49 protein-coding genes (1 of these 49 only partly in view) are annotated in these 55,965 nt (G+C 67.5%); 19 read left to right on the forward strand and 30 right to left on the reverse strand.

Features of this window, described 5'->3' with window-relative positions:
* Positions 1–118 precede the first annotated feature (118 nt).
* Positions 119–1,159 (reverse strand): guanosine monophosphate reductase, encoded by a 1,041-nt coding sequence (locus tag ACQE3M_RS06745; RefSeq protein WP_430504801.1) that lies wholly within the window; start codon positions 1,157–1,159, stop codon positions 119–121.
* Between the two features lie 87 nt (positions 1,160–1,246).
* Positions 1,247–1,381 carry a DUF7128 family protein gene (locus ACQE3M_RS06750; RefSeq protein ID WP_430504803.1) on the reverse strand — a complete coding sequence of 45 codons (135 nt, stop codon included), beginning with the start codon at positions 1,379–1,381 and terminating at the stop codon, positions 1,247–1,249.
* Positions 1,382–1,573: 192 nt separating this feature from the next.
* On the opposite strand from ACQE3M_RS06750, the gene ACQE3M_RS06755 reads away from it, so the two are divergent.
* Positions 1,574–3,880, forward strand: coding sequence for an AAA family ATPase (locus ACQE3M_RS06755; protein ID WP_430504805.1), 2,307 nt, complete (start codon positions 1,574–1,576; stop codon positions 3,878–3,880).
* Between the two features lie 509 nt (positions 3,881–4,389).
* Positions 4,390–4,791, forward strand: a complete 402-nt coding sequence (locus ACQE3M_RS06760; RefSeq protein WP_430504807.1) for a hypothetical protein — start codon at positions 4,390–4,392, stop codon at positions 4,789–4,791.
* Between the two features lie 79 nt (positions 4,792–4,870).
* On the opposite strand, the gene ACQE3M_RS06765 is transcribed toward ACQE3M_RS06760, so the two are convergent.
* Together ACQE3M_RS06765 and ACQE3M_RS06770 are read right to left on the reverse strand one after the other, a co-directional pair.
* On the reverse strand, positions 4,871–6,670 hold the full coding sequence (locus ACQE3M_RS06765) for a DUF7282 domain-containing protein (RefSeq protein WP_430504809.1): 1,800 nt from the start codon (positions 6,668–6,670) through the stop codon (positions 4,871–4,873).
* Between the two features lie 154 nt (positions 6,671–6,824).
* The gene (locus ACQE3M_RS06770) at positions 6,825–9,725 is read right to left on the reverse strand and encodes a DEAD/DEAH box helicase (protein ID WP_430504811.1); all 2,901 of its coding nucleotides are present in this window, start codon (positions 9,723–9,725) and stop codon (positions 6,825–6,827) included.
* A gap of 123 nt (positions 9,726–9,848) precedes the next feature.
* Here ACQE3M_RS06770 and ACQE3M_RS06775 point away from each other — a divergent pair, with 123 nt between their 5' ends.
* Positions 9,849–10,607 (forward strand): sugar phosphate isomerase/epimerase family protein, encoded by a 759-nt coding sequence (locus tag ACQE3M_RS06775; RefSeq protein WP_430504813.1) that lies wholly within the window; start codon positions 9,849–9,851, stop codon positions 10,605–10,607.
* A gap of 947 nt (positions 10,608–11,554) precedes the next feature.
* Here the strand turns inward: ACQE3M_RS06775 and ACQE3M_RS06780 are convergent.
* Positions 11,555–12,895 carry an alkaline phosphatase family protein gene (locus ACQE3M_RS06780; protein WP_430504814.1) on the reverse strand — a complete coding sequence of 447 codons (1,341 nt, stop codon included), beginning with the start codon at positions 12,893–12,895 and terminating at the stop codon, positions 11,555–11,557.
* Positions 12,896–13,052: 157 nt separating this feature from the next.
* Here ACQE3M_RS06780 and ACQE3M_RS06785 point away from each other — a divergent pair, with 157 nt between their 5' ends.
* On the forward strand, positions 13,053–14,837 hold the full coding sequence (locus ACQE3M_RS06785) for an ArnT family glycosyltransferase (RefSeq protein ID WP_430504816.1): 1,785 nt from the start codon (positions 13,053–13,055) through the stop codon (positions 14,835–14,837).
* 151 nt (positions 14,838–14,988) lie between these two features.
* On the opposite strand, the gene ACQE3M_RS06790 is transcribed toward ACQE3M_RS06785, so the two are convergent.
* The 4 genes from ACQE3M_RS06790 to ACQE3M_RS06805 are packed head-to-tail and all read right to left on the reverse strand — an operon-like array spanning position 14,989 to position 18,020.
* Positions 14,989–16,035 (reverse strand): lysylphosphatidylglycerol synthase transmembrane domain-containing protein, encoded by a 1,047-nt coding sequence (locus tag ACQE3M_RS06790; RefSeq protein ID WP_430504818.1) that lies wholly within the window; start codon positions 16,033–16,035, stop codon positions 14,989–14,991.
* Positions 16,032–16,925: a polysaccharide deacetylase family protein gene (locus tag ACQE3M_RS06795; RefSeq protein ID WP_430504820.1), complete on the reverse strand. Its 894-nt coding sequence runs from the start codon at positions 16,923–16,925 to the stop codon at positions 16,032–16,034. Before ACQE3M_RS06795 ends, ACQE3M_RS06790 begins: the two co-directional genes overlap by 4 nt.
* Positions 16,915–17,349, reverse strand: a complete 435-nt coding sequence (locus tag ACQE3M_RS06800) for a DUF2304 domain-containing protein (RefSeq protein WP_430504822.1) — start codon at positions 17,347–17,349, stop codon at positions 16,915–16,917. Before ACQE3M_RS06800 ends, ACQE3M_RS06795 begins: the two co-directional genes overlap by 11 nt.
* Positions 17,346–18,020 (reverse strand): glycosyltransferase family 2 protein, encoded by a 675-nt coding sequence (locus ACQE3M_RS06805; RefSeq protein ID WP_430504824.1) that lies wholly within the window; start codon positions 18,018–18,020, stop codon positions 17,346–17,348. Before ACQE3M_RS06805 ends, ACQE3M_RS06800 begins: the two co-directional genes overlap by 4 nt.
* A gap of 138 nt (positions 18,021–18,158) precedes the next feature.
* Here ACQE3M_RS06805 and ACQE3M_RS06810 point away from each other — a divergent pair, with 138 nt between their 5' ends.
* Positions 18,159–19,703 (forward strand): alkaline phosphatase family protein, encoded by a 1,545-nt coding sequence (locus tag ACQE3M_RS06810; RefSeq protein WP_430504826.1) that lies wholly within the window; start codon positions 18,159–18,161, stop codon positions 19,701–19,703.
* Positions 19,704–19,803: 100 nt separating this feature from the next.
* Here the strand turns inward: ACQE3M_RS06810 and ACQE3M_RS06815 are convergent, their stop codons facing one another.
* A complete protein-coding gene (locus tag ACQE3M_RS06815; protein WP_430504828.1) occupies positions 19,804–20,238 on the reverse strand; it encodes a PIN domain-containing protein in 435 nt (144 codons plus the stop codon).
* A complete protein-coding gene (locus tag ACQE3M_RS06820) occupies positions 20,238–20,489 on the reverse strand; it encodes an AbrB/MazE/SpoVT family DNA-binding domain-containing protein (protein ID WP_430504830.1) in 252 nt (83 codons plus the stop codon). Before ACQE3M_RS06820 ends, ACQE3M_RS06815 begins: the two co-directional genes overlap by 1 nt.
* A gap of 156 nt (positions 20,490–20,645) precedes the next feature.
* On the opposite strand from ACQE3M_RS06820, the gene ACQE3M_RS06825 reads away from it, so the two are divergent.
* Positions 20,646–21,617: a phosphoadenosine phosphosulfate reductase family protein gene (locus ACQE3M_RS06825; RefSeq protein WP_430504832.1), complete on the forward strand. Its 972-nt coding sequence runs from the start codon at positions 20,646–20,648 to the stop codon at positions 21,615–21,617.
* 63 nt (positions 21,618–21,680) lie between these two features.
* Complete coding sequence (locus ACQE3M_RS06830) at positions 21,681–22,070, forward strand: PAS domain S-box protein (RefSeq protein ID WP_430504834.1); 390 nt, start codon at positions 21,681–21,683, stop codon at positions 22,068–22,070.
* A 21-nt stretch (positions 22,071–22,091) separates the two neighbouring features.
* Here the strand turns inward: ACQE3M_RS06830 and aglJ are convergent, their stop codons facing one another.
* Positions 22,092–23,021 carry an S-layer glycoprotein N-glycosyltransferase AglJ gene (gene aglJ, locus ACQE3M_RS06835; RefSeq protein WP_430504836.1) on the reverse strand — a complete coding sequence of 310 codons (930 nt, stop codon included), beginning with the start codon at positions 23,019–23,021 and terminating at the stop codon, positions 22,092–22,094.
* A 1,186-nt stretch (positions 23,022–24,207) separates the two neighbouring features.
* Between aglJ and cyaB the strand changes: the two genes are divergently transcribed.
* The 3 genes from cyaB to ACQE3M_RS06850 all read left to right on the forward strand — a co-directional run bounded on the left by cyaB (position 24,208) and on the right by ACQE3M_RS06850 (position 26,629).
* Positions 24,208–24,783: a class IV adenylate cyclase gene (gene cyaB / locus ACQE3M_RS06840; protein ID WP_430504838.1), complete on the forward strand. Its 576-nt coding sequence runs from the start codon at positions 24,208–24,210 to the stop codon at positions 24,781–24,783.
* A gap of 111 nt (positions 24,784–24,894) precedes the next feature.
* Complete coding sequence (locus ACQE3M_RS06845; protein WP_430504840.1) at positions 24,895–26,097, forward strand: methionine adenosyltransferase; 1,203 nt, start codon at positions 24,895–24,897, stop codon at positions 26,095–26,097.
* Between the two features lie 79 nt (positions 26,098–26,176).
* Positions 26,177–26,629 (forward strand): DUF5804 family protein, encoded by a 453-nt coding sequence (locus ACQE3M_RS06850; RefSeq protein ID WP_430504842.1) that lies wholly within the window; start codon positions 26,177–26,179, stop codon positions 26,627–26,629.
* A 46-nt stretch (positions 26,630–26,675) separates the two neighbouring features.
* Here ACQE3M_RS06850 and ACQE3M_RS06855 read toward each other — a convergent pair whose 3' ends face one another.
* Positions 26,676–27,596 carry a PLP-dependent cysteine synthase family protein gene (locus tag ACQE3M_RS06855; protein ID WP_430504844.1) on the reverse strand — a complete coding sequence of 307 codons (921 nt, stop codon included), beginning with the start codon at positions 27,594–27,596 and terminating at the stop codon, positions 26,676–26,678.
* A 190-nt stretch (positions 27,597–27,786) separates the two neighbouring features.
* Between ACQE3M_RS06855 and ACQE3M_RS06860 the strand changes: the two genes are divergently transcribed.
* Together ACQE3M_RS06860 and ACQE3M_RS06865 are read left to right on the forward strand one after the other, a co-directional pair.
* On the forward strand, positions 27,787–28,248 hold the full coding sequence (locus tag ACQE3M_RS06860) for a hypothetical protein (protein ID WP_430504846.1): 462 nt from the start codon (positions 27,787–27,789) through the stop codon (positions 28,246–28,248).
* Positions 28,249–28,359: 111 nt separating this feature from the next.
* The gene (locus ACQE3M_RS06865; RefSeq protein WP_430504848.1) at positions 28,360–28,740 is read left to right on the forward strand and encodes a thioredoxin family protein; all 381 of its coding nucleotides are present in this window, start codon (positions 28,360–28,362) and stop codon (positions 28,738–28,740) included.
* A 27-nt stretch (positions 28,741–28,767) separates the two neighbouring features.
* On the opposite strand, the gene ACQE3M_RS06870 is transcribed toward ACQE3M_RS06865, so the two are convergent.
* From ACQE3M_RS06870 to ACQE3M_RS06890, 5 genes are all read right to left on the reverse strand, one after another.
* Positions 28,768–29,799 (reverse strand): alcohol dehydrogenase catalytic domain-containing protein, encoded by a 1,032-nt coding sequence (locus ACQE3M_RS06870; RefSeq protein WP_430504850.1) that lies wholly within the window; start codon positions 29,797–29,799, stop codon positions 28,768–28,770.
* 119 nt (positions 29,800–29,918) lie between these two features.
* The gene (locus ACQE3M_RS06875; protein ID WP_430504852.1) at positions 29,919–31,175 is read right to left on the reverse strand and encodes a Glu/Leu/Phe/Val family dehydrogenase; all 1,257 of its coding nucleotides are present in this window, start codon (positions 31,173–31,175) and stop codon (positions 29,919–29,921) included.
* 116 nt (positions 31,176–31,291) lie between these two features.
* Complete coding sequence (locus ACQE3M_RS06880; RefSeq protein ID WP_430504854.1) at positions 31,292–32,530, reverse strand: RNA-guided endonuclease InsQ/TnpB family protein; 1,239 nt, start codon at positions 32,528–32,530, stop codon at positions 31,292–31,294.
* Positions 32,527–32,916: an IS200/IS605 family transposase gene (tnpA, locus tag ACQE3M_RS06885; protein WP_430504856.1), complete on the reverse strand. Its 390-nt coding sequence runs from the start codon at positions 32,914–32,916 to the stop codon at positions 32,527–32,529. The genes ACQE3M_RS06880 and tnpA overlap by 4 nt, the downstream gene beginning before the upstream one ends.
* A gap of 229 nt (positions 32,917–33,145) precedes the next feature.
* Positions 33,146–34,012: an HpcH/HpaI aldolase/citrate lyase family protein gene (locus ACQE3M_RS06890; protein WP_430504858.1), complete on the reverse strand. Its 867-nt coding sequence runs from the start codon at positions 34,010–34,012 to the stop codon at positions 33,146–33,148.
* A gap of 120 nt (positions 34,013–34,132) precedes the next feature.
* On the opposite strand from ACQE3M_RS06890, the gene ACQE3M_RS06895 reads away from it, so the two are divergent.
* Together ACQE3M_RS06895 and ACQE3M_RS06900 are read left to right on the forward strand one after the other, a co-directional pair.
* Positions 34,133–34,606, forward strand: coding sequence for a MaoC family dehydratase (locus tag ACQE3M_RS06895; protein WP_430504860.1), 474 nt, complete (start codon positions 34,133–34,135; stop codon positions 34,604–34,606).
* A 64-nt stretch (positions 34,607–34,670) separates the two neighbouring features.
* On the forward strand, positions 34,671–35,156 hold the full coding sequence (locus ACQE3M_RS06900) for a DoxX family membrane protein (protein WP_430504861.1): 486 nt from the start codon (positions 34,671–34,673) through the stop codon (positions 35,154–35,156).
* Here ACQE3M_RS06900 and ACQE3M_RS06905 read toward each other — a convergent pair.
* From ACQE3M_RS06905 to ACQE3M_RS06925, 5 genes are all read right to left on the reverse strand, one after another.
* The gene (locus tag ACQE3M_RS06905; RefSeq protein WP_430504862.1) at positions 35,153–36,367 is read right to left on the reverse strand and encodes a mechanosensitive ion channel family protein; all 1,215 of its coding nucleotides are present in this window, start codon (positions 36,365–36,367) and stop codon (positions 35,153–35,155) included. The two genes, ACQE3M_RS06900 and ACQE3M_RS06905, sit on opposite strands and share 4 nt — an antisense overlap.
* 61 nt (positions 36,368–36,428) lie before the next feature.
* Complete coding sequence (locus ACQE3M_RS06910; protein WP_430504863.1) at positions 36,429–38,219, reverse strand: acyl-CoA carboxylase subunit beta; 1,791 nt, start codon at positions 38,217–38,219, stop codon at positions 36,429–36,431.
* 91 nt (positions 38,220–38,310) lie between these two features.
* Complete coding sequence (locus ACQE3M_RS06915) at positions 38,311–39,186, reverse strand: class 1 fructose-bisphosphatase (protein ID WP_430504864.1); 876 nt, start codon at positions 39,184–39,186, stop codon at positions 38,311–38,313.
* Positions 39,187–39,188: 2 nt separating this feature from the next.
* Entirely contained in the window at positions 39,189–40,007 is an 819-nt protein-coding gene (locus tag ACQE3M_RS06920; protein ID WP_430504865.1) for a class I fructose-bisphosphate aldolase, read from the reverse strand.
* A gap of 366 nt (positions 40,008–40,373) precedes the next feature.
* Positions 40,374–41,090, reverse strand: a complete 717-nt coding sequence (locus ACQE3M_RS06925; protein WP_430504866.1) for a DUF7409 domain-containing protein — start codon at positions 41,088–41,090, stop codon at positions 40,374–40,376.
* Positions 41,091–41,303: 213 nt separating this feature from the next.
* Here ACQE3M_RS06925 and ACQE3M_RS06930 point away from each other — a divergent pair, with 213 nt between their 5' ends.
* Complete coding sequence (locus tag ACQE3M_RS06930) at positions 41,304–42,161, forward strand: 3-hydroxyacyl-CoA dehydrogenase family protein (protein WP_430504867.1); 858 nt, start codon at positions 41,304–41,306, stop codon at positions 42,159–42,161.
* Positions 42,162–42,200: 39 nt separating this feature from the next.
* On the opposite strand, the gene ACQE3M_RS06935 is transcribed toward ACQE3M_RS06930, so the two are convergent.
* From ACQE3M_RS06935 to ACQE3M_RS06945, 3 genes are all read right to left on the reverse strand, one after another.
* Positions 42,201–42,860 carry a phosphate ABC transporter permease gene (locus tag ACQE3M_RS06935; protein WP_430504868.1) on the reverse strand — a complete coding sequence of 220 codons (660 nt, stop codon included), beginning with the start codon at positions 42,858–42,860 and terminating at the stop codon, positions 42,201–42,203.
* Positions 42,861–42,920: 60 nt separating this feature from the next.
* On the reverse strand, positions 42,921–43,304 hold the full coding sequence (gene mce / locus ACQE3M_RS06940; RefSeq protein WP_430504869.1) for a methylmalonyl-CoA epimerase: 384 nt from the start codon (positions 43,302–43,304) through the stop codon (positions 42,921–42,923).
* Between the two features lie 1,231 nt (positions 43,305–44,535).
* The gene (locus ACQE3M_RS06945; RefSeq protein WP_430504870.1) at positions 44,536–46,257 is read right to left on the reverse strand and encodes a helix-hairpin-helix domain-containing protein; all 1,722 of its coding nucleotides are present in this window, start codon (positions 46,255–46,257) and stop codon (positions 44,536–44,538) included.
* Positions 46,258–46,361: 104 nt separating this feature from the next.
* Here ACQE3M_RS06945 and ACQE3M_RS06950 point away from each other — a divergent pair, with 104 nt between their 5' ends.
* Both ACQE3M_RS06950 and ACQE3M_RS06955 read left to right on the forward strand, forming a co-directional pair.
* Complete coding sequence (locus ACQE3M_RS06950; RefSeq protein ID WP_430504871.1) at positions 46,362–47,132, forward strand: DUF2267 domain-containing protein; 771 nt, start codon at positions 46,362–46,364, stop codon at positions 47,130–47,132.
* Positions 47,133–47,233: 101 nt separating this feature from the next.
* On the forward strand, positions 47,234–47,440 hold the full coding sequence (locus ACQE3M_RS06955; protein WP_430504872.1) for a hypothetical protein: 207 nt from the start codon (positions 47,234–47,236) through the stop codon (positions 47,438–47,440).
* A 23-nt stretch (positions 47,441–47,463) separates the two neighbouring features.
* Here the strand turns inward: ACQE3M_RS06955 and ACQE3M_RS06960 are convergent, their stop codons facing one another.
* From ACQE3M_RS06960 to ACQE3M_RS06975, 4 genes are all read right to left on the reverse strand, one after another.
* A complete protein-coding gene (locus ACQE3M_RS06960) occupies positions 47,464–49,140 on the reverse strand; it encodes an acyl-CoA mutase large subunit family protein (protein WP_430504873.1) in 1,677 nt (558 codons plus the stop codon).
* Positions 49,141–50,398: 1,258 nt separating this feature from the next.
* Positions 50,399–51,844 (reverse strand): hypothetical protein, encoded by a 1,446-nt coding sequence (locus tag ACQE3M_RS06965; protein ID WP_430504874.1) that lies wholly within the window; start codon positions 51,842–51,844, stop codon positions 50,399–50,401.
* A gap of 1 nt (position 51,845) precedes the next feature.
* Positions 51,846–52,586, reverse strand: coding sequence for an ABC transporter ATP-binding protein (locus ACQE3M_RS06970; protein ID WP_430504875.1), 741 nt, complete (start codon positions 52,584–52,586; stop codon positions 51,846–51,848).
* Between the two features lie 71 nt (positions 52,587–52,657).
* Entirely contained in the window at positions 52,658–53,461 is an 804-nt protein-coding gene (locus ACQE3M_RS06975; RefSeq protein ID WP_430504876.1) for a polysaccharide deacetylase family protein, read from the reverse strand.
* An 836-nt stretch (positions 53,462–54,297) separates the two neighbouring features.
* Here ACQE3M_RS06975 and ACQE3M_RS06980 point away from each other — a divergent pair.
* Positions 54,298–55,269: an aldo/keto reductase gene (locus tag ACQE3M_RS06980; protein ID WP_430504877.1), complete on the forward strand. Its 972-nt coding sequence runs from the start codon at positions 54,298–54,300 to the stop codon at positions 55,267–55,269.
* A gap of 115 nt (positions 55,270–55,384) precedes the next feature.
* Positions 55,385–55,965, forward strand: partial view of an O-methyltransferase gene (locus tag ACQE3M_RS06985; RefSeq protein WP_430504878.1) — the 5' portion only. The gene runs 79 nt beyond the window's last position; only the first 581 of its 660 coding nucleotides appear in the window; it begins with the start codon at positions 55,385–55,387; the stop codon falls past the right edge of the window.

A 55,965-nucleotide genomic window follows, 5' to 3' on the forward strand; every position in this document is an offset into this window, starting at 1 on the left:
CAGACAGGGGACAGGGGTATGTTCGCTGCCAAAGTGTGTAGGCCACGTCGCGGGTGACGTACCGCACACCGAACCCTACGACATCGAACTAGCCCGCGGCTCAGCGCCGAACGAGCCGTTACTCGCCGCGCTGGACGATGCCGGCGTGGACGCCGGCGCGCGATTTCGCCCCGTCGGAGCAGCTGATGAACTCGGCGTTCGCGCGAGCCTGGTCGATGGACCGGGCGCCGCAGTAGCTGAAGCCGGAGCGGACGCCGTGAGCGAGCTCGTCGACCACGTCGGCGACGTCGCCACGGTACGGCGTCAGCCCGGCCGCCCCCTCGCTGGCGCCGATCTGGATGTCCTTGTCGGAGCGCTCCTCGTTCGCTTCCCTGGAGGCCATCCCCCGCGAGACCTTGTACTGGCCGTCCTCACGCTCGACGAGCTCGCCGGGCGCCTCCGTCGTGCCCGAGAACAGCCCGCCGAGCATCACGGCGTCGGCGCCCGCGACGAGCGCCTTCGCGATCCCCGCCGACGTTCGGATCCCGCCGTCGGCGATGATCGTCACGTCGTAGCGCTCCTTCACCTCGCTCGCGTCCAGCACCGCGGTCAACTGCGGGACGCCGGCGCCGGCGACCTCCCGCGTCGTGCAGTGGGACCCCGGCCCGACGCCGACCTTGATGCAGTCCGCGCCCGCCTCGGCCAGGTCCTCAGCCCCGGCCGTCGTGGCGACGTTGCCGGCGACGAGCGGCACGTCGAACTCCTCGTCGAGCGAGGCAACGACGTCGAGGCAGCGCTCCATGTGGCCGTGTGCGACGTCGACGACGAGGGCGTCGACGCCGGCGTCGACGAGGGCGGCGGCACGAGCCTGTGCGTCCTCGTCGATCCCCAGCGCCGCGCCCACCTGCTCGCCGGCGTCGACGACGGCCTCGACCTCGTCGACCATCTCTTCCAGCGTGAGGAAGCGGTGGATCACGCCGAGCCCGCCCTCCTGAGAGAGGGCGATGGCGAGGTCCGCCTCGGTTACGGTGTCCATCGCGGCACTCGTGATCGGGAGACCGAGCTCGAGTCCGGGCGCCAGCTCGGTCGAGAGGTCGACCTCGGACCGTGATTCGACCGGGGAGCGCTGCGGCACTAGCAGGACGTCGTCGTAGCTCAGCCCTTCGCGTATAGCAGTCATCGTACCCTCAGCAACGAAGCGAGGTCCAACGGTTAAGGATAGCGATCCGTCCAGGGGTCTGGCCGAACCCTCGGTGACGAGGCTGGACTACTGCAGGTAGGAGGGATCCTCCCCGTCGCAGGAGCCCTCGTGCTGCTTCGCGTCGTCCCGGTCGTCGAACAGCAGCCCACAGACCTCACAGGCGTACCACGTCATGTCGTCCCGCTCGGTTGTCTCGACCATAGTACGACGTGTTCCGCCCAGCGCCTTTACCGTTGTCCCACCCTCAGGAGGCGACCCTCGACAACTCCGCTGCCCGAGAACCCCCAAGAGAGCTCGGCTTCGCGGGATCCTGTCCCGGCAGGCCGATCCAGCCTGATCCGCATCGGTCGAAACGAGACAAGGGTAAAGGTGGGGGGCTCGTAAGTCGTGGGCATGAGCGATTCCTCGAACGCGGCCACCGCGGACGTCGAGCTGACGGTCCGGGCCGCGGCGAAGCGGGACGCCGGACGCGGTATCGCCCGGCTTTCCGACACGGCGCGCCAGCAGCTGGGCGTCCTCAGTGGCGATAGCGTCCGGATCTCCGGCGAGCGCGACGCCGTCGCGAAAGTGTGGCCGGGCGGCGCCGCGGCCGAGGAGGGGGCGATCCTCATCGACGCGGACACCCGCGCGAACGCCGGCGTGAAGGTCGGCGACGCGGTGCGGGTGTCGCCCGTCGACGTCGCCGACGCCGACGCGGTGACGATCGTCGCCCCCGAAACGCTCGCGAACGCCGACGTGAGCGAGGAAGCAGTCAGGACGGCGCTCGCCCACGAACTCCGGAATCGACCACTCCGCAAGGGCGACGCGGTCCACGTCGAGCGCGTCGGCGGCCTCCGGTTCGTCGTGAGCGACACCGAACCCGGGGGCACCGTCCGAATCACGGAGGACACCGAGGTCCGGATCACCATCGCGGAGCCGGAATCCGGCGGCGAGAACGCGACGAAGACGAGTGCCGGCACGGACTCGGGGACCGTTGCAGGACCCGGTGAACGTCCAGCCGATACCTCGAGTGCAGGTACGGCCGGCGAGGACGGCGCCGCCGAGGATGCCAACGCCGAATCGACGACGACGCTCGAGTCGACGGGAGCGGAGTCGGTTAGCGGCGGCCAGCGGCAGGGCGCCACCTACGAGGACATCGGCGGGCTGGACGACGAACTCGACGTCGTTCGCGAAACGATCGCGCTCCCGCTCTCCGAACCCGAGGTGTTCAGCCGGCTCGGCGTGGAGCCGCCGAAGGGAGTCCTCCTCTACGGCCCGCCGGGGACCGGGAAGACGCTCATCGCCCGCGCCGTCGCCAACGAGGTCGACGCGACGTTCATCACCGTCGACGGCCCGGAGATCACCTCGAAATATAAAGGGGAAAGCGAGGAGCGGCTCCGCGAGATCTTCGAGCACGCGGCCGAGGAGGCCCCCTCGATCGTCTTCTTCGACGAGATCGACTCCATCGCCGGCGAGCGCGACGACGGCGGCGACCTCGAGAACCGGGTCGTCGGCCAGCTGCTCTCGCTGATGGACGGGCTCGACGCCCGCGGCGACGTGATCGTCATCGGTGCGACGAACCGTGTCGACACGCTCGACCCCGCCCTCCGGCGCGGCGGTCGCTTCGACCGCGAGATCGAGATCGGCGTGCCCGGCGAGGACGGTCGCCGGCAGATCCTCGACGTCCACACGCGCCGGATGCCGCTCGCGGACGACGTCGACCTCGACCGCCTCGCGGCCCGCACTCATGGCTTCGTCGGCGCCGACCTGGAAAGCCTTTCCCAGGAGGCAGCGATGACGGCGCTCCGTCGCGCTCGGGAGGACGACGGCGACCTCACGGACGTAACGGTGACGCGCGACGACTTCGAGCACGCGATCGCCGTGGTCGAGCCGAGCGCGATGCGCGAGCACGTCGCGGAGACCACCTCGACGACCTTCGAGGAGGTCGGCGGGCTCGACGACGCCAAGCACAAGCTCCAGCGCGCCGTCTCCTGGCCGCTCTCGTACGGCCCGCTGTTCGAGGCTGCCAATGCCGACCCCCCGACCGGCATCCTGCTGCACGGCCCGCCGGGGACCGGAAAGACGTTGCTCGCGCGGGCCATCGCGGGCGAGAGCGAGGTCAACTTCATCAAGGTCGCGGGCCCGGAGCTGCTCGACCGCTACGTCGGCGAGTCCGAGAAGGCCGTCCGCGAGGTGTTCGAGCGCGCCCGCCAGGCCGCTCCGACCATCGTCTTCCTCGACGAGATCGACGCCATCGCGACCGAGCGCGGCACTGGCGGTGGCGGCGAGTCGGGCGTCGGCGAGCGCGTCGTCTCCCAGCTCCTCACGGAGCTCGACCGCGTCGCCGACAACCCGAACGTCGTCGTCCTCGCGGCGACGAACCGTCGGAACGCGCTCGACCCCGCCCTGTTGCGACCCGGTCGCCTCGAAACGCACGTCGAGGTGCCGAACCCCGACGTCGACGCGCGGCGGGCCATCCTGGACGTCCACACGGAGGGGAAGCCCCTCGCCGACGACGTCGACCTCGACGAGATCGCCGAGGCGACCCGGGGCTACTCCGGCGCGGAGCTGCGAGCCGTCTGCCGGGAGGCCGCCCTCGTCGCGATCCAGGCGGTCGCAGACGAGTACGGCGACGAGGCGGTCGAGCACGGCTACGCCGTCGAGGTCACGGCGGCCGACTTCGAGACCGCGCTCGACTCGGTGAACGCGTCCGGGGTCTGAGGCGGTTCGCGGGCCGTCGCCGGCATCGTGTTCGGGGAGGTAGGCGATCCGGTCTCCAGGGCGTGGCTGCTTATAAACAGCCCCCGTCCCACGAAGCCGAGATCGGCCTGGCCGAAGGAGGTATCCGCTGCTCGGATGAGAGGGTATCATCCAAAAGACACTTACCTGCGTTCGGGGTCGTGAATTATATGCTACCGGATTCCAGGCGGAATTTTTTGCGATACGGAATCGCCATGATTTCGGGGAGTCTGGCGGGATGTACTGCTCCCTCCGATCGTGATGGTCCGTCTGGCCGGGATAGCGAGGCTCAACCGACTGCTCGGGATAGCGAGACGGAGTCGCCAGGGCGGACCAGCGAGACTGAATCGACTGTTCAGGCTAGCATCGAAGATCTGAATCCGACCGCATCCGTCGTCACGCAGGCATCGAACGAATCTCCAGCCAAAATTAAACTGTCCCTCGAGAACACACTTGCTGTTCCGGTATCCGTGTACCCGGGAAGCCTGGGAATGTACGCGCTCGAGTTCCTCTCTCATTTAAATGGGGAGATGGGCGAGATTATGTTGTATCCTGGAGACACTGGTCGTGTCATAATTATAAACGGCGAAAGCCCGGAGAGGCCCGTCGATGGCTGTTGGCGGGTGCCCCCTGACGAGGAGGATGCGAGAGGCCCCTATCTCGCGGGGAATAATTATCCCAAGGAAGTCGAGATCGCCCCTGCTGAAACGTACAGCGTTCTGCACGACGCGTATTACCTGGGACCCGACTCACACTGCTTCCCGGCTGACACGTATAAAACGACAAACGAGATCGAAATCGGCGAAGAGGAGCGGACACCCGTGGAACTAACGTATTCAGTCGAGGTTGGGTCCGAAGGGCAGTTCGAGGCCGCTGTCGAGTACGGGGAGTGAGCTAGATCCGCTCGATTCTATCTGGTAGTACACTGACCAGCTGAATGCCCTTCCGAGGCACCGGGGCGATCCCGGTTCGTCACCGTTCTCTCGTCCCGAGAAGCAGGGACCCAGCCAGGGCAACGATCGTCGCGACCACGCCGAAGCCCGGCGTCGAGGCCTCCGTCGTCGGCGCGTCGGGTCTCGTTGTCAGCGTTCCCGGCTCCGTCGTGGGCGTCCCGGTTTCCGGGGGTTGCGTGGGTTCAACGATCACCGTCGGTGTCTCGGTCCTGTTTCCGTCTGTGTCCGGGTCAACGGTGGTCGAAACGGGCATCCCGCCGACCCGATACCGTTCGTCGGCCTCCGAGAGCGTGCGGGAGCGATCGGCGTCGCGATGGAGGACGACGCGGTACGACGAAGCATCCTTGCCTGCGTATGTGAGCGGGACGAACACGTCATCCGTCGTCCCCGAGTCGAGCGCTTGCGTACCGACCAGCACGCCGTCCGGGGTGTACACCGCGACGATCGATGCATGGGACGCGCGGACGGAACGCAACACGAGCGACTGGGACGTTACCGGGTCGTCACGAACCCGCAACGAGGCCTCGGGTTCCCTGACGACGACGCGAAGCCCGTCGGGTTCGCGTTGGCCGGTGACGGCGTCCCCGAACTCGACGGTGAACCGGGTACCGTTCGGAACCCCCGAAAGGTCCAGCGACACGACGAATCCCGGCGTGCCGGTCAGGTTCTGGGTGCGGACCGTCCGCGTCAGTGTCCGATTTATACCGCCCGAGACGTTCACAGTCACCTCCGTTCCGGGCGCCACCGTCGTCGCGACGACGAGTTCCTGGGCCGCTGCAGGGGCCAGCGTCACTGGCTCCTCGCGCGCCCGCGGAAACGCGGCGAAGCGTTCGATCATGCGGTGGTCAGCGCTCTGCAGGTCCCGAGGTGGGTCGCTATGGAGGTCGCCAGCGTGCATGGAAAAGCGATACGCGAACCCCATCCCGGGACTGGACCCGATGTGGACGGGGCCGCCCTGGGTTCCCTCCCACTCGCCCCAGAGTCGGCTAGTGTCGATCACCAGGTAGTACGTGTCGTTCTCGGGCTGGGGGACGAGGTGCGTGGCGCTGCTGTTGCGGACGTCCGGCGTGAGCGCTTCGCGTGACGGCGAGACAGACTCGGGGGGCTGCTCGACCAGGAACGTCGCGTTCGTTTCATGGAGCGCCGCCCGGAAGCGAGCGAGTGGGTCCCCCTCGGCGATAGCCATCGCACCTTCGAGCCCGTGGGCCTCGATCGCGACGACGAGCGTCTCGTTCGTCGCCACGGGCAAGTTGTCAAAGGTATCAGGGTCCTCGAGGCGACGGCGCGAGTCGACCCGAGTGGCGGCTTGCTTCGAGTCGTGGATCGACTCGACCGTCTGCAGCTCCGAAGCCGCTCCCGCTGGTGCACGCCAGAGACGCAGGTCCCTCGCTACGGGCCGGCCGATGATGATCTTGGTCTGGTCCACGACCGTCCCACTGCCGTCCCGTACGGTGAGCAAGTATTCCTCGGCCTCGAACGACCCGTTGGCGGTCGCGTTCGTCTCGACGTCGAGCGAGTCCGACGTGACGCTGATCGCGTCCGAGCCGTTCAGGTGCGTGTTCAGGTGGAGCGTCACCTGGCCGGACTTATCGCCGCTACTGAGGTTCACGACTCCTTGATATCCCGGCCCCTCGATCGTCACCGATCCCTCGAAACAGAGGAGCATCTCGACGTCAACGACGTCGCCGACGGCCTCGAACTCGACCGAACTGATACTCGGGAAACACCCCGTGTCGGTGCTCTCGGGACCTGAACCCGGCCCAGGATCGGCTGCTGCAGTGGTGGGACCGGCCCCGGCGGCGCCGGCAGTACCGGCCACAGCAGCGGTGACACTTATAAAGATACAGAGGACGACCGCGATCCACAGGACTCGACGAGCGCGGCGAGTGGAGGGCATTGCTCCAAACCTCCACCGATTCTGACATAACCTTTGTGGAGGGACCGATGGGATCCTCGGGGTCCGGAGCGCCTCGTCAGTCCCAGAACGCCTGCGTCCGGGCGTACTGCCGCTCCTGCTGGAGGATGTCGCGGTAGAAATCGTCCTCGTTCTCCCGGAGCTTCGAGATGATCCGCGCGGCGTTGTGCGGGCCGACGCCGCGGGCAGCCATCGCGATGACGGCCTGCTTGCCGTGGGCCTGCACGAGGCTGCCGGCCTGGAACGCGCGCTCGGTCAGGCGCTCCTGCTCCTCGTCCTTGTCGTCGGCGCGGACGGCCTTGACGGCCTCCTCGTCCCAGGGGTTGAGGGCGGCGACCCGCGTCGAGTCGCACTCGGGGCAGGTCGGCTGGTCCTGGATGCGACGGACCTTCGTCTTGTGCTTCCAGTCCTGGCAGTGGAGGCAGAAGAGGATGACCCGATCCTCCCGGATGCGGTCGCGGATGGCCTCGATGACGCTCGCGTCGGCGTTCTCCGGCACGAGGAACTCGCGGCCGGACGAGGAGCCGGCGGACCCGAGCGGGGTCCGCTCCCTTGCGGCTTCGAGCTCGATCGCGCCGTCCTGGATCCCCTCCAGCACCGCGGCGGTCCCCTCGATCTCGAGGTCCGTATGGAACACCTCGCGGAGGGCCTCCTCGTAGACCGGCGTGTCCTCGAGCGCGGCGAGCAACCGGTCGCCGCCGAAGCGACCGTTCCCCTCCCGGTAGCGCTTAAGCGAGCCGAACTTCGCCGCGACCTGCGCCAGCGTGAACTTGAGCGCGTCGGAGTTTTTTAAGGCAAGTTCGAGATACGCCTCCAGGTGCGCCGGGTCGGTCGTCTCGAGGATCTCCATGACGGTGCCGGGGTCGACGGACTTGGGGACCTCGAGCTCGATCCGGTATGGGCCGACGTCCATCCCGATCGACGAGCCCGTTCGCTGGCCGATGAGCGCCGAGAGGAGGCGCGCGAGCGTCTCGTTGACCTCGTGCCCGAAGGCGGCGTTGACGACGATGCTCCGGCCGAGGCCCTCGACGACGACGCGGTCGTCGGTCGGCAGGGGGTGGTCGGCCTCGACGTGGTTTTCGATGGACTCGAGGGCGGTCTTCGTCGTGTGCTCGTCGGTCGGATACCGCTCCGTGAGACCGCGGGCGACGGCCTCGGGTGGGGCGCCGTCGCGGAGTCGTTCGCCCGCCTCCCCGCGCAGGCGACCGACCTCGCCGGCGACGGGCTTCGGGACCGGGATCTCCTGGCCGACCCACGACGGGACCTCGCCCGCGGGGTCCTCGATGGGCGCGACGTTCACCTGCTCCTCCTCCTCGTCGATGTCGTTGATGCGCCACATCTCGCCGCGCTGGATGAACGTCTCGCCCGGCCCGGCGAAGTTGACGACGAAGCGTTCGTCGAGCGTCCCGATCTGGGTCCGGGAGGACATGTCGTAGACGTCGTACGTCGACTCGTCCGGGATCATCGAGAGGTTGGCGTAGAAGTACTGCCACGTGCCCCCGGACTTCTCCAGCGTGCTGGTCTCCTCGTCGAGCCAGATCAGGTGGTTACCGTCGAGCTCGCGGACGACCTCCTGGAACTCGGGTTCCGTGAGGTCGTCGAACGGCGCCGCGTTCGTGATGATCTCGTAGGCCTTCCGGGCGTGGATCTCGCCGTTGTCCATCACGATGCCGACGATCTGGTTCGCGACTGTGTCGAGGCTGCCGTCGTGGATGTTCGCGGGCTCGACGAGCCCCTCCTCAGCGCGGCGGGCGATGGCCATCGCTTCGAGCGTATCGTCGGCGTCGCTCGTGACGATGGTGCCGTGCGAGACCGCCTCCCGGCTGTGGCCCGCGCGCCCGACGCGCTGGAGCAGGCGGGCGACCTCGCGCGGACTCCCGTACTGGACCACGTGGTCGACGCGGCCGACGTCGATGCCGAGCTCCATCGAGGAGGTACAGACGAGCCCGTCGATGTCGCCGTCCTTGAACCGGTCCTCGACGTCGATGCGGACGTCCTTCGAGAGCGAGCCGTGGTGGACCTCGACGGTCGTGTCGCGCCCCTCGTTGATCGTCTTGAACCGCGAGCCCAGCCCCTCGGCCGTCTGACGCGTGTTGACGAAGATCAGGGTCGACTCGTTCGCCTCGACGACATCCGAGATCGTCCGGACGTGGCTGGCTACCTGCTCAGTCGCCGCGAGCTCGCCCGAGATCCGGTCGTCCGCGTCGGTGATCTCGGGATGGACGACCTCGAAGTCGGTTCTGGTGCCGGCGTCGACCTCGACGATCTCGAAGTCGCGGTCGCCGTCTCTGGTCGGATCGCGTTTTCCGGTGCCGACGAGGAACTCGCCGACCTCCTCCGGCGAGCCGACTGTCGCCGAGAGCCCGATGCGCTGGTACGGGCCGGCGACCTCGCGCAGGCGTTCGAGGCCGACCGTGAGCTGGGCCCCGCGTTTCGCGGACGCGAGCTCGTGGACCTCGTCGATGACGACGTGCGCGACGTCCTCGAGCGTCCGGCTCATCTTCGACCCAGTGAGGATCGCCTGCAGGCTCTCCGGCGTCGTGATGAGCACGTCCGGCGGGTCCTCGGCCTGCTGGCTCCGCTCGTACTGGGTCGTGTCGCCGTGGCGGACCGCGACCTCGACGTCGAGGTAGTCGCCCCACCACTCCAGCCGGTCCATCATGTCCCGGTTCAACGCCCGGAGCGGGGTGATGTACAGCGCGGAGATCCCCTCGCGCGGCGGGTCGCCCGGGACGTCCCGCGCTTTCGCGATGTGGTCGAACACCGGCAGCATCGCGGTCTCCGTCTTGCCCGTCCCCGTGGGGGCGAGGACGAGCGCGTTCTTCCCGGCCGCGAGCGGGGGAATCGCCCGGCGCTGCGGCTCCGTGGGCGTCGTGAAGCCGCGCTCCGAGAGCGCGTCGCGAACCGTCGGGCCGAGCCGCGTGAACGCGTCCATCCCCGAAACCGTCCCCTCTGCCATTACTCGTGATCGGGACGCGACCCGATTAAGCCCGTCGCCCTCGGGGGTGCGGAAACCGGGTTCGGGGCGACGGTCGCCCGCCCTCGGGACTACCTATATACTCCTGCCCGTCGGAGTTCCGGTATGGAGATCGGCGTCACCGTCGGCGGGTCGCTCGACCGCGTCGACCGCGTCGGCGCGGCGTTCGACTTCGTCGAGCTGTCGATCGGGGAGGGGGAGCTCGCCACGGCCGACCACGACCCGGAGGCGGTCCGCGAGCGCGTCGGCGACACCGACCTGCTCGTTCACCTGCCGTTCCAGCAGGTCCTCGCGACCGATTCCCCCGAGCTCAACGAGGCCATCGTCGCCTACTACGACCGACTCCTCGCCTGGGCCGGCCGCGCCGGCGCGCGGAAGGCCACGTTGCACGCGACCGCCCGAGATCCGCACGACGTGCCACTGCGCGACGTCGTCCGGAGCCAGCTCGAGGCCGTCCGGGAGTCAGCCGAACGCAGCGGCGTCGAGCTCGTCTTCGAGAACGTCGACCATCAGGCCCAGGGGCTGCCCACCTCCGTCCTCGGCGACGTCGCCGGCGACGCGGACACGAGCGTCTGCTTCGACGTTGGCCACGCCTACCTCGCCGAGGACCACAGCGGCATGGAGCGCTTCCTGAAGCACCACGGCGAGCGCGTCTCGCACCTCCACGTCCACGACGTTCGTCGGCGCGGCGACACGCACCTGCCGCTGGGAGCTGGCGAAGTCGACCTCGGTCGGGTTGCGGAGGCGTTGCCCGACTTCGACGGGATCGTTGCCATCGAGGTGTTCACCGACGACGTGTGGCTCCTGCACGATACCGCGAAACGCGTCGCGAGCGCGTTCGGCGGGAGCTTTCTGACCGGGTAACGTGCTGTCCATCATCGATTGCGTTGTTTTCGCCAATGGAATTCGTAGTTGCCGGGCGATAGAGACCATGGTTGATAGGCAGGTTCAACCGAGATTTCTCCTGACCCACCGCTTATAAACAGGAATGATGGGTGCGGACACCGCTACACCGGATGCTCAGGTGCAGACGCTGCTATGCTTGACAGCACCGCAAACACCCAGAAAGCCCTCGGCCGCTCGCGGTCGCTGAGCGACATATCCGCGCCTCTCCGCACAGCCCGGCGCGGATAGGGGTCGGCTCAGCGACTCCGTTACACCGCGACCGGCCGTCGCCCTTTCAGTCCACCAGGACAGCACCGCAACAGCACCACCCAGCTACCGCAAGCCTCGGCCCTCCCCAACCTCGGCCGGGGCGCGCCGGCACCGCACCGCCGCGGTGCGCCACCGGCCTCCCTCGCACGCGTTGCTCGCGCGCGCCAACCGCCCCGCAACGCACGCCAGACAGCCGGCGAGCGCCGTCCGCCAAAGAACCGCCGCGAGCGAGGCACAAGCCACCACTCCTGGGTGGGACTGAAAGGGGCAGCCGCTGAGCGGGAAGCCCTGCGAAGTAAGCACCGCAAGCCGGCGAACGAGCGACCGGAGGGAGCGAGTGAGCCGGGTGAGGAGCGCAGCGAGCAGCGCGAGCGCTCAGCGGCTGGGGCTTTCTACGTGTTCCGAGTGGTGTCGCAAGCGACGACCGTCGACTCCATTTATAAGGGCGACCGCTCAGCGGCCGGGGATTTCTGGGTATACCGAGTGGTGTCGCAAACGACAACGTCCGACCTTATTTATAAGCGCAAGCAGTCAGCGGTTGAAGCTTTTCAGGTGTCGTCGACGCCGTGGAAAGCGACTGTCAAGCCGATGATCTTCGTCCAGAAGCCCAACCAAAAGCCCTCTTAGAAAATCTGTTTTAAAAGAGTCGAACCAGTTCAGACGACCAGGCTCTGCCCGTCCAGTTCGCCTTCGTCGTACTCGACGTCGAGCAGCTCCATGATCGTCGGCGCGACGTCGTAGAGGTTCACGTCGTCGAACGCGACGTCGTCGTTGTCGACGTACAGCACCGCGTTGTCGAACTTGTGCATGCCGTTGCGCGGGCCGTCGGCGAAGACCGCCTCTTTCTCCTTGAAGCCGGACTTGAGGTCGAAGCCGTCGGTCGGGATGACGACGAGGTCCGGGGCGATGTCCGTCCACTCGCCGGAGAAGACCTCCTCGCCCTTCACGATGCGGCGGCAGACGTCGCGGCCGTCCGGGGCCGTGAAGGACTCGAGGTCGTCGATGAGCTCCTCGCGGACCTCCTCGTAGTCCTCCTCGGCGACGACGCCGCCGGGTTCGCGACCTTCGAGGTTGATGTAGAAGCGGCCCGGGATGAGCGAGTAGGCGCGGGCGTCGCCGATGTCCTCCAGCGACTCGTGGTCGTCGGTGTCGTACTCGAGCCAGCCCTCGTCGGCGAGCCACTGGTTGCAGTTGACCTCGTAGTCGAGGCCGGTGAACCCGTGGTCCGAGGCGACGATGAGCGTGGTGTCGTCGTCGAGCGCGTCGCGGATCTGGCCGATGTAGTCGTCGAGGGTGCGGTAGAACTCGAAGAACTCCTCGGCGTATTCGCCGTCCTCGAGGTAGTCGCGGAAGAGGAAGTGGTTGACGCGGTCCGGCGTCATGAACACGCCGAAGAAGAGGTCCCAGTCGTCCTCCTCGATGTAGTGCTGGAAGGCCCGGTGGCGGGCGTCGAGCGTCTCGTGGGCGTTCTCGACGAACTCCGACTTGTCGTCCTTGTGCCCCAGCTTCGCGTTCGTGTCGATGCGGTAGTCGAACTCCTCGAGCGTCCGCCGCAGCTCGTCGTCGCTCGCGGCGTCCTCGACGGAGGGCGACAGGAACCCGGAGACCTGCCGCTGGATCGACGTCGACGGCGGGAACGTCACGGGGACGTTCATGACGGTCGCGTCGCCGCCGTCCTGGGTCACCGTGTCCCAGATGCGCTCCGACTGGACGTCCCGGCCCATCGGGACGTAGGTGTCGTAGGACCCGACGTCACGGTCCTGGAAGCCGTACACGCCTGTCTTGCCCGGGTTCGTCCCCGTCGTGAGCGACGGCCAGCAGGCGCTCGATTCCGGCGGGACGATACTCTCCATGCTCCCTGCGGTCCCCGATTCGCCGATCGCCGTGAGGTTCGGGAAGACGTCCGGGTTCTCCGCCACGAGATCGTGGGGAACGCCGTCGATCCCGAGGAAGACGACTTGCTCGTCGGATCCGCGCAGCCTATCGAACAGTCCCATAGGTCTATCGGGCAGCCCCAACGAAAAAAGGCCTTCTGATGCTGCCGTCGCTGCCACTCTCTGCGACGGCGGCGGCGATCCGGTCGCGTCGCGGTCCCGTCCGGTGGTCGGTCCGAGTCGCGTAACTTTTTCACGGATACCGACCGAGTCCAACTCGATGCAGACAGTCATCCACCGGCTGCTCGGTCGCGCGACCCGGCAGTTCGTGGACGACGTCAGAACGGACCCGTATCTCAAGTACATCCTCCTCGGTGCGACGCTCCTCTGCGGCTTCTGGTTCTGGCACCGGATCCCGAACTTCGCGACGCGGGACGAGCACAGCCGGCTCATGGACGTCCTCGTCGCCGTCGGGACCGTCCTCGGCGACCCGAGTCTCGAGTCACTTCGGGAGGGCGTCGCCTGGAGCCGCGTCCCGTTCGGCGCGACGTTCTACCTGTTCGGGCTCGCGGTGCTGCCCGTCGTCATCGTCGCCGCGATCGTGGGACAGCTCGACGCCTTCCTCCACTTCCGGAACCCGAGCTGGGAGTTCGGCTTCTACGAGTCGTGGGCGGCGACGCCGGAGTGGATCTGGATCGCGAGCCTGGCGCTGATCCGGCTGTTCAACGTCGCCCTCGCGGTCGGCTGCGTCTACGTGACCTACCGCATCGGCGCGGCGAGCCGGGACCGGGCGACGGGCCGACTGGCAGCGATCCTCCTCTCGCTCACCTTCGGCTTCCTGACGATCGCCCACGAGGGCGGCGAGGACATGCCCGCCGTGTTCCTGCTGCTGACGACCGTCTACTGCTGTCTCCGCTACGTGCAGGACGGCGAGCGGACGCTGTTTCACGCCGCCAGCGCGCTCGGCGGGCTCGCGATCGCGTTCAAGCTCACGATGGCGCCGGTCGTGGTCCTGATCGGGCTCACCCACGTACTCCGTGCCGTCGAGGCGCCTGGGAACTGGCGGACCGAGCTCCGCCGCCCGCGACTTCTCGTCAGGGGTGCGAGTCTCGGACTCCTCTTCATCGTCCTCGGGTTCCCGACCGCGCTCGTCGGCCACGTCGACATGGTGGTCGTTCGGATCTTCGGCGGCTCGACCGGGCGGATGGTCCACGCGACCGGCCCGGACGCGCCGATCTGGTGGTGGTTCCTCCGGGGCTACTTCAGCGCGCTCGGACTCCCGCTGTTCGTCGCCGCGGTCGGCGGCGTCGTCGCCAGCGCCGCTCACCTCGCGCGGCGGCCGACGGAGCGGACCGAGTCGGTCCTCATCTTCGCGACCCTCGCCCTGTTCGTCCTCCTGTTCTCGCTGTGGCACGACTTCCGCGTGCATCACCTGCTTCCGACGTTCCCCTTCATCGCCCTCCTGCTCGCGGCGTCGCTGGAGCGCCTGCGCGAGCGACGACCGCCGGTCGCGCGGCCCCTCGTCGCTGTCCTCCTGCTCACGACCGCCGTGTACGCGGGCGTCGGGACCGCGGGCTTTGCGTCGATGCCGCGCGACCAGGCGACGGACTGGCTCGAGGAGAACGCCGCCGAGAACGCGACGATGGAAACGTATCGGCGGAACATGCAGGACGCCGCCGTCCCCCACTCGATGGACGTCAGCCACGCGTACGGCGCCGACCCCGACGAGCTCGAACCCTGCCCTGAGTACATCCAACTCGGCTACCGGGACCTCCTGTATCTGAAGCCCGGGACGTACTACCGAACCGAGCCGAACAGAAGAGCGTACGTCCGCGACCTGCTCGAAGGGGAGTACAACTACGAGATCGTCGCCGAGTTCGGCGAACGGCCGCCGAACTTCGTCCCGCAGCGCGCGACGCCCGGCTCGGCCGTCGACCTGCTTCGCTACGGCATCGTGCCACAGACCGACCAGTACGCGGACGAGCAGGAACTCGCGCCGAACCAGTACACGATCATCCTCGAGCAGACCGGCGAGTGCGACCGTTCGCGGAGGCAGCCGTTCTGAAGCTCGCCGATGCCGCTGTTCTGAAGCTCGCCGACGCCGCCGTTGTGATCGAAGTGCACGCGTGACTCGACGGTCGGTCCTTCGTATCGTCCTGAGCCGTGCCGAACCGCGCCGGACCGCGCCGAACCACTCCGAACCAACCCGAGACAGCTCACTCCGGCGACACGCTTGCCAGGTCCATCCCGAGCGACGGGTACCACCCGAGCAGTGCGGGCAGGTAGACGCCGAGGATCCGGTCGATGAGGATCACGGGAACGACCACGTCGCTCGGGACGCCGAGGGCGACGAACACCGCCGACGCCGTTGCCTCGGTGACGCCGATCCCGCCCGGCGTGATCGGGAGCAGCGTCACGCTGTAGGCCGCGACGAGGTACAGCGGGAGCAACAGCGCCGGCTCGAACGCGACGCCGAAGCTGCCCAGGAGGAGCCACACCCGGATCCCCGGCGCGAGCACCAGCGCGCCGGTCCAGCCGACCGCGTAGCGCAGCCAGACGCCCCAGTCGGTCGCGAGCGACTGGAACGACGCCGTCGACGACGCCGTGAACTCCGGAAGTTTTCGCACGCGCTCGGCGAGGGCTGCGCCGACGCGTGGCACGCGCCGCGCAACCGCGACGAGGACGCCGACGAGCGGGTCGAGCAGCGCGAGGTTCGTCCCGGCGACGAGTACGAAGACGCCGGCGACGAGGTACATCGCCGTCGACAGCGCGAGGACGACGAGCAATCCGACCGAGAGCCGGCGGTAGCTCACTGCGATCCCGGCGATAGCGGTCACACCGTACAGCAGCGCGTACATCCCCGTGTGGACGCCCGAGATGGCCGCCGCGTCGGCGTAGGCGACGCCCGTGCGGCTCCGCAGGACGAAAGGAGCGGCGACGCGGCCCGAGAGCCGGGAGGGGAGCAGCTGGTTGAGGAAGTTGACGACGAGGTCGACGGCGCCCGCGCCACGGAGCGAAAGGGGATGAATGGGAACCGTGACGACCTGCCAGGTATAAAAGCGCGCCACGATCCCGGCGACCGTGACGACCGCGAGTGCAGCGAGCGTGGGGCCGTCGATACGGAGGAACTGGGACGCTGCTCGCTCGATGTCGATCTGGCCGAGCAGCCACGCGAAGGCGGCGATCGCGATGGCGTACTTGGCGGCCGTGATCGCCACTCCACGCCGGGAGGTGTTCTCCACGGCGTCGAAGAGACCCGTCATCGTTCCTCCGACACGGGCGTTCCGTCCTTGCCCCCGTTCTCGCCTCCATCTTCAACTCCATCCTCGCCCAGGTCCGCGTCGGCGAGCACGTCCCGCGCGGTCGTGAACTCGAACGGCTCGTCCAGGATTCGCTCGACGGCGCGGCGCATCCAGTCGCCAGTCCGGAAGTAGACTCGCTTCGGGACGCCCTCGACGGCCGGCAGGTCGACGAGCTCCCAGGGATGGACGTAGAGGACCGGCGTGATCCCCCGCTTCGCGAGCCGCCGCATCCCGAGGATCGTGTAGCGCGGGCCGAAGAAGCGCAGCCAGGTCCCGGTAAGCGGCAGCCGGAGACCGGGCATCACGCTCGTCGGGAGTTCGGCAACCGTCGATGGCGCCCCCTCCTCGACCGCCGACGCCGGCGCCGGGGCGTGGAGGTCGTGCTCACCGCCGTACCAGCCGGGGATCCAGCGACTGGCGACGACGCTCGAATCGTACGCGTAGCCGGCGTCGGCCAGGTCGGTGAAGTGGTTCGGACCTATGTCGAACGCGGGTGCGCGGAACCCGGTGACGGTCCGGTCGGTGACGCGCTCCAGCACGTCCTTCGAGCGCGCGAGCTCCTCGCGGCGCTCGTCGGCGTCCAGGTCGGACAGGAGGCGGTGGCTGTGCGTGTGTGAGGCGATCTCGAAGTCGGCCCCGGCCAGGTCGCGGATCGCCTCGGGATACTCCTCGGCGACTGCGGAGACGACGAAGCAGGTCGTCGTCGCGCCGCGGTCGGTAAGCGCCTCTCGGAGGAACTCGATCCCCTCAAGGCCGACGCCCTCTCGGTCGGTTTCGCCCGTCGCGTTCCGGTAGGCCGGCGTCTGGGAGAAGAGCTCGACGTCGACGGAGAGGACGGCGTTATTCGGCATCGTCCCGGTCGCCGGGGTCGCCCTTCCCGGCCATTGGGTCGCTGTCGTCATCGTCGGACGCAGCGTCCTCCATCGTCTCTACCTGCTGGCGCAACAGGCTGAGCTCCTCGTTGACGCGGGACAGGCGGCTGTACAGCGTGCTGATCCGGGAGAACAGCATCGTCACGACGACGAACAGCGTCAGGTTCGAGACGATGAGGATCGCGCGGCCCTTCTGTTCGAGGCCGAGCACGGTCGCGACGAACTCGAAGGTGTCCTGAAAGAGCGCGACGAAAACGAGCCCCAGGCCGAGCACTATCGACATCAGGAACAGCGGAATGGCCTCGCGGCCGCGGGTGGCGATGCGGTAGCCATTATAAAGGAAGCCGAGCCCGACGAGCAACGCGACGAGGTTGACGAGGGTGAAGTGGTCGAGCATGGTCATCGGAAGATGAGGACGCGCATGATGACGTCGGCCATCCGGATCGGGTACAGCGCGAACGTGTCGAGGGTGAACTGCGACTCGCCCTCCTCGCGGGTCGGCATCTCGACGGACACCTCCTCGATCCGTTGCCCGCGCTTGCTCGCCTCGAGCGTCTGTTCGACCGCCCAGTGGCTATCGGAGGTGTGGAGGATCTCGCGGAGGGCGGAGACGCGGTACACGCGGAAGCCGCTCGTCACGTCCGTGATGTCGACGCCGCCGAGCACGTTGACGACCGTCGTGAAGAACTGGATGCCGAGTCGCCGGACGATGGGATAGTCCTCGAAGGAGCCGTTGAGGTAGCGGCTCCCGATCACCATATCGCAGTCCTCAGCAACCTCGAGGAGGTCCGGGATCCGTTCCGGGTCGTGTTGCCCGTCGGCGTCGACCTGGACCACGAACTCGGCGTCGTTGCGGATCGCATACTGGTACCCCGTCCGCACGGCGCCGCCGACGCCCGTGTTGAACACGTGCTCGACCACGGTTGCGCCGCGGTCGCGGGCGATGGCGGCGGTGCCGTCGGACGAGCCGTCGTCGACGACGACGACCTCGTCGACGTACGGCTGCGTCCCGGCGATCACCGGACCGATCGTGTCCGCTTCGTTGTACGCGGGAATGACAGCAAGGGTACGCACCAGTCGGAGGAGGGTCCCTTGCTCACTTAGTGGTTCCGTTTAAACGGGGGTGTCGCTCGCCGGTTGCTCATTTGCGCCCACCTCCTGTCGCTGCCACCGGACGAAAGCGACTAATGAATCACCCGGCTTTGTCGGGGTATGACCCGGACGTTCGTCGTCGGCCTCGACGGCGCGAGCTGGCGCCTGCTGGACCCGTGGATCGAGGACGGGACGCTGCCGAACCTCGCCGCACTCCGCGAGGAGTCCTCGTGGGCGGAGACCCGGAGCTGCCTGCCGCCCGTCACGTTCCCGAACTGGAAGTGCTACTCCTCCGGGAAGGACCCCGGCGACTTCGGCGTCTACTGGTTCGAGCGCGTCGATCTCGACGCGGAGACCATCGAGGTGATGAACGGCGGCGACTTCGACACCGTCGAGCTCTGGGACTACCTCAACGACGAGGGGCAGTCGGCCGGGATAATCAACATGCCGACGATGTACCCGCCCCGCGAGATCGACGACGTCGTCGTCGCCGGCGGCCCCGACGCCGTCGAGGGTGAGTACCGGTCGATCGACTCGGGGTACACCCACCCGCCGGGGCTCGACGACGAGCTCGCGGACCGGTTCGACTACAGCGTCCACCCCGAACCGTTGCTTTCCGGCAACGACGAGCGCGGGGCGGAGGTCGACGCCATCCTCGACCTCCTCGAGAAGCGCTTCGAGGTCGCGGTGACGCTGGCCGAGGAGCGTGACCTCGAGTACGTCCACGTCACCCTCTTCTACCTCAACGTCCTCCACCACTTCTTCTGGGACGAGGAGCCGTCGAAGCGCGCTTGGCAGCTCGTCGACGAGTGGATCGGGAAGCTCGACGACATGGAGGACACGAACCTCGTACTCATGTCGGACCACGGCAGCGCGCCGACGACGACGGAGTTCTACGTCAACGAGTGGCTGGCCGAGCAGGGGTACCAGGCCCGCGAGCGCACCGTCGAGGACGTCCTCCGTCCGCTCGGGCTGGACCGGGAGAACCTCCTGCGCGTCGCCAAGAAGGCCGGCGTCGTCGACCTCCTCGCTGAGACCATTCCCGAGCGCATCCAGCAGCTGATCCCCCAGCGCGAGGGCGCCAAGCGGGCCCGCAAGCTCGAGGCCATCGACCTCGACCGCACGCAGGCCGTCGCCAGCGGGCAGGGGCCGATCTACCTGAACGACGATTTCGACGTTGAGCGCGTTCGCGAGTCGCTGATGGCGGACCTCCGCGAGGTCGAGGACGAGGAGGGGAAGCTGTTCACGGGCGTTTATAAGGGCGAGGAGGTGTACGACGGCCCGTACGTCGACGAGGCCCCCGAGATCGTCGTGGACATGCGCCCGGGCGTCCACGTCAACGACGGCATCGGCGGCGGCGAGGTCACGACCGCACCCGACCGCTGGGCCGCGGAGAACACGCCCCACGGCATCTTCCTCGCGAGCGGCCCGGACTTCGAGGCCCGCGGACAGCTCGACCAGATGAGCATCCTCGACATGGCGCCGACGCTACTCGCCGCGCACGACTGCGACGTGCCGACGGACATGCAGGGCGAGGTGCTGCCCGTGTTCGACGAGGACCGGACGTGGGACTCGCGCGAGCCGCTCTCGCTGGGCGGTACCGGCGCCGCCGAGGATTCCGAGGAGGTGGCTGAGCGGCTGCAGCAACTCGGCTACATGGAGTGAGAGTGGTTCGGCCGAGTCGAGCGTGACAACGACCCGTGACGGAACAGCCCTCTTTTTAAATAGAACTATTGAAGACTGACTCGGAACGGAGAGCGACCACTCACTCGGGGTCGTACGGGTTTGCCGCCGAGTCGAGCCGGTACACGTCGCCTACGACGTCGAAATCGTCGTCGAGGGCATAGAGATACCCCAGTTCATCGGTCTGCATGTGTGCGACGATACAGGCGTCGACGAGCGAGAGGGGCTCGTGCCGTCTGAACAGCGCTTTCGCGGTCGCGAAGGCGTCGCTGCTGAGTGTCTCGACGTGGAATCGAGCGTTCTCCTCGATGCGGTCGAGAAGGTCGACGGCTGCGTCGTGCCCTGCGTGGGTCGTGAGCCCGTTGATCGTTTCGGCAAGCACGTAGTCGAGGACGACGGCCTCGGGGAGGGACCCGTCGTCGATCCCACGGAGGATCGGCAGCGCGTCGTCGTGGGCGCTGTCACGGCGATAGGCGGCGGCGAAAAGGACAGTCGTGTCGACGAGTGCTCGCGGCATCACTCGACGTCGACGCCCCAGTTATCGTGGTCCGACGTGACGTCGGTCGCTTCCGCCCCGTCGTATCCGTCGAACTCCGCGAACGTGCCCGGCTGCTGTCGGACGACCTCCACGCGAATACTGCCGTCCTCCTCGACGTGCCAGCGGAGGTGGTCGCCGTCGTCGATGTCGAGCTCACGGCGCACGCGAGCCGGGATGTTCGCCTGGTTCCCGGAAACCTTGCTCTCGGCGTCGACGCGCTCACTACTCATATGGTAGTCTCGGGCCTCTTCAGGTAAAAACCTAGTGTGGGGCCACACTACCCGCCGAACTCCGGCTGACAGCCGCAGTCACCGGCTCGTCACAGCTATCGACAAGCCACCGCGATACGGAAAGGCTCTTTTCCCACCGGCACGGCAACTCGCGGTATGAGCGAAGAATTTCCGGCGTACGTAGACGTCGACTACACTGACGGCGAGGGCGAGGACCCCGCCGATTACCCGTCGCTCCAGCACAAGATCGAGAAGGCCATCGACGTGACGCGCCAGGGGCTCGAGGAGTACGAGAACCCGGCGGTCATGTGGACCGGCGGGAAGGACTCGACGCTGACGCTGTACTTCATCAACGAGGTCGCCGAGGAGTTCGGCTACGAGAAGCCGACCGCGGTGTTCATCGACCACTTCCAGCACTTCGACGACATCACCGACTTCGTCGAGCGCTGGGCCGACGAGTGGGACATCGACGTCGTCTACGCGCGCAACGAGGACGTCGGCGAGTACGTCGACGAGCACGGCCTCGAGCCGGGCGACGACATCCCCGTCGATGCGCTCAACGAGCAGAACCAGCACCACATCCGCGACATCCTCGAGTACGAGGAGGACGACTTCCCGTTCCTGCTGGACACCTACGTCGGGAACCACCTGCTGAAGACGGTCGCGCTCAACAACGCGCTGGAGGAGTACGGCATCGACGGCGTCATCTCCGGCGTCCGCTGGGACGAGCAGGAGGCCCGCGCCGACGAGACGTTCTTCTCGCCGCGCCACGACCCCGACATCTACCCGCCCCACGACCGCATCCAGCCCATCCTGCAGTTCGCGGAGGCCGACGTCTGGGACGTCTTCTGGAGCTACGTCGTGCCGGAGACGGTCGAGGCGTTCCCGGACGAGGGCTACGTGCCGGAGTCCGCCGAGGACCTGCCCGAGGGCGTTTCCCAGGAGGACGTCCCGATCTCGCCGAAGTACTTCGCCGGGTTCCGCTCGCTCGGTAGCGAGGTCAGCACCGAGAAGACCGAGGAGGAGCCCGCCTGGCTCCAGGACCTCGAGAACACGACCGAGCGCGCGGGCCGCGCCCAGGACAAGGAGGACCTGATGGAGCGCCTGCGCGACCTCGGCTACATGTAAGCGCGCCGGACCGCCTTCCACGCTTTCACCGTTCTTTTGCCGTCGGCGGCGAGTGACCGTTCCGTGAGCGACGCTTCGTCCCCTGACGAGTATCCGATAGCACCGCGCGTGTTCCGCCAGCTGCTCGACGGCGCCGGCGACGGCCTGTTCATTATCGACCCGGAGACGGGCGACCTCGAGGACGCGAACCGGACCGTGGCCGAGTGGCTCGGCTACGAACCCGAGACGCTCCGCGAGATGACGATTTTCGACTGTCAGACAACGTTCGCCGAGCCCACGGAGTGGCGGGCGTTCGTCGACCGGGTTCGCAACGAGGACGGCGTCCGGATCGAAAACGAGATCCGAACGAAGGATGGGTCGACGGTCCCCGTCGAGGGAACGATTAGTGTCGTCGCGGTCGACGGCGGGGAGCACGTCGTCGCCATACCGCGGAAGCTGGATCCCGAGGCCTAGGGAGCTTCCGTCTCGCCGACGCTACTCCTCGTCGTCCTCGTGCAGCCGGTCCAGCTGCTGGCTACGCTCCCGGTGGAGCATCAGGATCATGTCCGCGAGCATGCCGAACATCAGCAGCTGGATCCCGAGCAGGATCCCGGCGGCGGAGACCATGGCGAGGATCTGGTGACCGATGCCGAAGGCGATCCACTCGTAGAGCACGTACGCGGCGACGGCGAGCCCGGCGGTCGTCGACGTGACCCCGACGCTACCGAAGTAGAACAGGGGATTGCTCGTTTTCGCCTTCCGGTAGAGCTCGATGAAGATCACGCCGCCGTCCCGGATCGGATTGAGGTTCGTGTCGGAGCCGCTGGGCCGGGGGTGGTAGGTGATCGGGACGACCTCGACCGTCTGGTTGCTCTTCGCGCATTCGACGGCCATCTCCGTCTCGATGCCGAACCCCTCCGCAGTCAGGTGCATCTCAGCCACGGATTCCCGGGTGAACGCCCGATAACCCGAGAGGATGTCCCGGTAGCTCGCGCCGTGGATCGTCCGGAAGGCACCGTTGATGATGCGATTGCCGACCTTGTTCAATCGGCTCATCGCGCCCGGGCGCATGTCCGCGAAGCGGTTGCCGATGACGTGGTCCGCGTCGCCCGCGAGCAGCGGCTCGAGCATCGCGTCGGCGTCGGCGGCGTCGTAGGTCGCGTCGGCGTCGGCCATGAGGACGTACTCGGCGTCGATGTGGTCGGTCACGGCCTCGCGGACGGCCTGCCCCTTGCCCGAGCCCGACTGGACGACGACGCGCGCGCCGGCTTCCTCGGCGAGGCGACGCGTCTCGTCGTCGGAGCCGCCGTCGATGACGAGGACGTTGTCGAGGCCAACGTCGACGAACTCGGCGACGACGGTGCCGACGGTCTCGGCTTCGTTCATCGTCGGCAGGAGAACGCACACGTCGTCGTAGTCGGCCATTACCTGTCGGAACAGGCGGCGGGTTAAAAAAGGGTTCCAATTATGGCGTCGATCGAGTGCCCTTCCGGGGGTGGGTCGGGTTTCCTGGTGTCGTGGTTATCGGATACTATGTCCCGGACCTCGCTGTGCTTGTCGGCAATACTGGTCCTGAAAAGTTCTCGACAGCACTGTGATAACCTCGTGATTCCTCAGTCGCTCTGGCTTATAAATTGGATGTGCAGGTGCAGATGCCCCCCACGCCTTGACGGCAACGTAGACTCCTTGAAAGCCATCGGCCGCTCGCTATACGGAGGTTTGGGCAGGTGACTCGGTCTTGCTCTCGACAGCAACGTGAACGCCCAGAAAGCCCTCGGCCGCTCGCGGTCGCTGAGCGACATATCCGCGCTCTCCGCCGCGAAAGACGTTCCGGGCTGCCTGCAGTAGCGGGCTGCCGGGCTGCGACTTTCTGGCCTTCGTTCACTGCGTTCACGAAGACACCGCCCGCGCGGATAGGGGTCGACTCAGCGACTCCGTTACACCGCGACCGGCCATCGCCCTTTCAGTCCGCCAGGACCGAGACCGCCCAGCAACCGCGACGGCGACCGCACCGCAACCGCAATTCCTCGTCCTCCCCAGCCTCGACCGGGGCGCGCCGGCACTGCACCGCAACGCGCGGCGCGCCCCGGCCTCCCTCGCACGCGTTGCTCGCGCGCGCCGTCCGCGCCGCCGCAGCGACGGCCCGCCAGCCGCCGCGAGCGACGCCCGGCCAGCACTCCTGGGCGGGACTGAAAGGGGCAGCCGCTGCGCGGGACGCCCTGCGAAGTAAGCACCGCAATCCCGGCAAGCGAGCGACCGAAGGGAGCGAGTGAGCCGGGTGAGGCGCGCAGCGAGCAGCGCGACCGCTCAGCGGCTGGAGCTTTCTGGGCATTCTGAGTGGTGTCGCCCGCGACGGTGAGTCAATCCGGTTTATAAGCGCGAGCGCTCAGCGGCTGGGGCTTTCCGGGTGTGCCGAGTGGTGTCGCCAGCGACGTGAACGGACCGTATTTATAAGCGCCAGCGCTCAACAGCTGGGACTCTGCACACGCTGAGTGGCGTCGCTTGCGACATCGATAGAGCGACCCCTCCAATGAATGAACGAATCCTAGTCGAAGCATCGCCTATGTCGAACTCGCCTTATTTTTAGTACGCACCCCACGACCACGGAGACATGTACGAAGTCGAGCTCAAGGTCCGGGCCGACCTCGACCGGGTGGAACGCCGGCTCGAGGAACTCGACGCCGCGGACCGCGGGGCGAAACGCCAGGTCGATACCTACTACGACGCGCCGCACCGGGATTTCGCCGAGACCGACGAGGCACTGCGCATCCGGGAGACGACGCCGCTCTCTGGGGAGGGCGAGGAAGACGACTCCGACCACGACGCGTCGACCTCGCTCACTTATAAAGGCCCGCTCGTCGAAGCGGCGTCGAAGACCAGGGAAGAGCACGAGACGACGGTGGCTGACCCCGCGGAGGCCCGTGCCATCTTCGACGGACTTGGGTTCGAGCCCGCCGCCGAGGTCCGGAAGGAGCGGCACTTCTACGAACTGGACGGGTACACGGTCACGCTCGACGACGTCGAAGGAGCCGGTCGCTTCGTCGAGGTCGAGCGCGAGGCCGACGCGGAGAGCCTCGAAGCCGTGCGTCGCGGCGCGGCCGACGTCTTAGAGCGGCTGGGCCTGGACGCAGCCGACCAGATCCGGACCTCCTATCTCGGGCTGATCCTCGCCGAGGAGGCGGAGTGACGGAGCTGGAGCGGCGAGCGGTAAAAATTACCATTCAATAACCTCGAAACATTACTCGGGGTCGTATGCTTTCCGCAAGTTATACTGCACCCCGTCCGGTACCTCGAGGTAATGGAACGGAACATTCAGGTTAGCCGCCTCGACCGGCGCGCGGTCGAGGACCAGGAGGTCGAAATCGTCGAGCGAAAGGGGATCGGGCATCCCGACTCCATCTGCGACGGCATCGCGGAGGCCGTCTCGCGCTCGCTCTCGCAGCTCTACCTCGACCGCGTCGGCAAGGTCCTCCACTACAACACGGACGAGACGCAGCTCGTCGCCGGCAGCGCTGCGCCCGCCTTCGGCGGCGGTGAAGTCATCGAGCCCATCTACATCCTCATCGTCGGCCGCGCCACGCGCCACTACGAGGGCCAGCAGATCCCCGTCGAGTCCACCGCGCTCGCGGCCGCCCGCGAGTACCTCGAGGAGACGGTTCCCGAGCTCGAGTACGGCACCGACGTCGTCGTCGACGTGAAGCTCGGCGAGGGCTCCGGCGACCTCCAGGACGTCTTCGGCGAGGAGACCCAGCAGGTCCCGATGGCCAACGACACCTCCTACGGCGTCGGCCACGCCCCGCTCACGGAGACGGAGACCATCGTCCACACCGCCGAGCGCGAGCTCAACACGACGTACGCCGACGAGCACCCCGAGCTCGGCCCCGACGTGAAGATCATGGGCAAGCGCGAGGGCGACCGCATCGACATCACCGTCGCCGCCGCGATGGTCGACGCGTACATCGACGACCTCGACGAGTACGACGCGGCCGTCGGCGACGTCCGCGAGTTCGTCGAGTCCATCGCGCACGACCACACCGACCGCGAGATCCACGTCGACGTCAACACCGCCGACGAGTACGAGGAGGGCTCCATCTACCTCACCGTGACCGGTACCTCCGCCGAGCAGGGCGACGACGGCTCCGTCGGCCGCGGCAACCGCGCGAACGGGCTCATCACGCCGAACCGCCCGATGTCGATGGAGGCGACCTCCGGCAAGAACCCCGTCAACCACATCGGGAAGATCTACAACCTGCTGTCAACCGAGGTCGCGCAGTCCGTCACCGCCGAGGTCGACGGCATCCGGGACCTGCAGATCCGCCTGCTCTCGCAGATCGGCCGGCCGATCGACGAGCCGCACGTCGCGGACGCCCAGATCGTCACCGAGGAGGACGTCGACCTCGCGGACATCGAGGACGAGGTCGTCGAGATCTTCGACGAGGAGCTCGCGAACGTCACCGACGTGACGCGCCGAGTCATCGAGGGCGACGTCTCGACGTTCTAACGCGGAGAGAAGACCGGCTCAGCCTCGTCGGCTGGATCGGACCATAATCGCTTTCCCCGCAGGGCGGCTGCATCCGGGTATGACGCAGGTGTGTCTCGTGGGCGACCCGGAGGTGACCCTCGACTACGAACTGCTCTCCCGCGAGACCGCGCGCGAGGCGCTGTCGACGTACGACATCTCGGAACCCTTCTGGAACAGCCTCGCGGTCGACACCGTGAGCCTCGGCGCGGCCGTCGCGCTCTGTAACGACCTCAACTGGTACCTCGTCCGCTTCGTCGACGAGGTACTCATCAAGGAGCCATCGGTCTCCGAAACGGAGTGGCTCTCCCGCGAGCTCGCACGCGAGGTCCGCGACGGCGACGTGCGCCCGGAGGAGACGGACCAGCGACTGAAGGTGTTCGGCCTCGAGGACGGCAAACTGGTCGAGCCGATGTACGTCGTCCGCAATCAGGGCGAGGTGCCGGCATACGACCTGCGCGACGTCGACGAGACGGTCGTCGTCCGCGTCAGCGAGTCGGAGTTCGGCGGCTGAGTCTCGCTCCGCTCCGATCCGCTCCCGCCGCCCTCGACGGCAAGCCCTACTGCGGGTCGAACATCCCCGTCGACATGTAGCGCTCCCCGCTGTCCCAGAAGACGGTGAGCACGAGCGGTTCCTCGCCCGCGTACTCGCCGGACTCGCGGAGCTCCTCGGCGACGGCTTTGGCCTTCAGGTTGGACGCGCCCGAGGACTGACCGACGAGGATCCCCTCCTCCTGCGCGAGGCGGCGACATTCGGCCTCGGCTGCCTCGAGTTCGACCGTATGCACCTCGTCGACGAGGTCGACGTCGAGGTTCGGCGAGACGAAGCCGGGGCCCATCCCCTGGAAGGAGTCCCCGGTCGGTTTCTCCCCGGAGAGCACGGCGCTCTCGGCGGGCTCGACGGCGTCGATGCGGACGTCGGGCCACTCCTCGCGGAGGCGACGCCCGATGCCCGTGATCGTGCCGCCGGTGCCGACGCCGACGACGAAGGCGTCCACGGCGCGCTCGCCCACCTGATCGACCACCTCCTCGCCGGTCGTCTCGTAGTGGGCCTGCGGGTTCGCGGGGTTTTCGAACTGCCGCGGCTGGAACATCCCCTCGTCGGCTTCGAGTTCGTCGGCACGCTCCCGCGCGTCGGTGATGTCGCCCTCGACGAGCTCGATGGTCGCGCCGTACGCGCGCATGATCCGTCGGCGCTCCGGCGACTTCGAGGACGGCATGACGAGCGTCACGTCGTATCCCTTCGCGGCGCCGACCATCGCGAGGCCGATGCCCGTGTTCCCGGAGGTGGCCTCGACGATGCCGTCGCCGTGCTCCAGCTCACCCTGGTCCTCGGCGGCCCGGATCATGAAAAGCGCCGGGCGGTCCTTGGCGGACCCGCCGGGGTTCTGTGACTCGTCCTTCGCCGCGACGGTGGTCCCGGGCGGGGAATCGACCCGGACGAGGTCCGATCCGATGGTGTCCAGAATGCTCTCGTCCATTTGACGGTGATTGGAGTCCCGGACTTAAACGACCACGGGACTGCGGCAAGTGGCTGTCCTGCCCCCGACCGTCGGCAAAACCCCGTCACCGGCACCGTCGCCGGCACCGTCGCCGGCACCGTCGGGCACGTGTCGGGCTCCCCGGCGCAAAGATTATTATCGGGTGCGAGAACACGAAACTATCTCCGCGATGAGTACGAACCTCTGGAAGGTCGTTCGGTTGCCGTGGGACGCGATCGAGTACACGTACCGTGAACTGCGCAAGGAGCTGTTCAGCGGCGCGCGCCCGACCGGCCGGTACTTCCTCGTCGACGCCGAGCTCGAGACCATCCGCGCGGCACTCGGCGACCGGTCGTACGCGCCGAACTGGGAGTTCTCCTACTACAAGCGCGGGGAGATCCTCAACCTCGCCCGCATCACGTACGAGGAGCGGGCCGTCGACCGGACGACCTACACCTGGTGGCAGACGCACGTGCGCGGCTGGGACCACCCGGAGGGGGTCGCGCTCCACGCCCACTGGGAGCTCGAACCCACCGAGCACCCGGACGAACACCTCGACGGCACGGGCTTCGACTTCGAGCGCGGCATGTCGAACCTCAAGGGAGCCCTCGAGGACGGCGACCTCGATTACCGGGAGATCGAGATCGAGTAGCCACTGGGGCTGTGGCTGCCCGCTGGCGGAGCGTCACCCGACCGACCCCAGTCGCATGCGACGTTCGCCGTCGTCGCGTGCTTTAACCCCGGCTATCCCTTAGCGGGGCGTATGACACTCGAGACGATGCAGCCGAACCCGACGTGGAGCGAAGGCGGCTACGAGGACGCGGTCGAGGCCCTCGGCGCGGACGAGTACACGTTCAAGGTCTGGGGCGGCGACTGGTGTCCGGACTGCCGCCACCAGCTCCCCGACTTCGCCGCGGCGCTCGACGCTGCCGGCGTTCCGGAAGAGCGCATCGAGCACTACCCTGTCGAGAAGGCCGACGGCGGCAAGGTCGGCCCGGGCGTCGACGAGTACGACATCGAGCTGATCCCGACGGTAGTCGTCGAGCGCGACGGCGAGGAGGTCGCCCGCTTCGTCGAGGAGGAGGCCGTCCCCATCGCCGTCTACCTCGCGGACCAGCTCGCCGAGTCGGAAGCGACGGCCTGAGACGACCGCCGGCGACTGGCCGCTCTTTTAACTGTTCTCCCGCTGTTCCGGCGTGACGACGAGCTTCCCGACGGACTCGCGCTCCTGCATCGCCGCGAACGCGTCCCCGGTCTCCTCGAGCGAGAACGTCTCCTCGACTGCGGGCGTGAACGCGCCGTCGGCGACGAGCCCGACGAGCCGTTCCAGGTCTCCTTGCGTGCCCATCGTACTCCCGATTATTCGTTTGTGACCGAGGAACAGGTCGGGAACGTCGATCTCGGACGTGCCACCGGCCGTCCGACCACAGATCGCCATCCGCCCGCCGCGCTCGAGGACGTCCAGGCCGACCTGCGTGTACGCTCCACCGAGGTGGTTGAGCACGGCGGCGGCCGTCCCGACCTCGTCGACTGCCTCCCGAATCTCGTCCGGATCGGTACTTTGGATGGCGTGGTCCAGACCGAGCGACTCGACGCGGTCCAGTTTCGCTCGCGACGAGGAGGTCCCGACGGTCGTGGCGCCGAGTGCCGTTGCCAGCTGCACGCCGGCGACGCCGACGCCGCCGGTCACGCCCGGAATGAACACCAGATCGCCCGGCCCGGCGTCGACCCGGCGGAGCATGTGGAAGGCGGTCATGTACGCCGTCGGGAGTGCGGCCGCCTCCACCATCCCCACGTCGTCCGGAAGTTCGACGAGTCGGTCCGCCTGCACGCGGGCTGACTCGGCGAGGCCGCCGTGGTACAGCGAGAAGTTCTCACACAGGTTCTCCGGTCCCTCTCGGCAGTACTGACACGTCCCGCAGGTCTCGTTCGGGCACAGGACGACGCGGTCGCCGGGCTCGACGGCGGTGACGTCCTCGCCGACGGCCGCGACGGTCCCTGCGACGTCGAGGCCGGTGACGAACGGCAGGTCGTCCGCGTCGACCATGGCGGAGTCGCCCTCGAGGATCCAGAGGTCGTGCCGGTTGATCGCGCACGCCTCGACGTTGACCACCGCCTCGCCGCGGTCGGGGTCTAGGGTCGGCTGATCGATGATCGAGACGCCCTCCGGGCCGGTGAGTTCGCTGAAAGCTGCTGCTCGCATCGGGTCGGCCGTCGGTCCGCAATGGCTTAAACCGTACCGACGGGTCCACCGGTGTTCGGTGCCGTTCGACAGTCCTCATTTAAAAGTGCGACGCGGACTGGACCGGGCAGTCGCCGGCGTCAGGGCCAGGTGCCGCCCTGCTCGAACGCGTCGAGGACGCGCTCGATGGCGACGACGTAGGCCGCGGTCCGCAGGTTCGGCGTGTCGTGCTCCTCGTAGGCGTCGATGAGCCCGTCGAAGGCGTCGCAGATGACCGCCTCGAGCTCGTCGTTGACGCGCTCCTCCGTCCAGCTGAAGCGCTGTCGGTTCTGGACCCACTCGAAGTAGGAGACGGTGACACCGCCGGCGTTCGCGAGGATGTCCGGGACGACCCACGTGTTACTCCCCGTGAGCACGTCGTCCGCGCCGGGCGTCAGCGGGCCGTTGGCGGCCTCGACGACGACGTCGGCCTGGACCTCCTCGGCGATCTCGGCGTCGATGGCGTTCTCGAGCGCCGCCGGGATGAGGAGGTCGACGTCCAGCGTCAGCAGGTCCTCGTTGGAGATCTCCTCGACGGCCTCGTCGTGGCCGCTGACGGAGCCGGTCTCGGTCTTGAACGCCTTCACGTCGCGCGCGTCGAACCCGCGGGGGTTGTAGATGCCGCCGGAGGAGTCGGAGACGGCGACGATGTTCGCGCCCAGGTCCTCGAGGAGCTTGGCGGCGACGGAGCCGGCGTTCCCGTACCCCTGCACGGCCACGGAAGTGCCCTCGATCTGTTCGCCGAGGTAGTCGAAGACCTCCCGGGCGGTGATCATGACCGAGCGGCCGGTCGCCTCGACGCGACCCTCCGAGCCGCCCGAGTCGATGGCCTTGCCCGTGATGACGCCCGGCGCCGTCGTGTTCTCCAGGGTCTCGTAGGTGTCTTTGATCCAGTTCATCTCGCGCTGGCCGGTGTTCACGTCCGGCGCGGGCACGTCGCGGTCCTCGCCGATGATCGGGCGCAGCTCCGTCGCGAAGGCCCGGGTGATCCGCTCGAGCTCGTCCTCGGAGTACTGTTCGGGGTCGATCTCGATGCCGCCCTTGCCGCCGCCGTACGGGATGTCGACGACGGCGCACTTGTACACCATCCAGCCCGACAGCGCCTTCACCTCGTCGCGGGTGACGCCCGGGTGGTAGCGGATGCCGCCCTTATACGGCCCGCGGTCGCCGTTGAACTGCGAGCGGAACGCGCGCAGCGTCTCGAGGGAGCCGTCGTCGCGCTCGAAGGTCAGGTTGGTTTCGAGCACTCGCTCGGGGTTCTTGAGCCGCTCGAGGACGCCGTCGTCGGCGTCGATATACGCCGACGCGTCGTCGATCTGTTCCTGCAGGCTCTCGAACGGATTGGCCTCGTTCGCCATAGTTGATCCGGCAGGTTAGCGTGAGTTAACAGTGTCGCTTGACCTCCTCCCGCTCCTGAAGACGCGGGAATCCCACCACGGGATTTCAGGCCGAGCGTCTGCTCGTCCCTACGGTTTCAAGACGCATCCGTTCCAAGCGTCCTCTGCTGGGTTCCAGCATCGGCTTGGCTGTCTTGCGGCGCGGTCAAACGCGCCCCATCCTCAGCCGAGTCATCGTCGTTCTCGTATTCTCTGGAACGACTCTCTCCGCTGAGGTAGCGGTCTGCAATGTTCACCGCTCCGTTCACGTCCGCTTGGTACTCACCCAACCAGCAAGCGTCGTTCGAGCATTTGAACGTTGCCTGCCGTGGACGATGCCCTACCTCTCCGCAAGCGTGGCATTCCTTCGAGGTGTTACGTGGATTCACCGTCTCGACGGGGATGCCCATCTCGACGGCCTTGTAGCGTATCTGGGCGTGGAGTTTGGCGAACCCCCATCCGTGGAGACGGCGGTTCATGTACTCCCCGTAGTCCATCGACTCCCGTATGTACGTCAGGTCTTCCAGAACCAGAACGGGATTCTCGACGGACTCGGCATACTCCACGACTTCGCGGGTGACACGGTGGAACACGTCGTCTATCTGGCTCCACAGGTCGTCACCGAATGACTCTGCGATGCGCTCGCTTCCACGCTTCTGAAGTCGTCGTTTAGCGGTGAAGTAGGTTTTGCGAAGCCGACGAACGGTTGTGCCTTCGTCGGCCCACAGTTCGGGAGCGGTCGGGTAACCGTGGTCGTCGCGGTGACACACCGTGACGAGCGACGCTTCCCCAATATCGACACCGATGGATGTCCGTTCTTCGGCAGACGCATCGGGACCCTCCTCCACGTCGCGGGTGGCGGTGACGTGGAGATACCACGTTCCGTCCCGCTCGAATAGCCGACTTTCGCCCATCTCCGCGTCACCCGCGTGCAATGCTTCCAGCCAGTCCCGCTGTTCGGGGTTCGGTTGTGCCGGCGTCCAGAGGTGGTAGTCCTCGTGATGCGGGATCTTGATGTACCACTCGATGTCGTTCTCGGGCTTGTGATCGAGTCGAAGCCCCTCGTTCGTGAACCGAACAGGATGGTCGGCGTGAAGGTCTTCCGCACCGTAGGTCGTCGTCAGTTGCGGGACGTACTTCTTGAGCGCGTTCTTCGCGTACCCGCTCAGGCCGTAGTTGACCACCACGTCATTCGCTTCGGCCTGCGTCGTGCAACAAGCGTCGAAGGCATCGGCAAGGGCCTTCTGATAGGCGTCCCGCGTCTCGCGGAGTTTCCTCCGTTTGTGTGCGTTCGGATCTACCAGTTTCAGTTCCAGCGTCTTTGTGAGTTCAGTCATGTGTCGCCCTCCTCGTGACGCTGGATGTAGTCCTGAACCGTCTCACTGGAGACATGGCCCGCTGTCCCTACGTAATAGCCTCTAACCCAGCCGATTTTCTCACCTTCGTGGTCGGCGTAGCGGTGGTTGTACTTCCGCGAGGAAATCCCCTTGAACCAGTTGGCGAGAAGGGACGGAGCGTGTTTTGGTGGGCTACTGACGAATAGGTGGACGTGGTCGGGCTGAACGGTGAGGTCAAGAATTTCGAGGCCCTTGTCGTCGGCAATTTCGTGGAGGATGGTTCGCACACGGTCTGTGACCTCGTTGACGAGTACCGAGTTGCGGTACTTCGGCAACCACACTATGTGATAGTTGAGGTTATATGTAGCGTACCGTGTGGTCTTCATCCGTCCTGTACACTATAGCATACGGCATGTTAATACTGATGGTGAATCGGGAGAAATACAGCTATAGCGTCGTCGGTAGAGGTGTACGCTATCGGCCGCTTGACCACCGCCTGAGGACGGGGGTGTGCGCTCGTAACTCTATAGACCTATTAGAGCCAAAGTAACGCGCGTTCTCATGCACCGATGCCGCAAGACTGCGCTGAGCTGACGGCGAGACGCTGTCTGCGACCTACTCCTCGCGGATGCCGGCCGCTTCGGCTCGCGCGATGACCTGCTCGGCCTGCGCGATGAGCGGGGCGTCGATCATCTCGCCGTCGACCTCGAATACCGCTTTCTCCCCGTCCCCCGATGCCGCCTCGCGGGCGTCGAGGACGCGCTCGGCCCACTCGACCTGCTCGGGCTCGGGCGTGAACGCGTCGTTGATCGGGCCGACCTGGGTCGGGTGGATAGCCATCTTGCCGTCGTAGCCGAGTTCGACCGCGAAGGCGGCGTCGTCGGCGAGGCCCTCCGCATCCGAGAAGTCGGTAAAGACCGTGTCGATGGCGTCGACGCCGGCGGCCGCGGCCGCGAGGACGACGTGCTCGCGCGCGTGCAGCACCTCCGTCCCCTCCTCGGTTCGCGTCGCGCCGACGTCGGCCGCGAGGTCCTCGGCACCGAACAGGAGCGCGCTCGTCGGGTCGGCGGCGGCGACGTCTTCCGCACGCAGGATCCCGGTCGCCGTTTCGACGAGCGCGAACACCGCGGGGTCGAGGTCGTGCTCGCGACACAGCGCTCGGACATCCCGGACGCGCTGGGCGGATTCGACCTTCGGGAGCATCACGGCGTCGAGCCGGAGCTCGCCGCCGATGCCGTCGGCGGTCAGCGCGTCGAGGTCGGCGGCGACCTCGCTGCCCGTCAGCCGAACGCAGACCTCCGCGTCCGGGTCGAACGCCGGGTCCGTCAGGACGTCGCGGACCGCCGCGCGGGCCTCGCCCTTCGCGGTCGGGGCGACGGCGTCCTCGAGGTCGAAGCAAACGACGTCGGCGCCGCTGCCGGGGGCCTTCCGCAGCAGCTCCGGTTCGTCGCCGGGGGAGAACAGCAGGCTTCGGCGTGGCATACTCCAAGGTCGTCGGGTCCGGGCTTAAAAGGGACGACCGGGTGTGGGCAGTGGCCGGAAGCTGGCGACGGCTCGCCCGCTGGCGACAGGCCTAAGCCGGAGAGTTCCGACGGGCCGCGTATGACCGGACTGTATTACGAGGCGTTCGAAGTCGGCGAGACGATCGAGCACGGGAAACGGCGGACCGTCAGCGAGTCCGACAACCAGGACTTCTGTGACATGACGATGAACCAGCAGCCGCTCCACCTCGACGCGGACTTCGCCGCGGACACGCAGTTCGGCGAGCGCCTGGTGAACGGCCTCTACACGATGTCGCTGGCGGTCGGGCTCTCGATTCCGGACACGACCGACGGGACCATCGTCGCGAACCTCTCGTACGACGACGTCGAGCATCCGAACCCCGTATTTATCGGCGACACGATCTACGCGCAGTCGACGGTGACGGACAAGCGGGAGACCAGCGACGGCGACCGCGGCGTCGTCACCATGCGCGTCGAGGCGTTCAAGGTCGCGGACGAAGACGACGAGGAGGACCCCCTCGTCTGCGAGTTCGACCGCACGGTCCTCTCGCTGAAGGCCGAAAACGCCGACTGAACCGCGGCGACGGCGGATCGCGTCGGCCCCCGAGTTCTTCTCCGAAGCCGCACAACGGACCAGTGTGTCCAGCTCCGACTCCACCCCCCTCGACGGCCTCGCAGCGGCGTATCGGCGCCTCGTCAACCTGCTCGCGGCCCGGGGGCCGTCCCCGACGGCGACCGCTCGCGTCGGACTCGGGGCGATGATCCTGCTCGCGGGCGTCCACAAGCTCGTCGCTCCCGGGGCGTGGACGCCCTACGTCGTCCCCTGGTTCGCGGCGCTGCTCCCGATGTCGCCGCCGACGTGGATGCTGCTGAACGGCTGGCTGGAGATCCTCTTTGCGCTTCCCGTACTCGCGAACCGCCGGGTGACTCCCTTCGCGGCGTTCATCGCCGGGTCGTTGCTCGCGACGGTCGGGTATCTCGTCGTGGCGGTCCTCGGTACGCCGTCGGCGACGGTGCAGGGGCTGTTCGGCCTCGCGCTCGTCCGGGATGTCGGGCTCGCCGCGCTCGCGGTCGCCGTGACCGTCGAGGCCGCACAGGAGGCGTCCGGGGCAGACGAGGGTTAGGTGTCCGAGTCGCCCGCCGGGTCGGACCGCGCTTCGCCCGCCGGCTCCTCGACACCGGTCTCGACGACGCGGAATCCGCCCGTCTCCGCGCGGCCGGAGAGTTCCCGCTGCGGGAAGGGGATCTTGATACCCTCCGCCTCGAAGGCGCTTTTGACCTCGTAGATGGCGCCGCGGATCGCCCGCCACTTGTGCTGGGGCGTCGGGCGGTCGATCCAGAACCGCATCTCGAGGACGACCGCGCTGTCCCCGAACGTCGTCGGCACGACGTTCGGCGCCGGGTTGTTGACGATGGCGTCGACATCCTCGATCGTCTCCAGCGCGAGCTCAGCGGCGCGCTGGGGGTCGGTCTGGTAGTCGACGCCGACCTCCAGTCGGAGGCGGAGCTGGCCCTCCTGCGAGAGGTTACGGACGACACTGTCGCCGACCTTGTCGTTGGGGATGGCGACGTCGACGCCGTCGAAGCTCCGGAGCCGGGTGGTGATGATGCTGATCTCCGTGACGATCCCCTCCTGGTCGCCGATCTCGACCCAGTCGCCGATCTCGAAGGGGCGGGAGAACATCAGGACGACGCCGGCGACGAGCGATCCGATCGTCTGTCTTGCCGCGAGGCCGACGACGATGCCGAGGAAGCCGGCCCCGACGAAGAGCCCGCTCAGGTCGACCTGCCAGAGCGTGAGCACCGAGAAGCCGACGAGCGTGAAAAGCGAGAGCTGGACCATCCGGAAGATGATCTGCTCGTGATGCGGGCTCACGCGTTCCGTCTCGCGCGTCATCTCGTGGATGAGGTCGCGCAGCACCTCGGCGCCGACGTAGGCGCCGAAGAACAGCAGGAACGTCACCGCGAGTCGGCCGAGGTGCGGGACGAGCGAGCTCACGCGTGCGAACAGCCCCATTGCCAGACTCCACCGCCCCCAGACGAGGAACAGCGACAACCCGACGAGCGCGTAGACGACGAGCTGGAGCCCCCGAATGAGGACCGTGATCGGCGTGCGCCACGGGAACGATTCGGAGAAGGCGTCGATGGCTTCGGCGGTCCGTCCGGTCGCACGGTTCCGGACCGCGGCGACGCCCCGGCGGGTCAGCCATGGAATGAGCTGGCGGGCGACTGCGAGCGCGGCGAGCAGGAGGACGGTCGTCGCGACGAGCCGGGCTTCCGTCGTGGTGAAACTGCCGAGGAACTCCCTCGTCACCTGGACGAAAGCGAGCGTCATACCCGAAAGAGGGCGATCATCCTTTTGAAGGTTCGGGGACGCCCCCGACCGTCGACGGCGACTACAGGATCGTCCCGTGCTTCTTGTCGGGCAGCTCCTTGTCGACCTCGGCGTAGAAGTCGAACCGCTGGACGAGCTCGTCACGGAGCGTCGACGGCGGCACGACCTCGTCGATGACGACCTCGCTAGCCATCCGTTTGGCGTCGATGTCCTCGCGGTACTCCTCGCGGAGCTCCTGCTCGCGGCGCTTCCGCTCCTCGGGGTCGTCGATGGCGTCGAGCTTGTTGGCGTAGACGGCGTTGATCGCAGCCTCCGGGCCCATGATCCCGATCTCGCCCGACGGGAGCGCGATGACGCTCTCGGGGTCGTAGGCCGGCCCGCCCATCGCGTAGATCCCCGCGCCGTACGCCTTCCGCGTGACGACCGTCTGCTTCGGCACCGTCGCCGACGACGTCGCGTAGATCATCTTCTTCCCCTTCTCGAGGATGGCGTCCTTCTCGACCTGCGAACCGGCCATGAATCCGGGGGTGTCACAGAGATACAGCAGCGGGATCTCGTAGGCGTCACAGGTCCAGATGAACTCCGCGGCCTTCTCCGCGGCGTCCGGGAAGATGGCCCCCGAACGCTCGGTCGGCTGGTTGGCGACGACGCCGACCGGCCGGCCGTCGATGCGGCAGAACGCCGTGACGATCTCCTTCCCGTAGCCGGACTTCAGCTCGAAGACGGATTCGGCGTCCGCGATCCGGTCGAGCAGGTCGTGGACGTCGTACGCGCGGTTCGGCGACTCGGGGATCAGCTCGTCGATGCCCTCCGGCGAGTACTTCGGCGGCTTCGTCTCGGCCCGCGGCGGGTCCTCGCCGGCCTGGTCGGGGAGGTAGCCGACGAGGTCGGCGACGAGCTGGCGCGCGTGGGCCTCGTCGCGGGCGACGAGGTCCGCCGACCCGGACTCTTCGGCGTGGATCCGCGGGCCCCCGAGCTCGTCCATCTCGATCTCCTCGCCGGTGACCATCTTCACCATGCGCGGGGAGGCGATGGCCATCGCGGACATCCCCTCGACCATGACCGTGAAGTCGGCGAAGACGGGGGTATACGCCGCACCGGCGATACACGGGCCGTAGAGCACGCAGATCTGCGGCACGGCGCCGGAGAGCATCGAGTGGTTGTAGTAGTACTTCCCGATGCCCTCGCGGTTGGCGAAGAAGCCGGTCTGCTGGTCGATGCGGCCCCCGGAGGAGTCCATCAGGTAGAGGACGGGGTTCCCGGTCTTCAGCGCACGCTGTTGCATCCGGAGGAACTTCTCGACGCCCTTCTCGGCCATCGACCCGGCCTTTACCGTGAAGTCGTTGGCCATGAAGTGGACGTCGCGGCCCTCGAACTCCGCGGCGCCCGTGAGGAGCCCGTCACCGGGCACGCGGTCGCCCTCGTCGTAGTCCTCGACCTTCGGACTGTCCGGGTGCCAGTCGTCGAACGCGGCGAACTTTCCGTCCTCGAACTTGAGCCCCTCGGGCTCGCCGTCGGCCTCGCCGGTACCGCCGCTCCCGTCCTCCCCGCCGAACCAGAGGTCGAGCCGGTCGCGGACGAAGAGCTTGCCCTGGTCGGGGAGGCGCTCCTTGTACTTCTCCGGGCCGCCCTCGAGGATCTCCTCGATCTCCGCCTGGAGGGCTGCCTCGCGCTCCGTCGGCCCGAGGTCGTCCGCAAGGGGGTAGTCCGGCTCCGACGGCGCCGCCGACGCGGTCGGCTCCGCCGCCTCCCCGACGTGAACCTCGACGTCGACCCCGAGGTGGTCAGCGAGCGACTTGGCGATGGCTTCCGCCTCCTCGGCGGTCGCCCCCGCTCCGACGTGGACTTTCATACACGCAAATGTTACAGGGGGTTGCAAATGGTTTTCCATGCAGGACCGGGCGACGTCCGCTCCCCCGACGACTAATAAAAGAACCTCCCGATCAGTCGAGCGCGGCCTCGAGGCGCTCGATCAGCGCCTCGTTGCCGACGTGGACCGGGACGCGCTGGTGGAGCGATTCCGGGTCGGCGTCGAGGATGGATCCCTCGCCGGTCGAGGAGGCACCGCCGGCCCGCTCGACGACGAACGCCATCGGGTTCCCTTCGAACTGGAGGCGGAGCTTCCCCGAGGTGGCGCTCTCGAGAGCCGGGTAGGCGAAGATCCCGCCGTACGTGAGCACCTGATTCACGTCGCCGACCATGGCGCCGCCGTAGCGGAGCTTGAGCTCCGACTCCACCTCGCGGGCGTACATCGCAAAGTCGTCCGGCCAGTCCGGGACGCGCCCGCCGAAGCCGTAGACGGTTGGGTCCGCGGGGAGCCGGAGGTCCTCCTCGACGACCGTTCGCTGGACCCCCGTATCGGGCGTCTTTCCCGCCCGCTCGACGACCTCCTCGCGGATGCCGTCGCCGTCGGCGACGACCATCGTCGTGATCGGCCCGTAGAGGACGTAGCCGGCGGCGACGAGGTCCCGGCCCGAGGCCGGGAGCGGCGCGTCGTAGACGCCGACGATCGTCCCCATCGCGTTGTTCGACTGGAGGTTCGAGGAGCCGTCGAGGGGGTCGACGGCGACGTGGACGGCGTCGGACGCCGTCGCGTCGCCGACGGACTCCGGCTCGGCGGCTTCCTCGCTCGCGTACGTTGCGACGCCGTCGACGGCGCCGAGCCGCTCCCGCAGGAGGTCGTCGGCGTAGGCGTCCGCGGCCATCACCGTCTCGCCGGAGGGGTTCTCGACGTCGCTCTCGACGCGACGGCCCGGGAGCGCGGCCCGGACGTCCGGCGCAGTCTCGGCGACGACGTCGAAGACGTCCTCGACGACCATCACTAGAGGTTCTCGTCGTGGGACTCGCCTTTCGCGCGGCGGAGCGCCTTCCGCGCGGAGACCTCGTCGAAGATGACCGCCTCGAGCGCGTCGAGGAGCTCGATCGGGTTCTCCCGCTGGAAGATGTTCCGGCCGACGGCGAGGCCCTTGGCGCCGGCCTCGACGGCGCTCTCGACCGTCTCGAGGAACTGGAGGTCGTCCGTCTTCGAGCCGCCGGACATCACGACCTTCGTCGGGCCGGCCATGCGGACGGCCTCGGCCATCGCGTCGGGCGATCCGGGGTACTTCACCTTCGCGATGTCGGCGCCGAGCTCGAGCCCGAGCCGGGTCGCGTAGGCGATGGTCTCCGGCGCGGTGTCGTCGCGGAGCCCCTGCCCGCGCGGGTACGACCACATCACGACGCCCATGTCGTGGTCGCGGGCCGCCTCCTGCGCGTCGCGGAACCCCTCGGCCATCTCGATCTCGTGGTTCGAGCCGCCGTAGAGCGTGAACCCGATGGCGTCGGCGCCCAGCTCGTTCGCGTACTCGACGGAGCAGTTGACCGCGGAGTCGGGTTCGCCCATCCAGAGGTTCGAGGTCCCGTTGAGCTTTAAAAGGAGGGCGACGTCGTCCGCGTAGTCGTCGTAGTACGCCTCGGCGACGCCTTTCTGGACGGCCAGCGCGGTCACGGCGTCGTGACCGGCGAGCTCGAAGACCTGCTCGGGGTCCGCAGTCTCCGGGTTCGGCTCGAAGTCCACCGGGCCGTGTTCGAGCCCGTGGTCGTACGCCAAGATCAGTGCTTTCCCGTCCCGCGTGATGGCGTCGTCCGCGTCAGGTATCATCAGTTCGACGTGCGGTAAGATAGCTAAAAAGCGCTGTGGTGCGACTCTCTTCGAGAGCTGCGGAAACAGGACGAGGGAGTTTCGATACTCCGTCGTTATCATGACTACAGGAGCCCATAACGTCGGATTTGTTCTATCCGCACGGATCGTCATAAGACGGCGATACTACGTTGCCCGCCCTCCGAAGCGACACAGTTCTCCGGTGTTCCTGTAAAGAAAATTTACTGACTTTGTAGTGAGTTTTGCGATGATGCTGTCAGAAACAACCCCCGGTTTATTGTCACCAGCAAGAAAGCGATCACTGCAAGGCGTACCCGATACTCGTCGACGTTCGTTAGTGGTACCCCTCGCCAATAACGGAGACTCCTACTCTTCGGCGTCCCGGGCCGCCTCGTGCCACGTCGTAACACGCTCCTGATCGATGTCGAGCACGTCCGCGACGTGTTCCGGGTCGGCCGTCGCCAGACTGCGAACGGAGGTGATGCCGGCGTCCGCGAGCAGCTCCCTGGCCTCGTCGTCGACGGGAGCAAGGTCCGTCACGGGCGTCGGCTCCGACCGTTCCCGCCACGCAGCCTCTGCAGCGGCCGGGTCGCCGCTGCCATCGGCCTCCGCGTCCTGGACCGAGCCGTCGGCGTCTGCCGTCGCCGTGAAGTACGCGGCGTCGGCGCCGGCAGCCGGGGAGTCGTCCTGTTCGTCCGGGGTCCCCTCACTCGATGCGGCGACCCAGGCGTCCTCGTCGCTCGCGTCGGTGTCAGGCGTCCCGTCGTCGTCTGCTTCCTCCCAGTCGCCCGACGAGGAGGCCTCTACCCAGGCCGCCTCGTCGCTGCCGAGCCCGCGGACCTGCGCGGAGCGCTCGCTCAGCCCGTCGCCGGCCTCGAACGACCAGGAGAGCGAGTGCTCCCGACGGATCTTCGCCGCGACGCCCGGGTTGACGCCGGCGTCGACGAGCATCTGGTACGAGACGGCCTTGTCCGCCACGTCGTCCGCGGAGAACTCGGCGTCGGCAAACGCCCCGGCGGTCGCCGGCCCGATCCACTTCAGATCGGTCGGCTCCAGGTCGTCTGCCGTCGAGGCGTCAGTCACGAGTGGTCACCAGCTACCCGGACATGGACTAACGAGCCTTTTAACCTTTATGTGAGACATCACACACGATGGGGCCGAGTTAGCGATCAAACACCACGACGAAACGGTGCCATCCAATGGTTTTGGTCGTTAGCCAGGTTCGACGAGCGACTGGATGATCCCCCGACGCGGGGTTTCGCCATGCTTACGGTGAACCCCGGAACAGCACCAGCTATGCGAGACCTCTCCGACATCGAGACGGTCGGCGTCGTCGGCGCCGGCACGATGGGCAACGGCATCGCGCAGGTGACCGCGACGGCCGGGTACGACGTCGTGATGCGCGACATCCAGGAGGAGTTCGTGGAGAGCGGCTTCGAGAGCATCGAGTCGAGCCTCGACCGCCTCGCGGACAAGGGCGAGCTCGACGAGGACCCGAACGCGATCCGCGGCCGGATCACGGGCACGACCGAGCTCGAGGACCTCGCGGACGCGGACCTCGTGATCGAGGCCGCCGTGGAGAAGATGGACGTCAAGCAGGACATCTTCGCGGACCTGGAGGACGTGACCGACGAGGACGTCGTTCTCGCGACGAACACGTCGACGCTGTCGATCACGACCATCGCGAGCGCGACGGACCGCGCGGACCAGGTCATCGGGCTCCACTTCATGAATCCCGTGCCGATCATGACGGGCGTCGAGGTCGTCGTCGGGGAGCGCACCGCAGCCGACGTCGCCGACTTCGCGCACGTCTTCGCCGAGGACATCGGCAAGGAAACCTGGGAGTCCGACGACAAGCCCGGCTTCGTCACGAACCGGATCCTCATGCCCTGGATCAACGAGGGCGTCCGCGCCTTCGACGAGGGCGTCGCCACGAAGGAGGACATCGACAAGGGGATGAAACTCGGCACGAACGTGCCGATGGGCCCGCTCGAACTCGCGGACCACATCGGGCTTGACATCGTGCTCGACGCGAGCCAGACGCTGCACGAGGAGCTGGGCGACCGCTACAAGCCGGCCTACCTCGTCAAGCGAAAGGTCGACGCCGGCGACCTGGGGAAGAAGACGGGGAAAGGCTTCTACGAGTACGACTAAGCCGGGACGCCAGTTGCTACCCCCGCTTCAGGACGCCGTTCAGGACTCGCTTTCGTCGTCGTTGCTCGCCGTCCAGCGACGCGCGCCCGGCAGGACCCCGACGAGCTTCGTCACGTAGCCGAACTTGAACAGCCCGAGCTGCGAGAGCGCGCCGAGCACGAATACCGCCAGGAACAGCGGCGAGAGTGGGTCGAACATGAGCGGTTCGACGGTCAGCGCCTCCCGCGCGGCGGTGAAGTCGGCGACCGTCAGCGACCGGGTCGCGAAGGCGGCCCCGATGAACGCCGTCGAGAAGACGAGCGTGGTCTTCGTGAGGACGAACCCGAAGAGCGCGCCGACGGCGATGCCCGCGAGCGTCGCGCCCGCGAGGAAGATCGTCCCCTCCACGTAGAGCGGACCGACCGCGAACCGCCCGATGAACGCGCCGACGACGGCGCCGATCCCGAGGACGGCGAACGAGAGGCCGGCGTACGCGAGGAACGCGCCGACGGCACCGCCGACGAGTACCGCGCCGGCCGTGACGATCAATCCCTCGGCGCTGACGAAGCCGACGAGCGACGGCGCGAGGACGTAGCCCGCGCCCGCGCCGATGAGAAACCCGGTAAGCGAGACCGCGTACACCGACACGGCGGCGCCGACGAACGCGAGCAGGAGGCCCGCAAGGACGAGCCCGGCGTCGACGAGTTCGATCTGGAGCATACCTTTCGTTCGCTCGGCCTGATATAAAGAGATGGTGACGGTTCGACGGGTCCGCCGCCGTCAGTGCTCGACGAACTCGACGAGCACGCCGCCGGTGTCGCCAGGATGGAGGAACGCCACGTCGTGGCCCCACGCGCCGGGGCGCGGTTCCTCGTCGATGAGCCCGACGTCGAGGTCCCGGGCCGTCTCCAGCGCGCCAGCGACGTCGTCGGTTTCGAGTGCGACGTGGTGGATCCCGGGGCCGTTGCGCTCGAGGTAGTCGTCGATCGTGCCGCCCTCGGCTGGTTCCAGCAGCTCGAAGTAGCCGTTCTCCAGCTCCAGGAAGACGACGTGGAGGCCGTCGAACTGCTCCTCGTGCGCGACGGGCGCGTCGAGGAGGTTCTCGAACAGCGCCGCGAGCTCGGCCGCGTCCCGCGTTGCGATGCCGACGTGATCGAACTTCATGTTCGTGTGGCTCTGCGGAGACCGCTTAAACGCTCCCGTCTTTCTGTCTGGACATTGCGCGAGCTATGGTGTTGCTCGACATCTCTCAAAATCAGGGCTATCGTGCAATCGCGTTCTTCGATCGATCGCACGTCGACGAATGCAACAACACTCGGCATGTCCAGAAGGATCGAGCCGCTGAGGCGGTCGCATCTAAAAATAAGACCGGCACACGTCGCGAGCAACGTCACTCGGTACACCAAGAAAACTCCAGCCGCTGAGACGGATATTTTATAAATGAATTCGGCTGTCGCTGCTTGCAAAACCACTCAGCCTGTTTTGAAAGCCCCAGCCGCTGGTCGGTTGTACTTATAAACAAGATCGTCTATCGTCGCTGGCGACACCACTCAGCACGCCCAGAAAGCCCCAGCCGCTGAGCGGTCGCGCTGCTCGCTGCGCTCCTCACCCGACTCACTCGCTCCCTGCGGTCGCTCGTTCGCCAGGTTCCGGTGCTAGCGTCGCAGGGCGTCCCGCGCAGCGGCTGCCCCTTTCAGTCCCGCCCGAGAGTGGTGGCCGGGCGTCGCTTTCGGCGGTTCTTCGGTGGTCGTCACTCGCCGGCTGGCCGGCGTGCGGCGCGGGGCGGTCGGCGCGCGCGAGCAACGCGTGCGAGGGAGGGTGGGGCGCGCCGCGGCGGTGCGTGGCCGGCGCGCCCCGGCCGAGGCTGGGGTGGACTGAGGAATTGCGGTTGCTGTGCGGTGCTGTCGCGATGCTGTCGCCGTTGCTGTCGCGATGCTGTCGCCGTTGCTGTCGCGATGCTGTCGCCGTCGCGGTCCTGGCGGACTGAAAGGGCGACGGCCGGTCGCGCCAACGGGGAGTCGCTGAGTCGACCCCTATCTGGACCGGGCGGTGCGGAGAGGTCCAGATATGTCGCTCAGCGACCGCGAGCGGCCGAGGGCTTTCTGGGTGTTTGCGGTGCTGGCAAGTGTAGAAGCGTCTGCACCTGTTCATCTGGCTAATAAGCAAGAGCGGCCGAGGGCTTTCTGGGTGTTTGCGGTGCTGGCAAGTGTAGAAGCGTCTGCACCTGTTCATCTGGCTAATAAGCAAGAGCGGCCGAGGGCTTTCGGGCTGTCGTGGTTCGGGATCCCAGCGTCTGCACTTGTCCATCCAGTTTATAAGCAAGCCCGGCCGCAGGCTTTCGAACTGTTCTGGTCCATTCCACCAGCGTTCACACCCGCAATCCCGCCTCAACCGATCACTCAAACGGTAATTCCTCGAGCGATCGCGTGTTCGCCAGGTCGTCAGCTTCCAGCCACCCGCGCCTGGCCTGCGAGACGGCCAGATCGACCAGCTCCAGCTCGCTCTTCCGGTGTGCGTCCGACGAGACGACGAACGTCACGTCGTCGCGGTACTGCTTCACGTTGCGCCAGTCGAGATCCAGCCGCGCCGGTTGCCCGTTGATCTCGACGAAGACGCCCTCGTCGGCGGCGACGCCCATCACTCGCTCTAAGTCGAGGTCCAGCGGCTCGCGCTCGTGGATCTGGCGGTTCAGCGGGTGCGCCAGCACGTCGACCGGATACGACTCCATCGCCGCCACGAGCTTGTCGGTCGGGTCCTCCGGATGCAGGTGCATCCCGGCGACGAGCACGTCGACTTCCTCGGCCCACGCGTCCGGGACGTCGAGACCGTCCTCCTGCACCTCCGCCTCCAGACCGTGCAGGAGCCGGACGTCGACCTCGGGGTCGTCGTTGACCTCGGCAATCTCGGCTGCCTGCTCGTCGAACTCCTCGCGGTCCGAGACGCCCGTAACGACGTCCAGCGCCGGCCCGTGGTCGGTAACGACCAGGTACTCCCTGTCGAGTTCGTCCGCGCGCTCCGCCATCTCGCGAACGGTGTGCTCGCCGTCGCTGTAGGTCGTGTGCGACTGGAAGTCCCCGCGGACGTCCTCGACCGTGACGAGGTCCGGGAGGTCGCCGGCGACGGCGGCGTCGACCTCACCGGTGTTCTCCCGGAGCTCCGGGGGGATCCAGTCCATGTCGAGCGCGTCGTACACCTCGGCCTCGGTCTCGCCCGCGATCCGCTCGCCGGCGCGGCGGCCTTCTTCCGCCTCGGAGACGTCGCTGACGTCGTAGAGCCCGTACTCGTTGAGCTTCCAGTCGCGGTCCTGCGCGCGGTCGCGGACGGCGATGTTGTGGTCCTTCGAGCCGGTGAAGTACAGCAGCGCGGACCCCCAGGAGGACTCGTCGACGATGCGAAGGTCGACCCGGAGCCCGCCGCTGATCTTCACCGAGGACTTCGTCTCGCCGCGCGCGATGACCTCGTCGACGTCCTCGAACTCACAGAAGGCGCCCATGGCCGCGGTCGCGTCGCTGGCGGTCGCGAGCACGTCGACGTCGCCGATAGTCGGCCGCCGGCGACGGAACGAACCGACGAGCTGGACGTCCTCGAAGGCGTCGACGGCGGCGATCCGGTCGCGGATCCCCTCCGCGCGGTCGAACGCGTCGCCGATGAGCGTCCGCTCCTCGCCCTCGATCGCGACGTCGATGTGGTCGAGGATGTTCTGCTGAGTCTTCTCGCCGAACCCCTCGACGGTGGCGATGCGGCCCTCGTCGGCGGCGCGTTCGAGCTCCTCCAGCGTCTGGATCCCGAGCGCGTCGTAGAGCTTCTGGGCCTGTTTCGGGCCGACCCCCTCGACGCGCGTGAGCGATTCGATGTCCTTCGGGTGCTCCGCGGCGAGCTCCTGGTAATACTCGAGCTCCCCCGTTTCGAGATACTCGGCGACCTTCTCCGCGATCGACTCGCCGACGCCGTCGATCTCCTGTAGGTCGCCACGCTCGTGGATCTCCTCGATCGGCTCGGAGAGGGACTCGACGTTGCTCGCGGCGGTGTGATACGCCCGCGGCTTGAACTCCTCCCCCCGGATCTCCAGGTAATCGCCGATCTCGTGGAGGAGCTCTCCGACCTCCTCGTTTCGCATATCCCCTCGTTCGCGGAGCCAGTAGATAGTGCTGGTGGCACCCTCTCTCACCCTTCAGCGGCCAGTTCCTTTACCCGCGATTGCGACGAACCTCGGACCAACACATGCCCCGAGAACTGGTCGAGCTGGCCCGAGAGGGAGCCGACTTCGACTCCGAGACGGACGCGGAGGAGTTCGTCCGCGACGTGCTGGAAGCGCTCGGCGCGAGCCTCAGCCCCGGCGAGCGCCGCGACCTCGCCGCGTTCCTGCCGGCGACCTTCGCGGACGACGTCGAGGACCCGGGGCTCCCACCCCGCAGAGAACCGTTCACGTACGACGAGTTCATCGACCACCTCGCTAGCGAGGCCGGCATCGACGCCGACGAGGCCGAGCGCCGAGTGCGGGCCGTCGCTGCCGCGCTCGCGCGCGTCGTCGGCGAGCCCGAGCTCGACGACGCCCTCGCCCAGCTCCCGCCCGAGTACGACCGGGCCTTCCAGACCGGCGGCAAACTCTCGGAGGAGTCGTTCGCCGAGGCCGTCGCCGACGTAACGGACCTCTCGGAACCGGAGGCCGAGACGGCCGCAGCGGCGACCCTCCGGACGCTCGGTGAACGCGTCTCCCGGGGGGAAGCCGAGGACGTCGCCGAATTCCTCCGAGAGCCGGCCGACGAGTGGCTCGTCGAGGAGGCGGCGGCCGATCCGGGATCCTTCGATGGCGACGAGTTCGTCCGCCGCGTCGCGGTCCGGGCCGACGTGGACGAGCAAACGGCCCGCGAGTACGCCGACGCCGCGAGCGACGCGCTCGCCGGGATCGTCCCGACCCGGGCGCTCGACCGGATGAACGAACAGCTCCCGGACGAGTACGGCGAGTTCCTCCAGCCGATCGCCGGTCGGTAAGCGAGCGCGGGTCGTCGATGGATTTGGAGCCGGCCGACCGGTCGGCCGACGCAGTGCCGCGCGACCGTGGGTTTTTGCCGGCCGGCGACCACCTCCAGCGCATGCGCTTCGAGGTTCTCAGCACGGCGAATATCGGCCTCCACGCGGTCGTCCCGGCCATCCAGGACAGCGAGGACACGGTCGCGGCCATCGCCTCGCGCGACGCGGACCCCCTCGTCGATCGCGAGGAATCGGTGGCGAACGTGCGCGTCCTTAACACGCTTGGGGAGAGCGCGGCTCGCGGTGAGGCAGTCGCGGTGGAAGAATAGTCGCAGGCGGCCGGTAGCGCCGATTACTGCCCGGGCTGATACTCGCCGAACTCGTCGCGCATCACGTCGCAGATCTCCTGGACGGTCGCGTATTCCTTCACGGCGTCAACGATGTACGGCATCACGTTCTCCTCGCCCTCTGCCGCCTCGCGGACGGCCGCGAGCGCGGCGTCGACGGCCTCGCTGTCCCGTTCCTCCTTGACCTGCTCCAGCCGCTCGATCTGCTCGGCCTCCTGCTCGGGGTCGATCTCCTCTAAGTCCATCTCCGGTTCCTCGTCGACCTCGAACTCGTTGACGCCGACGATGATCCGCTCTCGCTCCTCGATCTCCTCCTGACGCTCGAAGGCGACGTCCTGGATCTGCCGCTGGACCCACTGGTTCTTCACGGCGTCGAGCATCCCGCCGCGGCGGTCGACCTCGTCGAGAATCTCGAACGCTTCTTCCTCGACGTCGTCCGTGAGACTCTCGACGTAGTAGGATCCGGCGAGCGGGTCGATCGTGTCGGCTGCGCCGGACTCGTGTGCGAGGATCTGCTGAGTGCGGAGGGCGGTGCGGACCGATTCCTCCGTCGGCAGCGCGAGCGCCTCGTCCTTCCCGTTCGTGTGGAGGCTCTGCGTGCCGCCGAGGACGGCCGCGAGCGCCTGGTAGGCGACGCGCACGACGTTGTTCTCGATCTGCTGGGCCGTGAGCGTCGAGCCGCCGGTCTGGGTGTGGAACTTCAGCTGCTTCGACTTCGGGTTCTCGGCGTCAAAGCGCTCCTCCATGATCTTCGCCCACATCCGGCGCGCGGCGCGGAACTTCGCGACCTCCTCGAAGATGTTGTTGTGGGCGTTGAAGAAGAAGGAGAGCTGCGGCGCGAACTCGTCGACGTCGAGCCCGGCGTCGAGCGCAGCCTCGACGTACTCGATGCCGTTCCCGAGCGTGAACGCGATCTCCTGGGCCGCCGTCGACCCCGCCTCGCGGATGTGGTACCCCGAGATCGAGATGGTGTTGAACTTGGGGGTCTCCGCGGCGCAGAACTCGAAGATGTCCGTGATGAGCCGCATGGAGTCCTCGGGCGGGTAGATGTAGAGGTTCCGCGCGATGTACTCCTTCATGATGTCGTTCTGGATCGTCCCGCGCAGCTCCGCGCGGTCGACCCCCTGCTTGTCGCCGATGGCGATGTACATCGCGAGCAGCACCGACGCCGGCGCGTTGATCGTCATCGACGTCGACACCTCGTCGAGCGGGATGCCCTCGAACACCGTCTCGAAGTCGTCGAGCGTGTCGATGGCGACGCCCGAGCGGCCGACCTCGCCCTGGGCCATCTTCGCGTCCGAGTCGTAGCCCATCTGCGTCGGCAGGTCGAACGCCATCGAGAGCCCCGAGGAGCCCTGGTCGATGAGGTAGTTGAACCGCTCGTTCGTCTCGCTGGCGGTCCCCATGCCGGCGTACTGCCGCATCGTCCAGAGTCGCCCGCGGTGCATCGTGGAGTAGACGCCGCGCGTGAACGGCTCCTCGCCCGGGAAGCCGACGTCCTCGTCGTAGTCGAGGTCCGCGACGTCGGCGGGCGTGTACAGCGGGTCGACCTCCTGGCCGCCGGTGTCGGTCGTGAACTCCTCCTTGCGCTCCCCGAACCGCTCCACAGTCGGGCCGTACGTCTCCGACTCCCACGACTCCTTCGCGGAGCGGATCTCTTCGAGTTCCTCGGGGTCGAACATTACCTAGTGGTCTACCCTTGTGGGACTTAACTGTTTGAGAACCTGCATTGACGGTGGAGGCGAATCGGGGTGTTCGGTGACGGAGTTTCGTTTCTCGGCGTGAGTGTCTCAGATCGGAGCATCCAGGATGATATCGGCTATTCTTTATATAGTGATTTAAGAAGGTGACATGGTGGTGGTCTCGACGGGAACGCAGAGTCCTCGAAAGCCCTCGGCCACTCTTGCTTATAAACTGGATCCGCAGGTGCAGACGCTGCTATGTTTGACAGCACTGCAAACGCCTGGAAAACCCACGGACACTCTTTATAAGCAGATTTGAACAGGTGATACGGTCTTACGCTCGACAGCACCGCAGACTCCTTGAAAGCCCTCGGCCGCTCGCGGTCGCTGAGCGACATATCTGAACCTCTCAGCACCGCCCGGTTCAGATAGAGGTAGACTCAGCAACTCCCCTGTGGCGCGACCACTGGAAGACGGTCCGGGCTTCCGTTGCGTCTCTCCGCAACGCCCGACGGACTGTTCCGGGCTGCGACTTCCATGGTCTCGTTCGCTCCGCTCACGAGAGCGGCCGTCGCCCTTTCAGTCCGCCAGGACCGCGACCGCACCACTACCGCAACCGCGACAGCACCGCACAGCAAACGCAATTCCTCACCCCTCCCCAGCCTCGGCCGGGGCGCGCCGGGACCGCACCGCTCGGCGCGCCACCGGCCTCCCTCGCACGCGTTACTCGCGCGCGCCGTCCGCCCCGCATCGCACGCCAGAAAGCCAGCGTGCGTCGTCGGCCATACCGCCGCGAGCGACGCCCGAGCCACCACTCGGTGGGTGGGACTGAAAGGGGCAGCCGCTGCGCGGGACGCCCTGCGACGCAAGCACCGAGCCAGCGAACGAGCGCAGCGAGTGCGCTGGCGAGGCGCGCAGCGAGCAGCGCGACCGCTCAGCGGCTGGGGCTTTCTGGGTGTGCTGAGTGGTGTCGCTCACGACGATAGCCGATCTTGTTTTTAAGCGTGACCGTTCAACTGCCGGGACTTTCCCCATGCCAATTGGTGTCCGACGCGACTACAGCCGAGTTTATTTATAAACACAACCGTCTCAGCGGCTGGGACTTTCGAACCATGCGAGTGGTGTCGCTCGGGAGGATGCCCGAACGAACCTCTTAGCGAGCGTCCAAACAGGCCATTCCAACTCTCGAGACGTGCCGAGCAGTGTCGCCAGGGCCAATAGCTGAAACGGATACCACGATTCCACGGACGAAGAATCGCTATTCTCGCAGCGTTCGCTCCCAGTACCCACCGGCCCAGACGGACAGCCCGTAGCCGACGACCGCGAGGACGCCGCCACCGGAGACCGTCGCTCCGAGTACCCAGAGCGGTGGGCCCGGGAGGAACGAGGCGATCACGGGCGGCACGACGACCGCCGCGATAGCGACCGAAAAGGCCGCAAACCGGACGATGTCGAAGAGGAACTCGTTCGGGTCGAAGCCCGCGAGCGCCGTCGTGACGCCGAAGACGTACAGCGAGAACCCGACGACGAGCGTCGCGCCCGCCGCGGCGTCGGGCAGTGACGTGGGGAAGATAGCGAGCGCGACCGCGTAGGCCACGAGCGACGTCGGAAGCCCGACGATGAGGAACGCCCGGCGCTTGGCCGCGAGCACGTCGGTCGCGGACAGCGGGAGCACGAGGTACGACTCCGGCTCGTCGAACATCGTGAGCCACGTGTACGTCGTGAACGCGGAGAGGCCCAGCACGGAGCCGAAGAAGACCCCCGGCGCAGGGCGGACGCCGACGATGGCCTCGACGATGCCGACGAGCCCGCCGACCACGGCGAGCAGCAGCGTCGCCGAGACCAGGGGCTTCACGAACCCGCCGCTGCTCCGCGCGAGCTCCAGCAGGCTGCGCGCGACGATCCCATTGTCGTCGCCGGGGATCCGGGCGGATAGGTCCCGGAACTGTGCGGTGGCGCTCCGCGACGGCGGCTGGTAGGTCGAGTCGTAGATCGCCAGCGCCCCGGCGCTCACGACCAGTGCGAGCACGGCCGCGACGGCGACCGGGCCGGCGGTCGGCGGCCCGACTGCGACGCCGGCGGCGCCCGTGTGCCACGCCCCGAGCGCGAGCAGCCCAAGCACGACCCCGAGACCCCACTTCGGGGCTCCCCGCGTTCGGAGCGCGATGAGCCCGACCGTGACGCTCATTCCCAGCGCGAACAGCGCGGTCGTCTGGATCCAGAGCCGCGCAGCCTCGGCGACGGCGACGCCGACAACGCTCGCGGAGAGCCCGCCGAGCCCGGAGACGCCCGCGTCGAGCAGGAACAGGGGGACGCTCCCGGCCGCCAGCGGGAGCAGGAACGCCAGCGCGTAGAAGCAGCCGTCTTTGAGCAGGAACAGGCCCAACAAGCGTCGGGGCGACAGCGGGAGCGTCTCGGTCGTCGACAGCAGCAGCGTGACGTCGCCGAGGAGGTTCTCCATCGCGTCGCTGCCGACGAGGCCGGCCGTGCCAGCGTAGAGCCCGAACGCGAGCGTCAGCGCCCGGACGCCGGTTAGCACCGCGTCCGGGCCGGTCCCAGTCAGCGTCAGCCCCAGCCCGCCCCCGAGAGCCAGCGCAAAGATGACCAGCGGGAACGTGAGGAAGCGTCCGCCACCGAACAGCTCCGCATGCAGGCGAACCTCCTCGCGCCAGAGGACGCCGAACAGGTGCCTGTCGCTGACCACGTCAGGACCCCTCCGTGCCCGGCATGTCCCGCGACGCGACGGTGCCGACCTCGGCGAGGAACGCGTCGAGGAGTGGCTCCTCCATGTCGGGGATGGAGCGCTCCGCGACCACGCGGCCGTCGGCCACGATGCCGACCCGGGTGCAGAGCTCCTCGGCGACGTCGATGTTGTGGGTCGAGACGAAGACGGTGTTCTCCTCGGCGTACCCGGTGAGGAACTGCTTAACCGTCTCCTGGACGATGGGGTCGAGGTTCGCCAGCGGTTCGTCGATGAAGACCACGTCCGGTTCGTGGAGGAACGCCGCGGCGAACATCACCTTCTGCTGTTGCCCGCGCGAGAGGTCCGTCGTCAGCGCGTCGAGTTTCCCGCGGAAGCCGAGCCGGTCGGCCCACGTCGCGGTTCGGTTCGCAACCGATTCGGGGTCGAGCTCGCGGACCTGCCCGACGAACTGGAGGTACTCCCGCGGCGTCAGGAAGCTCGGCGGCGTGCCCTGTTCCGGCAGGATCCCGACCCGCTCGCGGACCTCGATGGGGTTCTCGACCGGATCGATTCCGAGAACGCTGGCGGTGCCCGAGTCCGGGCGAATCTGTCCGGTCAGCACCCGGAGCGTCGTGGTTTTGCCCGCACCGTTCGGCCCGAGAAAGCCGTAGAGCTCCCCCGAATCGACCGTAACGGAAAGCTCGTCGAGCGCGTCGAGTTCGCCGTACCGTTTCCGGAGGTCCTCCGCGCGTATGACGACCATCGGCGGCCCTTTGGCGGGTGGCCTGATAAATGATGGCGGCGTCGGTGGTGGCGGTCGCGGGCGAAGGTCAGCTACAGATACTCCGCAGCGACCGATTCGACCGTCCGGAACTCCGCCCCCTCCAGTTGTGCGTACTCGACGAACGCGCCGAGCTTTGCGAGGCGGTCCGGTCGCCCGATCACCTGCGGGTGCATCGTGAGGACGAACACGCCGTCGGCGGGCGCGTGGTCGAACTGGCTCTGCCAGTCCTCGAAGACGGCCGACTCCGGCGTGTAGCCGCGCTTGCCCGAGAACGCGAGCGGCGGGTAGTCGTCGCGCTGCCAGGAGATGGGGATCTCGAGCAGGTCCGTCGGCTCCCCGGGGTCGTACGGGCTGTCGACGGGGGCGCTGTCGCGACGCGCGAAGTACGGCTCGAAGTCGCGGGCCATCCTGGAGGAGGAGTACTCGAACCCGAAATCGAGCAGCAGGTCGAGCGTATGTTCGGAGTAGTCCCACGAGGGCGACCGGTAGCCGGTCGGTGGCGACCCCGTCAGGCGCTCGATGCTCTCGATGCCGCGTTCGACGTCGGCGCGTTCGGCCGCCTCGCTCTCGTACTCACCCGGCGGCGTGTGGCTCCAGCCGTGGTGGGCGACCTCGTGGCCTGCGTCGACGACGCGCTCGCAGACGTCGGGGAAGCTGTCGATGGTGTGGCCGGGGACGAACCACGTCGCCGGAAGGTCGTGGTCCGCGAGGAACTCCAGGACGTTGGGCGCGCCGACCTCGGCACCGTAGAGCCCACGTGAGCGGTTCGTCGGCGTGTTGTGGCCGTCCTCCTTGTGGATCCACGGCGATACGGCGTCGAAGTCGAACGTGAGACACACCGTTTCGGCGGTCATGGGTCGTGATTGAGGTGTGTTCACATGATTGTACCGCTGGATTCGGTGTTCGAAATGTGTGCCTGAAGCGGGGGGTCGCCGCCGGTCGTCTCACTATTCGCTGGACTGCGAGAGCGCCGCTCTTCGGGCGTTTGCAGTTATAGATTAGACCCGCTATCGTTGCCGGGTACACCACTCAGCACGCCCAGAAAGCCCCAGCCGCTGAGCGGTCGCGCTGCTCGCTGCGCGCCTCGCCAGCGCATTCGCTTCGCTCGTTCGCTGGCTCGGTGCTTACTTCGCAGGGCGTCCCGCTCAGCGGCTGCCCCTTTCAGTCCCGCCCACCGAGTGGTCGCCGGGCGTCGCTTGCGGCGGTTGGGTCGCCGGCGACGTGCGCCAGCTGTCCGGCGCGCGGTGCGGGGCGGCCGGCGCGCGCGAGCAACGCGTGCGAGGGAGGCCGTGGGCGCGCCGAGGCTGTGCGGTCCCGGCGCGCCCCGGCCGAGGCTGGGGAGGGCTGAGGTATTGCGGTTGCTGTGCGGTGCGGTTGCGTTGCGGTCGCTGTGCTGTTGCGGTCCTGGCGGACTGAAAGGGCGAGTGCCGGTCGCGCCGGAGGGGAGTCGCTGAGCAGGCCCTATCTGCGCGGGCGGTGCGGAGAGCGCAGATATCCTGCTCAGCGACCGCGAGCGGCCGAGGGCTTTCTGGGTGGTTGCGGTGCTGTCGAGAGCAAGGCCGTACCACCTGAACAAACCCGCGCATAGCGAGCGGCTGAGGCCTTCCCCACTCTTCGGCTACAACCTCGAGCCACGTACTCCGTCATCACGTCCCGCACAGTTACGTCACCACGAGTCAACCACGCAGACATGGAGTACACGCGACTCGGCAAGACGGGCATCGAGGTCTCCGAGGTCTGCTTCGGGACGTGGCGATTCGGGAAGGAGTCGAGCGGCGTCGTCGAGACGACGCGCGAGGAGGCCCACGACCTCCTCGACGCCGCCGAGGAGCACGGGATCAACTTCATCGACACCGCCAACACCTACGGTGGGGGTGACAGCGAGCGCTGGATCGGGGAGTGGCTCGACGAGCGCGACCGCGAGGACTACGTGATCGCCTCGAAGGTGTACTGGAGCAACGAGAGCCGCTTTTCGGCGAATCTCTCGCCGAAGAACGTCCGGGCGGAGATCGAGGGCACCCTCGACCGGCTCGGGACCGACTACGTCGACCTCTACTACATCCACCGGTTCGACGACGGCACCGACGTCGAGCGCACGCTGGCGACGCTGAACGACCTCGTCCGCGAGGGGAAGGTCCGCGCGCTCGGCGCGAGCTCGATGGCCGCCTGGAAGCTGACGAAGGCCCTGTGGAAAGCCGACGCGCGCGACCTGCAGCCGTTCGACGTCACCCAGCCGATGTTCCACGCCGCGCGCGACGAGACGATCGAGGACTACCTCGACCTCTGTGCGGATCAGGATCTGGCAGTCTGCCCGTACTCGCCGCTCGCAGGCGGGCTGCTGACGGGGAAGTACGAGCGCGCGCCCGATGGGGAGGTCATCGCGCCGGACGACTCCCGCGGAAGCCTCTTCGAGGAGTTCGGCGAGTACTACGCCTCGAGCCGTGCGTGGGACGTCCTCGACGAGATCGAATCCGTCGCGAGCGACCTCGACGCGACGCCGGCGCAGGTCGCGCTCCGGTGGCTCATCGAGCAGCGCGAGTTCCAGTGTATCCCTATCGTCGGCGCGCGGACGCCGGACCAGCTCGCGGAGAACGCCGGCGCCGCCGAGATCTCGCTGTCGGACGCGCAGTACGAACGCATCGCGGACGCGCGGCAGGCCTGAGCGCCAGGCCGTCGCGAGTGCAAGGCGGGACGCCGGCCCGAACACGGCCGCCCCGAACACGGCCGCGCCTGCCCGGGCGACTACCTTGAAGTGCGACGGCGGCGACGCGGCGCACATGGACGCGCTACCCGACCACACGGAGCGGTTCCTCGCGGCGACCAGCCCGGAGCACACGGCCGTGCAGGAGCGGATGGCCGCCCACGCCGCGGAGCACGACTTCCCGATCATCGGCCCCGTGGCGGGCGGCGTCCTCCGGCTGCTCGCCAGGTTGACCGACGCGGAATGGGTCTTCGAGTTCGGGTCCGGCTTCGGCTACTCCGCCTCGTGGTTCCTCCGGGGCGGCGCCGACCACGTCATCTGCACCGAGTTCGACGCCGAGGAGGCCGAAACCGGCGCCGAGTTCATGCGCGAGGCCGGCGAAGCCGATCGCGTCACCTTCGAGGTCGGCGACGCGATGGAGACCGTCGAGGCGTACGAGGGCCCCTTCGACGTCGTGCTAATCGACCACCAGAAGCACCGCTACGCCGACGCCCTCGAGGCCGTCAGACCGAAGCTTGCGCCCGGCGCCGTCGTCGTCGCCGACAACGTCATGCACGGCCCCATCGACATGAGCGACCTCCTCGCCTACTTCGACGAGGGCGTCGACCTCCCGCCGGGCGACAGCGAGACGCGCGGGATCGCGGAGTACGTCGACCT

The organism is Halosubterraneus shenae (assembly GCF_050510935.1).
In the GTDB taxonomy this organism is placed as follows: domain Archaea; phylum Halobacteriota; class Halobacteria; order Halobacteriales; family Haloferacaceae; genus JBDGPU01.

What these genes read in the sequence shown, in the direction of transcription:
- ACQE3M_RS06745 (WP_430504801.1), bottom strand. Translation starts at nt 1,159, where the DNA reads ATGACTGCTATACGCGAAGGGCTGAGCTACGACGACGTCCTGCTAGTG.
- ACQE3M_RS06750 (WP_430504803.1), bottom strand. Translation starts at nt 1,381, where the DNA reads ATGGTCGAGACAACCGAGCGGGACGACATGACGTGGTACGCCTGTGAG.
- ACQE3M_RS06755 (WP_430504805.1), top strand. Translation starts at nt 1,574, where the DNA reads ATGAGCGATTCCTCGAACGCGGCCACCGCGGACGTCGAGCTGACGGTC.
- ACQE3M_RS06760 (WP_430504807.1), top strand. Translation starts at nt 4,390, where the DNA reads ATGTACGCGCTCGAGTTCCTCTCTCATTTAAATGGGGAGATGGGCGAG.
- ACQE3M_RS06770 (WP_430504811.1), bottom strand. Translation starts at nt 9,725, where the DNA reads ATGGCAGAGGGGACGGTTTCGGGGATGGACGCGTTCACGCGGCTCGGC.
- ACQE3M_RS06775 (WP_430504813.1), top strand. Translation starts at nt 9,849, where the DNA reads ATGGAGATCGGCGTCACCGTCGGCGGGTCGCTCGACCGCGTCGACCGC.
- ACQE3M_RS06780 (WP_430504814.1), bottom strand. Translation starts at nt 12,895, where the DNA reads ATGGGACTGTTCGATAGGCTGCGCGGATCCGACGAGCAAGTCGTCTTC.
- ACQE3M_RS06785 (WP_430504816.1), top strand. Translation starts at nt 13,053, where the DNA reads ATGCAGACAGTCATCCACCGGCTGCTCGGTCGCGCGACCCGGCAGTTC.
- ACQE3M_RS06790 (WP_430504818.1), bottom strand. Translation starts at nt 16,035, where the DNA reads ATGACGGGTCTCTTCGACGCCGTGGAGAACACCTCCCGGCGTGGAGTG.
- ACQE3M_RS06795 (WP_430504820.1), bottom strand. Translation starts at nt 16,925, where the DNA reads ATGCCGAATAACGCCGTCCTCTCCGTCGACGTCGAGCTCTTCTCCCAG.
- ACQE3M_RS06800 (WP_430504822.1), bottom strand. Translation starts at nt 17,349, where the DNA reads ATGACCATGCTCGACCACTTCACCCTCGTCAACCTCGTCGCGTTGCTC.
- ACQE3M_RS06810 (WP_430504826.1), top strand. Translation starts at nt 18,159, where the DNA reads ATGACCCGGACGTTCGTCGTCGGCCTCGACGGCGCGAGCTGGCGCCTG.
- ACQE3M_RS06815 (WP_430504828.1), bottom strand. Translation starts at nt 20,238, where the DNA reads ATGCCGCGAGCACTCGTCGACACGACTGTCCTTTTCGCCGCCGCCTAT.
- ACQE3M_RS06820 (WP_430504830.1), bottom strand. Translation starts at nt 20,489, where the DNA reads ATGAGTAGTGAGCGCGTCGACGCCGAGAGCAAGGTTTCCGGGAACCAG.
- ACQE3M_RS06825 (WP_430504832.1), top strand. Translation starts at nt 20,646, where the DNA reads ATGAGCGAAGAATTTCCGGCGTACGTAGACGTCGACTACACTGACGGC.
- aglJ (WP_430504836.1), bottom strand. Translation starts at nt 23,021, where the DNA reads ATGGCCGACTACGACGACGTGTGCGTTCTCCTGCCGACGATGAACGAA.
- cyaB (WP_430504838.1), top strand. Translation starts at nt 24,208, where the DNA reads ATGTACGAAGTCGAGCTCAAGGTCCGGGCCGACCTCGACCGGGTGGAA.
- ACQE3M_RS06845 (WP_430504840.1), top strand. Translation starts at nt 24,895, where the DNA reads ATGGAACGGAACATTCAGGTTAGCCGCCTCGACCGGCGCGCGGTCGAG.
- ACQE3M_RS06850 (WP_430504842.1), top strand. Translation starts at nt 26,177, where the DNA reads ATGACGCAGGTGTGTCTCGTGGGCGACCCGGAGGTGACCCTCGACTAC.
- ACQE3M_RS06855 (WP_430504844.1), bottom strand. Translation starts at nt 27,596, where the DNA reads ATGGACGAGAGCATTCTGGACACCATCGGATCGGACCTCGTCCGGGTC.
- ACQE3M_RS06860 (WP_430504846.1), top strand. Translation starts at nt 27,787, where the DNA reads ATGAGTACGAACCTCTGGAAGGTCGTTCGGTTGCCGTGGGACGCGATC.
- ACQE3M_RS06865 (WP_430504848.1), top strand. Translation starts at nt 28,360, where the DNA reads ATGACACTCGAGACGATGCAGCCGAACCCGACGTGGAGCGAAGGCGGC.
- ACQE3M_RS06870 (WP_430504850.1), bottom strand. Translation starts at nt 29,799, where the DNA reads ATGCGAGCAGCAGCTTTCAGCGAACTCACCGGCCCGGAGGGCGTCTCG.
- ACQE3M_RS06875 (WP_430504852.1), bottom strand. Translation starts at nt 31,175, where the DNA reads ATGGCGAACGAGGCCAATCCGTTCGAGAGCCTGCAGGAACAGATCGAC.
- ACQE3M_RS06880 (WP_430504854.1), bottom strand. Translation starts at nt 32,530, where the DNA reads ATGACTGAACTCACAAAGACGCTGGAACTGAAACTGGTAGATCCGAAC.
- tnpA (WP_430504856.1), bottom strand. Translation starts at nt 32,916, where the DNA reads ATGAAGACCACACGGTACGCTACATATAACCTCAACTATCACATAGTG.
- ACQE3M_RS06890 (WP_430504858.1), bottom strand. Translation starts at nt 34,012, where the DNA reads ATGCCACGCCGAAGCCTGCTGTTCTCCCCCGGCGACGAACCGGAGCTG.
- ACQE3M_RS06895 (WP_430504860.1), top strand. Translation starts at nt 34,133, where the DNA reads ATGACCGGACTGTATTACGAGGCGTTCGAAGTCGGCGAGACGATCGAG.
- ACQE3M_RS06905 (WP_430504862.1), bottom strand. Translation starts at nt 36,367, where the DNA reads ATGACGCTCGCTTTCGTCCAGGTGACGAGGGAGTTCCTCGGCAGTTTC.
- ACQE3M_RS06910 (WP_430504863.1), bottom strand. Translation starts at nt 38,219, where the DNA reads ATGAAAGTCCACGTCGGAGCGGGGGCGACCGCCGAGGAGGCGGAAGCC.
- ACQE3M_RS06915 (WP_430504864.1), bottom strand. Translation starts at nt 39,186, where the DNA reads ATGGTCGTCGAGGACGTCTTCGACGTCGTCGCCGAGACTGCGCCGGAC.
- ACQE3M_RS06920 (WP_430504865.1), bottom strand. Translation starts at nt 40,007, where the DNA reads ATGATACCTGACGCGGACGACGCCATCACGCGGGACGGGAAAGCACTG.
- ACQE3M_RS06930 (WP_430504867.1), top strand. Translation starts at nt 41,304, where the DNA reads ATGCGAGACCTCTCCGACATCGAGACGGTCGGCGTCGTCGGCGCCGGC.
- ACQE3M_RS06935 (WP_430504868.1), bottom strand. Translation starts at nt 42,860, where the DNA reads ATGCTCCAGATCGAACTCGTCGACGCCGGGCTCGTCCTTGCGGGCCTC.
- mce (WP_430504869.1), bottom strand. Translation starts at nt 43,304, where the DNA reads ATGAAGTTCGATCACGTCGGCATCGCAACGCGGGACGCGGCCGAGCTC.
- ACQE3M_RS06945 (WP_430504870.1), bottom strand. Translation starts at nt 46,257, where the DNA reads ATGCGAAACGAGGAGGTCGGAGAGCTCCTCCACGAGATCGGCGATTAC.
- ACQE3M_RS06950 (WP_430504871.1), top strand. Translation starts at nt 46,362, where the DNA reads ATGCCCCGAGAACTGGTCGAGCTGGCCCGAGAGGGAGCCGACTTCGAC.
- ACQE3M_RS06955 (WP_430504872.1), top strand. Translation starts at nt 47,234, where the DNA reads ATGCGCTTCGAGGTTCTCAGCACGGCGAATATCGGCCTCCACGCGGTC.
- ACQE3M_RS06960 (WP_430504873.1), bottom strand. Translation starts at nt 49,140, where the DNA reads ATGTTCGACCCCGAGGAACTCGAAGAGATCCGCTCCGCGAAGGAGTCG.
- ACQE3M_RS06970 (WP_430504875.1), bottom strand. Translation starts at nt 52,586, where the DNA reads ATGGTCGTCATACGCGCGGAGGACCTCCGGAAACGGTACGGCGAACTC.
- ACQE3M_RS06975 (WP_430504876.1), bottom strand. Translation starts at nt 53,461, where the DNA reads ATGACCGCCGAAACGGTGTGTCTCACGTTCGACTTCGACGCCGTATCG.
- ACQE3M_RS06980 (WP_430504877.1), top strand. Translation starts at nt 54,298, where the DNA reads ATGGAGTACACGCGACTCGGCAAGACGGGCATCGAGGTCTCCGAGGTC.